The organism is Bacillus sp. LJBS17 (genome assembly GCF_019334685.1).
GTDB lineage: Bacteria > Bacillota > Bacilli > Bacillales > Bacillaceae > Bacillus > Bacillus subtilis.
This window is the reverse complement of the sequence record NZ_CP079759.1, coordinates 805,242-862,912: the sequence shown is the minus strand read 5'-3', so window position 1 is coordinate 862,912 and position 57,671 is coordinate 805,242. Positions and strand designations below refer to the sequence as shown.

Below are 57,671 nucleotides of genomic sequence, written 5' to 3'. Positions count from 1 at the left end.
GTTTTGTCTCAAACTGATTCATTTGTCTCGTTTTACAGCATGCAAAAAAAGACCGGATATCACCCGGCCTTTGACAATGATCGACGTATTTATTTCCTTGGAAATCTTTTTAACTTCCTAGTTCCTCTGCATCGTTTGACTGAATAGCTGTTTTTGAAAGAAAATCAATTGAATATTTAACATATCCGATACCGCCGTCTTTTCGGCATCTGTTTTTGATAACCCGCTGGCACACATGTTCACACTCTTTTCTTCATATGTATGTGCTACAGTTCATGCTTTTCTTCAACAGCCCGGTTCAGCGCTTGGAGCATATAGCCTATGCCTTTGTAAGATGATAGCGGCCAGCTGATATGCTGGTGCTCTCCGATGACGGCGTTTAGAACGCTTCGATATTTTTTTCCGCCAAGCATGACTAGCTCTTCGATATCAGAAAAGCCTTTTTCGTGAAATTGACGGCGCAGCTCGTCCGCTGTCATGATTTCCGGATGACCGGTGCCAAAAGTGACATCGTAATTTCCCGAAACGAGATCATCAGGGCGGAGGAACCCGTGCTTCGCAGACAAAATCACCCACTCATCGAAAAATGTTTTTGCATACCGCTCGCACGCCTGATGAAACGGGCTGAGATAAGCGTCCTCTGCTCTTACCGGCCCGGCATCAGGCTGGACATCCCAGATTTTTTTCTTGCCGCAGGGGATGATGCATAGCCGTTTCATTTTCCTCTCCCCCTTTATAAGATATCTCCACTCAATATACCATTATTTTCTTACAATAAATTAGAGAAAAGACAGGCTGAGTAAAAGCTTCGTACAAAAAAGACCCGGATTTACCGAAAATCCAGGTTTATTTTAGTCAAGAATGGTGTAAAAATCCCTTTATTTTGTTAGCCTTTTTTGAATCAAGCACTGCAGTTACTCTATCCCATCAAGATACTTTCTCTCAAAGTCGTCGAGCAATGCACGCACTTCATCTGTTGACTTTGTGTTCATGCATTGATTTCTTAATTCACTTGCCCCTCGGAACCCGCGGAGATAAATTTTAAAAAAGCGAGGAAGAGGCTTGTACGGACGGGCTTCTAATGCTGAATATTTATCATGAAGATCCAGATGCAGCCTTAAGAGATCAAGCAATTCCTTGCTGCTATGCTCTTTCGGCTCCTTTTCAAAGGCAAATGGATTTGTAAAAATACCGCGCCCTATCATAATTCCATCGACGCCGTATTGTTCAGCAAGTTTTAAGCCAGTTTGGCGGTCAGGGATATCACCATTGATCGTCAAAAGTGTATCTGGTGCCACCTCATCACGAAGTTTCTTAATCTCCGGGATGAGCTCCCAATGCGCATCTACTTTGCTCATCTCTGCCCTAGTACGCAGATGAATAGAAAGATTCGCAATATCCTGTTTCAAAATGTGTGTCAGCCACTCGCGCCATTCATCCACATCCGTGTATCCAAGTCTTGTCTTCACGCTTACAGGCAATCCCCCTGCTTTTGCAGCTTGTATTAATTCTGCCGCAACTGCAGGACGGCAAATAAGGCCGCTTCCCTTTCCATTCCCCGCCACATTAGGCACAGGGCAGCCCATATTGATATCTAAGCCTTTAAATCCTAACTCTGCCATGCCAATACTCATTTTACGAAAGTTTTCAGGCTTATCTCCCCATATATGGGCTACCATTGGCTGTTCATCCTCTGTAAACGTCAAACGGCCGCGCACGCTATCCTTCCCATCCGGGTGGCAATAGCTCTCTGAGTTTGTGAACTCTGTAAAAAATACATCCGGTCTGCCTGCTTCACTTACTACATGCCGGAAAACAACATCTGTCACATCTTCCATTGGTGCCAGTACAAAAAATGGCCGTGGTAATTCACGCCAGAAATTTTCTGTCATAACAAAAATCAAATCCTTTCATTAGGGGATACGGCTATACCTGTATCTCAATATTAAAAAACTGACCATGCTTCTTTTCGCATGCGAAAGCATTTCTTATCAATCTATAGTAAATTTTGAACATTTTCACATGGGATGATTATCTACACCATTTTTTATATTGTGGTTAACACTGGCGCTGACCTTCGTCTTTCTTTGTGGCCTTACTTTTGAACTTTTTGGATAAAAAGAATTCCAACCTAAATAGAATATCATATGAGTTCTCCATATTACCAACGCAAAATAATTGCCCTGTTATTGAAGATAAGATATTTAACGCTACACCATATCCGTATCTCAATATCATATTTGCGGAAAAACTAATTTCAAGAGATAAACTTCGATTAAGCAAATTGAGTTGGGGGTGGTATAACTGAATACTCAAGAGAATGAAAAAACCTCTACTTAAGCTGCTAACACTTGTGAATCACATGGAGTAAAGAGGATGAGAAGAGAAAATAAACCCTTATTTAAAAGAATTCAAGAACTTCAATCTGAACCATTTGGGATTTGCTCATGATTTAGAAAATAACCAACGCAGCAAGTGGCAACCTACTATATATTTGTATAGGGTTATAATTCGGTAATCCTGATCCAGAACCAATAAAATAGACTGCTGACTAAATGTCGCAGTCTTCACTCATAAGATAATTAAGAAAGTGTTCATTTTCTTTCATCATTAAATAAGGCATCAGAAGTTATTGCTTTAATTTCGAATATCCTTTGTTATCCCTGTAATTATTTGTATAATAGTGAAAACTCCCAAGAAAACAGTAATAATATTAAACCATGGATTATCATAGAATGAAAGATATGTTTGAAAGAAATCTAGTTCAACTATGTTTGCTGGGAATCCATTCATTTCTCTGTACTTAGGACCCCATCCCGTTAATTCTACAAAATTAAAATAAAGCTGAGATACTAAAAATGCCAAAAATGTTTGAAACCAACTTCTTTTATATAACGGTCGTTTTTTATATACTTTATCCATTTAGTTATCCATTTCCTTCTCTGCAATACTTTTTAGCCAAGTGTCAATCTAAATTATTATGAAGCATGATTGTCGCAAGGATATAACCATTGTAGGTATTACTTTAATAGTTGTTATCGTCGGCACTATTATTTAATTGTTGTAGTGCTCATACGTTATTCATTTTAAAATGGGGTTGGCCATCATTTTCACCTCTTTCGTTTATTACAATGTTTCAACTTTTTACATCGAATGACTCTTGAAATGATATACGCCATACCTTTCCTTATATTCCTATAATCAATATTTCACACGTAATAACTGCAAGTCAATATATAATTTTACAAATTATGAAAAATATATCTATGATTTTACATCATTTTACTCATGTATTTTAATCATACTGGAAGGAAATTTTTCCGGTTAAATAACGCTTTTTTTCACCCGCTTTTCAACACGTTTTTTCAATTCTTTTCGCCAGTTAAAATAAAGATCTCCGAGAAAAGAAGGAAGATAAAATTGGGGAAAGACAGTTAGGACAAGGGCTGCGCACGAAAAAGACCCGGAAATCGGAATTGTTTATTTTACCGAAATCCAGGTCTTATTAGGAAAACTATTTTATGACTGGGAAATGTTCTTTTTAGTTAGACGATTTCAATACAAGTCTCGCCACTGCTTCAACATGCGCCGTCTGCGGAAACATATCGACAGGCTGAATATAGTCCACGCGATAGTCCTTCGACAGCGTCTGCAAATCCTTCGCAAGCGTGGATGGATTGCAGGAAACGTAGACGAAGCGTTTCGGTTTGACTTTTTTGATCGTGTCCAGGAACGTGCTGTCACAGCCCGTTCTTGGCGGGTCTACAATGACGACGTCCGGGCGGAAGCCTTCTTTCGTCCATTTCGGGAGCCAGTGTTCGGCTGTTCCTGTTACATATGTGGCATTTGCCATGCCGTGTTTTTTGGCGTTTTTCTTAGCATCGTCAATTGATTCCTTGATGACGTCCATGCCGCGGACTTCCTTCGCTCCGTCCGCCACCCACATGCCGATAGTGCCGACGCCGCAATACGCATCAACGACTTTTTCTTTTCCGGTCAGCTGCGCCGCTTTTTTCACTTCATCATACAGCTTGACGGTCTGTTCCGGGTTGAGCTGGAAGAAAGCGCGGGCACTCAATTCAAAAGATACGTCGCCTAGCACTTCTTGAATTACTGTTTTTCCGGCGAGCTGTTTTGTTTTCTCACCAAAAATCACTGAAGTTTTCGCACCATTTACATTCTGAATAATGGATTTGACCTCTGGCAATCGCTTTTGAATCGCTTTGACGATTTCTTCCTTGTGCGGAAGCGTTTCTTTTGCGGTTACAAGCACGACCTGCACTTCGCCTGTTTCAAAGCCGACTCTCGTCACGATCGTGCGAACGTCGCCTTTTCGTTTTCTTTCATTATAAACAGACACATTGAAGTCCTCTAAAATGCGGCGGACGATGCCTGTTGTTTTGTTCGTTGCCGGATGCTGAACGATACAGTCTTTAATCGGCACGATGTCATGAGAATCAAGGCCGTATAAGCCGGCGATGATGCTCCCACTTTGCGAGCGTCCGATCTGGAATTGGCTTTTATTGCGGTAATTCCACGGGTTGTCCATGCCAATCGTTTCTTTGATTTCCATGTTCTCTACTTTAAACTTCGTATGGCGTTCAAGAGACTGAATGACGATGTCGCGTTTTTCCCGAAGCTGCTGGCTGTATGCAAGGTGCTGAAGCTGACAGCCGCCGCATTGTTCGTACACGGGGCAAGGCGGTGCCACCCGGTGCTCAGACGCTTTGCGGATTTTCTTAATGCGGCCCTCCGAAAACTTAGGCTGGACCTTTGTGGCCTGCACAACAATCTCTTCACCAGGAAGCGCGCCGGGCACGAAGACGACTTTTTTCTTAAAATAGCCGACACCTTCTCCGTTAATGCCGAGACGCTTAATCGTCAGCGGAAAGGTTTGTCCGACCTTCAGTTCGACGGGCGCCTGTTTCTTTTGTTGGTTCACGTTGTTCTCTCCGTTTCTATATGAAGCTTTCTGCGGATGGCAGAAAGTGAAATGGTTTTTTCACATCTTTCTAGTATAACACGTTTGCAGGATTTCCTTCATTGTCAGACGAATTATTCTATACTCCTCCACAAATACAAAGACGCATAGCTTAAATAAGGCTCCCACTCCTTGCTCATCGCCACCATAACATCCTTTGCCGGCTTATCGTCTAGCTGAAAATGGCGTTTGATCGCATTTTGGAGGCCGATATCGGCAAGCGGGAATAAATTGGGACGGCCAAGTCCGAACATGAGGACGTTTTGCACAGTCCACGGGCCGATACCCCTGATTTTGATCAGTTTCTTCATAATGTCTTCATCCGCCATATGCGGCAGCTCTGACAAGCTGAGTGTGCCTTCTGCGATCATCCTTGATGTATCAATGGTGTATTCCGCTTTTCTCATGCTGAATTGCAGATCACGCAGATCCTGATAATCGAGTTCTGCAATCGTTTCCGGCTTTGGGTAGCACCACACGCCATCCTTCTGCTCGCCAAACGCATGAACAAACCGTTCTGTTAGCGTGTAAGCGAAGGAAAGATTGAGCTGCTGGTGGATAATGCATTTCATCATGCAGTTGTACACGCTGTAGTCCAGAACAAGCGGAGTCCCTGCATGCTCTTCAAAAATGGCGGACAGGCTCGTTTTTGAAAAATGATCCAGAACGTGCTGCAAATGATTTTCCCATTGAAAAATCCGCTTGATTTCCTTCATCATTTCTCCCTGATCCGTTTCCCCGCTGACGAGGAACTCAGGCTCACCCGCATGGCCTAACGCCTGTATCTTTACAATACATACGTCCCCCGCTTGATTTCTGATTGGCACACGGACTTCCCTCGCCTCTCGATCAACAGCATTGAGGGGGTCTAAAGACAGCCTGTCCAGCACGCGGTCAAAATGATACGGAGGCGTGACAGATACTTTTTCCTTCCACATGAGATCCACCCTTTTTCCGTTTTTGTTCAGTATAACATGCCGCTTGAATTAGGCAGAGAGTACCGTATACTTTTCTCATAAAGACCGCATGATATAATGGCAGGTGGAGGGTTGTTTATGATCAACATTACCGCAATCACAACAGAGCATCAGCTGCTGAAAAATATACCGATCGAACGAGTGGAACAGCCTGATATTGCATGGTACTGGGTTGATTTTTACGGCCCGGAGGATACGGAAACGGCGTTATTGAGAGATTTTTTTCATTTTCACCCGCTTGCCATTGAGGATTGCTTCCAGCATATGCAGCGGCCGAAGCTTGACCATTATGACGGCTATCGTTTTTACGTGATTCATGCGCTGAATAAGGAAACACTTGAGACGGAGGAAGTCGATATCTTTCAAGGCGAAAAATTTGTCGTCACCTTTCATTTACACGAAACGCCCGGTATCGCTAAAGTCCGGGAGCGTTTGTATGCTTCACCGGATATATTGAAAAAAGGGCCCGGGCATATTTCTTATATGATCATGGATCAGCTTGTTGATGAATATTTTCCTCTCGTGTATAAAATTGAAGACCGGCTGAATGAAATTGAAGAAAGCCGTCCCCACAAAACGTATGGAACGCTGATGAACGAGGTGTTTGATCTCAGAACAGACCTATTGCATTTGAGACGGACGATTATCCCGATGCGTGATTTGCTCTACCGGATTTTAAGCCTTGACCATGTGAAAGAGCAGCGGGAAACGAAAGCCTATTTCAGCGACATATACGATCATTTGTTAAAGTTGTCTGAAATTGTGGAATCCAACCGTGACATGACGTCCGACTTGCGTGACAGCTACGTGACGCTAAACTCAAACCGGATGAATGCGATTATGATGACACTGACGATCGTATCAACCATTTTCATCCCGCTCACCTTTATTGCCGGTGTATACGGTATGAACTTCGACTTTATGCCGGAGCTGCATTGGAAATACGGATATTTCGCTGTACTTGGCCTGATGGCCGCGCTTGTGATTGGAATGCTGATTTGGTTTGTACATAAAGGATGGTTCAATATTTTTAAATGAGGACAGCGAGCAGCTGTTCTTTTTTGTTGTAAGCCGATCGCTATGCATATTCTGTTCATATTGTTTATAATGGAAAAAATATTCAGGGAGTGATCAGATTGAAAATTGCTGTCATCGGACTCGGCAATATGGGACAGCCCATTGCCCGAAATGTTCTTCAAGCAGGCTACGAATTGACTGTCTATAACCGGACGAAACAAAAGACAGAAGAATTTGTCACAAAAGGCGCACAGGCAGCTGATACGCCGCGGCTGGCGGCAAAGTCCGCTGATATTGTCATTACTATGCTTGCAGATGATGATTCTGTCAGCGCCGTAACATTCGGAGAAGACGGGCTGCTTGAAGGATTAGCAGAGAACGGCATTCACATCTCGATGAGCACAATCAGTGTTGAGTTCTCAGAAAAGCTCGCAGCAGCTCATGCAGAGAAAGGACAATTTTTTCTCGCCGCTCCTGTTCTTGGCAGACCGGATGCCGCAGCCAAAGCCGCGCTCCGTATCATAACAGCCGGACCGGCGGAAGCAAAGCAAGCTGCCAAGCCTCTGCTCGACAGCCTGAGCCAGCAGGTATTTGACGTCGGCGAAGAAAGCAAGACGGCAAATGCAGCCAAAATCAGCATCAATTTCTTGCTTGTGTCCATGCTGGAGGCGTTATCTGAATCCTTTTTAATGATGGAGAAATACGGCTTAGAACAAAAACAATTTTTAGAAATCGCCAGCGCGCTCTTTGGTTCTCCAGTCTATCAAAATTACGGAACCATTATGGCCGAGCAGAAATTTGAGCCGGCCGGCTTCAAAATGTCTTTAGGGCTGAAGGATACCAACCTGGCACTCGCCGCCGCAAAACAGGTTTCTGCAAATCTTCCTCTTGCCGAGCTGGCCAAGAGCCATTTTGAAAGCGGGATTGAGAAAGGCTTCGGGGATCTGGACTGGGCCGCACTGATTAAATGTATAAAATAATAAAAAGCCTCTCCGTTTCAGGAGAGGCTCTTCTCATTACAAAGACGGCAGCCTCATTTCTTTCTCAAACATCAGATCATCAATGTTTTTAAATGTGTAGCCCTGTTTTTTCAGATCTGTAATCGCGTCATCCAGCGCTTCTGCATTGTCCCTCGATACGGTGTGAAGCAGGTAAATGGCTCCCGGGTGCGCCTGCTTGATCATATGATCGTAGGCATATTTCTTTCCCTTCTGGTTGTTGATTTTCCAATCAACAAAAGCGACCGACCAGAAAACGGTTTGATAGCCGAGGCGTTTCGTTTCTTTCAGTACGTACTCACTGAACACGCCGCGCGGCGGACGCAAGTACAGATTGTCCTGCTTTCCCGTAATTTTATAAACCTCTTCGTTGACTGAATCAAGTTCATCCTGAATCTGATCAGCTGTTTTTGTCGTTAAATCCGGATGGTGAAAGGAATGGTTGCCGATAATATGGCCCTCATCTGACATACGTTTGATCAGCTTAGGCTGGTCCTTTACGAAATGCCCGGTGACAAAAAACGTTCCTGTTACGCGATGTTTTTTTAAGACATCAAGCACTTTTGGCGTATAGCCATTTTCATATCCGTTATCAAACGTTAAGTAAATCGTTTTTTCCTTTGTATTCCCTAAATAAAACGCGTCATATTTTTCAATTAAACTGTTCAGCTGCTTCCCGGCATCTGGCGGCTGATGATTGACACTTCGTTTAAAGCCCCAATTAATCGGCTCATTCGGCACCGCTTCCGCCTGTGCTGCACCTCCGGCAAGCAATACGGCGGCGCAGCATATTGAACACATCCACTTCATGGCCAGCGCTCCTTCTGCATTTTTTCTTATTTTACAGATAGGGGCTTTGTTTTATACTGTTGCTTTATGCCAATAAAAAAACCGCGGCGGGCGCGCGGTTTTATTCCCAATCTTTTTTAAAACGTTCGTATTTGGCTTCCAGGTCATCAAGCATGCTGATAAGCCTGTCTATATCTTCAACGTCGGTTGCTTCAGGGTCTAATGAATCGATGACGTTCATAAACATGTCAAGTCTGTTCTTTAAATAATCAATCTGCTGATCTTTATTGTTTACGGCGTTCCCCATTCTGTTCCTCCATTCATTTTTTATTATGGTAGCTCATTTTTTGCCGTTTTTCAATCGCCGCGCTACTTGCGATCTTGGCAAATCAGGTCTAAAATTAACTGTTGGCAGCGTTAGTATGCCCATTTATAAAGGAGTTAGATAGTCATGACACAAAACACGAAGCTGCGTCCGATTACGCCCGAGTTTGACCCTTGGGAAGCCTATATGGATGTTGACCAATACGGAGACATGCAGCTGACAAACGTTGAATTCACAACGACGACACTGTGCAATATGAGATGCGAGCATTGTGCTGTAGGCTATACATTGCAGCCTAAAGACCCGAATGCTCTGCCAATAGATCTTCTGTTAAAACGGCTGGAGGAAATCCCGCGCCTCAGATCCATCAGCATCACAGGCGGAGAGCCGATGCTTTCGTTGAAATCAGTAAAAGAATATGTTGTTCCTTTATTGAAATATGCCCATGAACGGGGTGTGCGGACACAAATTAATTCAAATCTGACCCTCGACATCGAGCGGTACGAATGGATCATTCCGTATCTCGATGTGCTACATATTTCTCATAACTGGGGTACAGTTGAAGATTTTGCTGAAATCGGCTTTGCCATGATGGACAGAAAACCGACCTTCGAACAGCGCGCGCGCTATTTTGAAAAAATGATCGAAAACAGCCGCACGCTCGTGGATGCCGGAGTAATGGTATCTGCGGAAACGATGCTGAACAAACGAACTCTTCCGCATATTGAGCATATTCACCGCCAAATCACAGAAGATATGAAATGTCAGCGTCACGAGGTCCACCCAATGTATCCAAGCGATTTCGCAAGCGCTCTTGAATCCCTCAGCCTGAAAGAGATGAGACAGGCCATTCACCGCTTGCTGGATATTCGTGATGAAAATACGTGGATGCTGTTCGGAACGCTGCCGTTTTATGCCTGCAGTCCGGACGAAGACGACCAAAAGCTGCTTCGCCGGCTTCGCGCGGCGAAAAACGTCACAGTGCGAAATGACCCTGACGGCCGGTCCCGCCTGAATGTGAACATTTTCGACGGAAACATTATCGTGACCGATTTCGGTGATACCCCGCCGCTTGGCAACATTCAGACGGACAGCCTCCCTTCCGCCTATGAAAAGTGGAGAGAGACCAAGCTTGCGAAAGAACTAAGTTGCCACTGCCCGAATGTCCGGTGCCTCGGACCGAATGTTCTTGTCAAAAACAGTTATTATCAGGATACAGACTTCACAAAACGTCAAGCCAGGAGTTAGATGCGGATGAAAGAAACACTTACGGAGATTTTTCAAAATAAAATCGTCGATATTCTCCTCGTTGCCGTTATCCTTTGGATCGGTGTCTTTATCATCAACCGGCTGGTACAGCTATTTTTTAAACGGACGGATTTTATTGAAGAAAAAAAGGAAAAAACGATTGAAAGCCTTGTCCGTTCTGTCACCCAGTATACGGCGACAATTGGTTTTATTTTTTACGTTATTTCTTTATTTGTGCATGATTTCGGCAAGATATTGGCCGGGGCGGGCGTAGCAGGTATCGTGATCGGTTTTGGCGCCCAATCGCTGATCAAAGATGTGCTGGCTGGTGTGTTCTTAATATATGAACGCCAGCTGCACAAAGGCGATTATGTCACCGTCAACAACTTGTTCAACGGGACAGTGGAGGAAATCGGCCTCCGCTCGCTGCAAATCCGGGAATGGAGCGGGAAGCTGCTCACCATCAGCAACGGCGAGGTCAGACAAATAGAGAACTATAATATTGATTTTATGCGGATTACCGAATCCTTTCTTATCAGCTTTAAAGAAGATCCGGACCGCGTGTACAGCGTGTTGGAAGAGGCATGTGACATGCTGAATGAAGAGCTTCGTGATTCATTGAAGCGGGATGAATTCGGCAATCCGACAGAACCGTTTCAAATCCACGGCATCACCGCATTGAATAAAATCAATCGCGGCGTCGAATTTACGGTTAAAGGCATGGTGAAAGATGATGATTATTTCAGTGCCAGCCTTGCAGTCAGACGGGTTCTCGTTCGCCAGCTCTACCAAAACAATGTGCAAATGCTTGAGGAAGCGGTCCGAATCGAGAGAACCCAATAAACAAAAAAAAACTGATTCCGAGTTGGAATCAGTTTTTTATTTATCTTGGCAGTGAGGAAAGCTGAAAGCCAAATGTGACATGGTCTTGAACCGGAATCCACGCGCCGATGCCCTGTGACGTGACATTTTTCACGACGAGTTTTCGTTTATTTCCTTTCAGCACTAAGTACACTTCTCCGTAAGTCACTTTTCCTTTTTCATTCACAGCCGGTGCATATGCATGTAAATAACCGATTTTTTTAGGAGCGACTTTATAAATCTGATCCCGTTTTGTGCCAGCCCCGATGACCGTCTCAAATGCAAGCGGAAGGTTCGTTTTCTTCATTGCTTTTTGCATCATCATGCTTTTGACATCTTCAGCATTTGGAACTTTAGCTGTCAGGCCGCCCTTCACTCTGTACTGCTGTTCCTGGGCATAATGCATTTCAGCCGTTTCTTTCCCGCCGCGGTTATCCGCACGGTTTGTATTGATTTTTTTATATTCCCAGTTTGCGACTGTTTCATTTGATTCATAGCCGAGCGCCCATTTCCCGAGAAATATTGTCGCCCGGTACCCTACTGCAAGCGGTGTGCCGGATATGTTGGATTCATTCAGCATTTTGATGAGATGCGGATTTTCAATCTTCACCTCAGAATGATCGAGCAATTCCTTTGCCAGCTTGCTCGGCTGAAGCATTGGCTGATCCTGTGAAGCATTCGGATACGTGTTTTCCTTTGAAATGCTTGCGACAGAATTAGGAACCTTAAACTGCTTTTTCGCGTGGATGGGCTGAACGCCGAAAAAACTAAAGAATAACAACACGATAAGTGTGGAATGAAATAGCTTTTTCATCATATCACTCTTTCTATGGCATTTTCCCTTAGTCTTTTCATCCCGCTTTGTTGTTATCCATCATTTTTTCAGGTTAAAGAAGGAAAAAGCCGATCGCCATAATGACATATGCAGCAAGCAGTGTCGCCCCTTCAAACCAGTTGGAATCCCCGTCATTCGAAATCGCGATCATCAAGAGAACCGCTGATACCATCGCGACGAGCTCAGGCAATGTAAAAACAAGCGGCATGCTTGTCGGAAAAAAGATAGAACAGATGACGAGAACCGGTGCGACAAACATAGCGATCTGCAGCGTAGAGCCGACTGCAATTTCAACCGCAATGTCCATTTTATTTTTGAAGGCCATAATAATCGCTGACGCGTGCTCCGCCGCATTTCCTACAATCGCCACGATGATGACCCCGATAAACAGCTCGCTCCACCCGAACTGTTCAGCAACCGAGTGAAAGGTATGGACCAGGTTTTCGGATATGTATGCAACCACAATCGTTGCCGCAAACAAGACAATCGTCGCAACCTTCCCTGACCATTCCGGCTCTTCCTCTTCTTCAGTCTGAGCGGCATTATTCGGCTGATAAACGCCCCGATGCGTGACAAGTTTAAAGTACAGCGCCGCGACATATAACAGAATCATAATGATGCTGATGCCGATGCTTAAATTGAGCTTGCTGGCGTTTCCCATACCAACAGAGAATACCTCCGGAATCACAAAGGCGACAATGATGGCAAAAATCAGAAGCCCGGAGTTATGGCGGGCATCATGGATATTAAATTCCTGCCGCTTATATTTTAAACCGCCGACAAAAAACGATAGGCCCGCTACCAGCAGCAGGTTCCCCAGCACTGAACCGGTTAAAGAGGCAAGCACGATTCCTGTCAGGCCTTCTTTTAATGCAAAAAGGGAAATAATCAGCTCCACCGCATTCCCGAAGGTTGCATTCAACAAACCGCCGATACGCGGTCCTGCAATGATGGACAGTGATTCTGTCGCCCTCCCCATATAGCTTGCAAGCGCGATAATCGTCACGCAATAAACGGCAAATAGAACCGCGGAAGGCCAATGCATCAAACTACCAATCACAGAAAGCGGAACACCGGCCGCCACTAAAATAAAAAAGATACGATTCATGGTGAAATAGCTCCTTTTTTATGACTTGTTTTATTTTTATTCTTCACAAAAACCTTCATGATTACACGAGGGCAAATGTATAGCGTGATATAGGCTTTTTTCAGGTTGCCTGCTTTTGGAAAACATTGTACGATCAACATAGATTCCACATAAGGAGAACTGACACGATGTCACGATTTCATTTCTTTATCCTTGTCTTGCTCGTATCCATTTCCGGGTTTTCACAAGGCATGCTGCTGCCTGTCATTTCAATCATTTTTGAAACAAATGGAGAATCCGCTGCTATCAACGGCCTGCACGCGACCGGGCTGTATATCGGTGTGCTTTTGGCTTCGCCGTTTATGGAAGCGCCGCTCAGAAAGCTCGGATTCAAGCCGCTGATCGTCATGGGCGGAAGCATTGTCATTTTAAGCTTATTCGGATTTATTTGGCTTCAGTCAGTTTGGGTCTGGTTCCTGCTTCGCCTGTTCATTGGAATCGGCGACCACATGCTTCACTTTTCTACGCAAACGTGGGTGACCTCCATGTCATCAAAACAAAATCGCGGAAGAAACCTGTCTATTTACGGGCTTTCCTTTGGCCTTGGCTTTGCCGCAGGCCCGTTCATGGTGCCGCTTGTCAAGCTGAGTCCGTCGCTTCCTTTTATCGTGTCCGGCTGCATCAGTCTGTTTGCGTGGCTTTTTGTTTTCTTTCTACAAAATGCATACCCGGAAACCAGTCCTCATGAAACCAAATCAGACAATAGTTTCAGGCGATTTTATCAGGCCATGCTGTTTGGGTGGGTTGCCTTTATGCCTACATTTGGCTATGGCTTTTTGGAAACGGCGCTGAACGGAAGCTTTCCGGTGTACGCGCTCCGTTTGGGGATATCAGTAGACGCAGTAGCGATCATCCTTCCCGCATTTGCGATTGGAAGCATTATTTTTCAGTTTCCGCTCGGCATCCTCAGCGATAAATACGGCAGGCGGAATGTGCTGCTGGTGATTTTACTGACTGGGGCTCTTTGCTTTTTCATCGCCGGTGTATTTCCTTCGCCTTACGTGATCGGCGGCTGCTTTTTTATTGCGGGAATGGCAGTCGGATCAACCTTTACACTTGGCATCAGCTATATGACAGATCTTCTTCCGCCTCATCTCCTGCCGGCGGGAAACCTGCTTTGCGGCATTACATTCAGTCTCGGCAGCATCCTCGGTCCGGTTGCCGGCGGCTGGTATATGCAGACATTTGAAAGCGCAAACTTGTTCTACTTCATTACTCTCACGCTTAGCGCTGTGTGGCTGGCCCTTGTGCTGGGCAAACCGAAAAGCTGGTCACCGGCTGAAACCTATTCTTCATCTTCTTAATCAAAAAGCCTCCCGACATCATGTCAGGAGGCTTTTATGCTAATGGTAGCCGTTTTGTCCGTTGGCGCTTCCGCTTGTTTTATGGCTCGATTTGCTTTTCGAATTTTGTTTGTTATGGCTTCCGCCTTTTTTCGTATGCTTGGTCATCACGATATCCCCCCGACTTCTTTTTGAACCGAAGTTCGTTTATAGGGTGCGCTAATGGTAGGGATTTTCATCAGGAAGCTTTTTACGTTTATGTAAAAGAGCGTTGATTTCTCCGCCTAGGATAATTAAAATGCCGCTCAAGTAAAACCAAATCATCAGAACGATGATTCCCCCGATGCTCCCGTAAGTGGCGCTATAGTTCGCAAACGTGCTGACGTAAAATGAAAACAATGTGCTGACAACGATCCAGCCGATGGTCGCAAAGACCGCACCCGGCATGACAAACCGGAGAGACAGCTTTTTGTTCGGCGCAATCACATACAGCGCGGAAAAAACAATCAAAAGCACAAGCGGGCTGACACCCCAGCGAATGGCGGCCCAGACGGATAAAAACAGATCCGACGCGCCGACAAAGTCAGAAGCGAGCCTTCCAACCTCCCGGCCAAATACCGGCAGAAGCAAAGCCACTAAAATCGTAAATACCATGGCAATCGTCAAAAAAATAGAGGTTAGACGAACAATGATAAAAGAGCGGTTTTCTTCCACATCATACGCGTGGTTCAGCGACCGGACGATCGCGTTCATTCCATTAGACGCAGACCATAATGCGGCGATAATCCCGAATGACAGCAAACCGCCATTTCGATTATTTAAGGTTTGATGGGTAATGGATTCAACGAGAGACATCGCACTGGCGGGAGCATATTGTTCTATGACTCCTAAAACATCATCGGTAGAAAGCGGAAGATACGCGGTGAGCGTCAGCATAAAAATCAAAAACGGAAACAGTGACAATAGAAAAAAATACGCCAGCTCCGCTGATTTACTTTGTCCTTCATGAAGGGTATATCTGCTGAAAAGCTCTTTCAAAAAACTCATGTCGTCTCACCTCGCATGTTTGATCATTTTTTTGAAAAATGCTCTTTCGTTTCTTGCACGAGTTCCATCACTTGCGGCGTTGTTTTCTTCAGCTCTTTCACCTGCTGGTTCACAAAGTCGACTTCCTTTGAAAGCGTTTGGGCGAGCTTTTTGGCCTCATCCACTTTTGTGATAACAGTGTTTTTTAACAGCTCCGGATTGCTTTTATACAGTGAAAGTTTATGCTTGCATGTCAGCCATCTCATGCCGCACGCCTGTCTTGTCGGCTTATGGAGCAGTGATAACGCCGCGCCTGCCGCAGCTCCGAGAAATATCCCTTTCAGCATTAAACGTTCGTTGTTCATGCAAATTCTCCTTTCACTCACAATTGTTTTTCTTTTTGAATAGACGCAAGCAGATGCTCACAGCCCGATTTGATTAATTGGCAGACTTCTTCAAAATTCCCTGTGTAGTAAGGATCGGGAACGTCGGCAAGATCTGAATCTTCAACATAGTCCAAAAGCCTTTTGATATGTGAGGTGTTTTTAAATCCCGCCATGCTTCTGAGACTTCCGATATTTTCTGCATCCATTGCAATGATGTAATCAAAATCGGCCAGATCCTGTTCGCTGACTTGACGCGCCAGCATGCCATCAAAGCTGATTCCTTCTCTGCGCAATATCTCCTGCGTTCCCTCATGCGGCGGATTGCCGATGTGCCAGCCGCCGATTCCCGCTGAGTCCGCCTTGATTTTCTCCTCTAATCCTTTTTTGGCTGCAAGGTCCCGAAAAATCGCTTCCGCCATCGGAGACCGGCAAATGTTTCCTAAACAAACAAATAACACGCTTATCATATTGTCCAACCTCCCTATTCTTTGCCCCTATTTCTCTAAAAAGAAACCTTCATGACTATCTTAGTAGGATGTTCATTTTCTTTTCAACTGATGTCTTCACTTTTTTGGAATGAACAGCCTGCTTTTAGAATAGGGTTTTTTTCTGATGGAATTCTGTTAGAATAAAACATACCTATATTGCGCATAGAAAGGATGGAACCATTTGTCCAGCCCAAATACAGAAACATTAACTCAAATGATTGAAGAGATTTCCCAAAAGCTGAACATGCTGAACGTCGGCGTAATCAAAGCGGAGGATTTCAGTGATGAGAAGATTGAAGACCTCACGTACCTTCACAGAATGGTGATGAAAAAAGAATCATTCAGCCCAAGTGAAATGCAGGCGATTGCTCAAGAATTAGCCTCGCTTCGTAAATAATGGAGACTGGCCGGAAACTCGGCGAGTCTTTTTTATCATTTCCCCAAACCAAAACAGCAAAGTGTTCGAATAAGATTTGAAGGAGTACAAGCATGCAAACGACATCTATCAAAACAGCATCCGGAATGTATATCAACTACTTCTTTCTGGGGATGGTCAACATCATTCTCGCATCCAATATGTCTTCATTAACAAAACAGTGGAATACCGATCCGACCGGCATCAGTTATGTCATTGCCGCTATCGGGTTTGGCAAACTGCTGACATACGGCATTTCCGGAGTTCTATCAGATAAAATCGGCAGAAAGCCGCTTGTTGTCGCTTCTGCGGGAATTATGGCCGTTTTTTTAGTAGGTATTCCTTTATCACCGAGCTATGAGCTGGCGTTTGTGTTCGCCTTATTAGCCGGAGTCGCAAATTCAGCGATGGATGCCGGAACATATCCGGCCCTAACCGAGCTCTTTCCGTCTGCTTCCGGTTCGGCGAATGTCTTGGTCAAAGCCTTTATGTCTGTCGGGGCCGCACTTTTGCCGCTTTTGATCACATTTTTAGCAGACCACAGCATGTTTTACGGATTTGCTTTTTATCTGCCGGCAGCGGTCTATCTCCTGAATATTATTTATTTATCAACGCTTTCGTTTCCTAAAAAACATAAGAAACCAACTAATAGCGGCCAACAGGAATCTCCCGTTTTCTTGTCTGAACCCGTTTTTCAGAAGGAAGGCACCGCACTGATTATCATCGGTTTTACATCCACGGCTTTATTTACGGTTTCTCAAATCTGGCTCCCGAGCTACGCGCAAAAGGCAGCCGGTTTAGCTGAATCAGCATCTGTACAATTGCTGAGCTATTATAGTATAGGATCTCTGGCATCTGTTTTATTATTAGCCGTTTTGCTGAATAGATGGGTCAAACCTGTCTTCATAACGCTCTTATATCCTATTATTACTTTATGTACGCTCGCAGTCATGCTGACCGTTCATATCCCAGTTGTGCTGGACATCACTGCCTTTTTCTTAGGCTTTTCAACTGCGGGTGTGTTTCAAATTACCATTACGTTAATGACAGAGCTTTTCTGGAAGCGAAAAGGAACCGTTACCGGAATTGTAGCGACCGCTTCAAGCCTTGCATCGATTCTGCTGCCGATTGCAACAGGGCTTATCGCAAAAGCGGGGGGCATCGCCCATATTTTCATATTCGACTTCGGCATTGCGGTCATCGGAACGGCTGCAGCTGCTTTCTTGTATTACAGGTACAAGAAACTGACAGGTGCTCAAGCCTAAGCAACAAAAAAACGGACGCCCAAGAGCGTCCGTTTTTTCTTATTTCTCAAGCAATGCCAATGACTCGCGGTTAAATGCCGGTATATCGTCCGGTGTGCGGCTAGTGACCAATTGATCCTGGCAAACAACCACTTCCTTGTCCACAACGTCGGCACCGGCGTTTTCCATGTCAACACGAATGGACGTATAGCCCGTCGCTTTTCGGCCGTCGAGCGCTTTCGCATTGATTAAAAGCTGCGGGCCGTGGCAAATGGCGAATACCGGTTTTTTGTCAGTCATAAATGCTTTTGTAAATTGGACGAAACGATCGTCAGCGCGAAGCTGGTCTGGTGAAAATCCTCCGGGAATCAAAAGCGCATCAAAGTCTGAAGGGTTTACGTCGTCAATGGACGCGTCAACCGTCACTCCCGCTGTTCCCTGCTTGCCTTTTACTGTTTTTCCTTTTTCTTTTTCGATGACAGTCAGTTTATGTCCCGCTTCTTTAAAGGCTTTCGCAGGCTCAGTGTACTCGCTGTCCTCAAAATAATCTGTTAAAACAACTGCAATTTTTTTCCCCATGATTCATAACCTCCCGCTTTATATGTCTACATAAAACACTCTACCCCAGCCACACTAAAATAAACATTCCGCGATTGTGACAAACGATAAGCATAAATACCCAGTATTTGTCGCTTGATACTGCTACATAATACTCATTTTTCTCCCTTTTACAATAATCATAAAGAAACACCTACAAATAGTTACAAAATATTCTTACAATAGGAGCTGTAACACAAATTTCGTTGAAAGGTGGAGAACTGGTGAGAATACAGAAAAGACGAACACACGTCGAAAACATTCTCCGTATTCTTTTGCCCCCAATTATGATACTTAGCCTAATCCTCCCAACACCACCCATTCATGCAGAAGAAAGCGCGGCTCCTCAGGTGCATCTGAGTATTTTGGCTACGACTGATATTCATGCCAACATGATGGATTACGATTACTACAGCGACAAAGAAACGGCGGATTTCGGTCTGGCGAGAACAGCGCAATTGATCCAAAAGCACCGCGAGCAAAACCCTAACACCCTGCTTGTGGATAACGGCGACTTGATTCAAGGGAATCCGCTGGGTGAATACGCGGTGAAATATCAAAAAGACGACATTATCTCCGGCACGAAACCCCATCCGATTATCAGCGTCATGAATGCGCTGAAATACGACGCCGGAACGCTTGGCAATCATGAATTCAACTACGGGCTCGACTTTCTCGACGGCACAATCAAAGGAGCCGATTTCCCGATTGTAAATGCCAACGTCAAAACAACTAGCGGTAAAAACCGTTATACGCCGTATGTGATTAATGAAAAAAACCTCATTGATGAAAACGGTAATGAGCAGAAAGTAAAAGTCGGTTACATAGGCTTTGTCCCGCCGCAAATCATGACATGGGACAAAAAGAATCTCGAGGGGCAGGTGCAGGTGCAGGATATTGTAGAATCCGCCAATGAAACGATCCCGAAAATGAAGGCGGAAGGCGCAGATGTCATTATTGCCCTCGCCCACACCGGCATTGAAAAGCAGTCACAATCATCAGGTGCAGAAAACGCCGTGTTTGACCTTGCCACCAAAACGAAAGGCATTGACGCGATTATCTCGGGCCATCAGCACGGACTCTTTCCTTCCGCCGAGTATGCGGGTGTTGCTCAGTTCAATGTGGAAAAGGGAACAATAAACGGCATTCCTGTCGTCATGCCAAGCAGCTGGGGCAAATATTTAGGCGTGATTGACCTCAAGCTTGAAAAGGCGGACGGCTCATGGAAGGTAGCAGATTCCAAAGGAAGTATTGAATCTATTGCTGGCAACGTCACATCAAAAAACGAGACCGTTACAAACACCATTCAGCAAACACACCAAAACACACTGGAGTATGTCCGAAAGCCAGTCGGCAAAACCGAAGCAGATATTAACAGCTTCTTTGCACAGGTCAAAGATGATCCTTCCATTCAGATCGTGACTGACGCGCAAAAATGGTATGCCCAAAAAGAAATGAAGGATACTGAGTACAAGGACCTTCCAATTTTGTCGGCGGGGGCGCCGTTTAAAGCAGGCGGCAGAAACGGAGCCAATTACTATACAAACATTCCAGCCGGAGATCTTGCGATTAAAAATGTCGGTGACTTGTACCTTTACGATAATACTGTTCAAATCGTCAAGCTGACAGGCAGCGAAGTGAAGGACTGGCTGGAGATGTCAGCAGGCCAATTCAACCAAATTGATCCAGCCAAAGGCGGCGATCAGGCCTTGCTGAACGAGAATTTCCGCTCCTATAATTTTGACGTGATTGACGGTGTCACATATCAGGTCGATGTGACAAAACCGGCTAAATACAATGAGAACGGAAAAGTGATCAATGCGGATTCATCCCGGATCATCAACCTTTCCTATGAAGGCAAGCCGATCAGCCCAAGCCAGGAATTTCTCGTAGTCACCAATAACTATCGTGCGTCCGGAGGCGGCGGGTTCCCTCATCTGACAAGCGATAAAATTGTCCACGGCTCTGCAGTTGAAAATAGGCAGGTGCTGATGGATTACATTATTGAACAAAAAACAGTCAATCCAAAGGCAGACAACAACTGGTCAATCGCGCCTGTTTCCGGCACGAATCTGACGTTTGAATCCTCGCTTTTGGCCAAGCCATTTGCCGATAAAGCAGACGACGTCGCTTATGTAGGCAAGTCTGCGAATGAAGGCTATGGTGTGTATAAGCTGCAATTCGATGATGATTCAAATCCAGATCCTCCTAAAGACGGACTGTGGGACCTGACCGTCATGCACACCAATGATACGCACGCACATCTCGATGATGCAGCGAGACGAATGACGAAAATCAACGAAGTACGCAGCGAAACAAATCACAACATTCTCCTTGATGCGGGAGATGTGTTTTCCGGCGATCTGTATTTTACAAAATGGAACGGTTTGGCCGATCTGAAAATGATGAACATGATGGGCTATGACGCCATGACCTTCGGAAATCATGAATTTGACAAAGGCCCGACAGTGCTTTCTGATTTTCTAAGCGGAAACAGCGCAACCGTTGATCCGGCGAACCGCTATCACTTTGAAGCGCCGGAATTTCCGATTGTCAGCGCAAACGTAGATGTGTCAAATGAGCCCAAACTGAAATCATTTGTCAAAAAGCCGCAAACCTTTACGGCAGGTGAAAAGAAAGAGGCCGGCATCCATCCTTACATTCTGTTAGACGTTGACGGGGAGAAAGTCGCCGTATTCGGCCTGACAACGGAAGATACGGCCACCACATCAAGCCCGGGCAAAAGCATCGTATTCAATGATGCCTTTGAAACAGCACAAAACACCGTCAAAGCGATTCAGGAAGAAGAACAGGTAAATAAAATTATTGCTTTAACCCATATCGGTCATAACCGTGATCTTGAGCTAGCCAAAAAAGTAAAAGGCATTGACTTGATCATCGGCGGACACACTCACACCCTCGTTGACAAAATGGAGGTCGTAAACAGCGAAGAACCGACGATCGTGGCGCAGGCAAAAGAATACGGCCAATTCTTGGGGCGCGTTGATGTCGCGTTTGATGAAAATGGCGTTGTGCAAACAGACAAATCAAATCTGAGCGTGCTGCCAATTGATGAGCATACAGAAGAAAACGCAGAAGCAAAACAAGAGCTTGATCAGTTCAAAAGTGAATTAGAAGACGTGAAAAATGAAAAAGTCGGCTATACGGATGTGGCGCTTGACGGCCAGCGTGAGCATGTGCGCACGAAGGAAACAAATCTCGGAAACTTCATTGCGGACGGTATGCTGGCAAAAGCGAAAGAAGCAGCCGGCGCCAGAATAGCGATAACAAATGGCGGCGGCATCAGAGCCGGCATTGACAAAGGGGATATCACACTCGGCGATGTGCTCAACGTGATGCCGTTCGGCAATACGCTTTACGTGGCCGATTTAACCGGAAAACAAATTAAAGAAGCCCTTGAACAAGGCCTAAGCAATGTGGAAAATGGCGGCGGCGCTTTCCCTCAGGTGGCCGGAATCGAATATACCTTTACATTAAACAACAAACCTGGACACCGTGTGTTAGAAGTAAAAATTGAATCGCCTAACGGAGACAAAGTTGCTATAAATACGGATGATACCTACCGCGTGGCAACAAATAATTTTGTCGGTGCCGGAGGAGACGGATACTCTGTCTTTACAGAAGCCTCCCATGGTGAAGACCTTGGCTACGTTGATTATGAGATTTTCACCGAACAGCTGAAAAAACTAGGAAACAAGGTCTCTCCTAAGCTTGAAGGACGGATCAAAGAAGTATTCCTGCCGACAAAGCAGGAGGACGGCAGCTGGACACTTGATGAAGACAAATTTGCGATTTACGCTAAAAATGCCAACACGCCGTTTGTCTATTATGGAACACATGAAGGATCTCAAGAGAAGCCTATCAATCTTAAAATGAAAAAAGATCAGGTCAAACTTTTGAAAGAAAGAGAATCAGATCCTTCATTGACGGTGTTCAACTACTGGTACAGCATGAAGATGCCAATGGCGAACCTTAAATCAGCAGACACTGCAATCGGAATCAAGTCGACGGGAGAATTGGATGTGTCACTGGCAGATGTATATGACTTTACAGTGAAGCAAAAAGGAAAAGAAATAAAATCATTCAAGGAGCCCGTTCAGCTTTCGCTTCGCATGTTTGATATTGAAGAAGCCCATAACCCTGCCATTTATCATGTCGACAGGAAAAAGAAAGCTTTCATAAAGACAGATCACGGATCAGTTGACGATGATATGGTGACAGGATATACAAACCACTTCAGCGAATACACGATCTTAAATTCCGGAGAGAACAACAAACCGCCTGCATTCCCGTCAGATCAACCGACAGGCGGTGATGACGGCAATCATGGCGGCGGCTCCGACAAACCAGGCGGAAAACAGCCAACTGACGGAAACGGAGGAAATGATACGCCTCCCGGCACTCAACCGACTAACGGCTCTGGAGGAAACGGTTCGGGCGGATCAGGAACAGACGGTCCGGCTGGCGGCCTGCTTCCGGACACAGCCACATCCATGTACTCGATCCTGTTGGCCGGATTTCTGATCAGCGCACTCGGCACCGCAATGTACTTACATCAGAGGAGAAAACAGAATAGAGCGAATCAGGCATAAAAAAGAGCTGCTCGCTAAGCGAGCAGCTTTCTTTATTTAAACCCACTTCACAACATCTTCAACAGCAGATCTTGTTTTCGGACGAGGGTCTCTCACTCGGTAGCCAAATGCCACCATCACAGAAATATCGAAGCTTCCGTTTTCCAGAAGGCCTTCTTCTTCAAGAATACGGTGAATGTGATCGTACTGGAAGCCTTCTATCGGGCAGGAATCAACACCGATTTGCGCAGCGGCAGTCATCATGTTGCCAAGCGCGATATAGGTTTGTTTTGATGCCCAGTCAAACAATGTTCTGTCACTTTCAAGCAAATGCAAATCGTTTTTCTGGAATTCTTCTGTTTTGCTTAAATAGCCTTCGTACACGTCTTGCGGCATTTGTTTTACTTCTTTTAAATGACGTTTGATGTAGTCCGCATTATATTTGATATCCTTCGCTGTACGCGCAAGAATCAGGACGAAATGGCTTGCGGTCGGCAGCTGCTTTTGCGCGCCCCATGTGTATTCACGAAGCTTCTCGCGGAACTCCGGATTTTGGACGACGACAAATTTCCAAGGCTCAAGGCCGAGTGAGCTCGGAGACAGTCTTCCTGTTTCTAAAATAAATTCAAAATCGCTGTCTGACACTTTTTTATTCGGGTCAAATTCCTTAGTCGCATGCCTGAAATTGTATGCATCCAGAATTTGTTTCTTTAGATCTGCCATGTAAAACACCTCTCCTTTAGGTTACTCTCATCTCTATTGTAGCCATTATGATAAAAAGTAAAAGTACGCACATTTTTGTTGGATAGTATCAATTTTGATACCAAACAAAAAAGCGCGCTGCCGCAGGCAGGCGCCTCTCTCATTTCCCCCGCCGCGCAAAATCAACAAATCGGAATTTGTCGAGACGGTGTCTGCTTTCCGTATATTGAAACAAACTGGTATCCTCCAAAAAGACGTAGTTTCTCACCACGACCATATGGTCATAGCCGCGTAAATCGAGCAGCTCTCTGTCCTCGTCCGTACACGGCTCGGCGACAATTTCTTTTTGGGCGTAACTGATCGAAAGACCGAGCTCTCCTTCTATATATTCATATATGGAGTTTTCACAAATTTCTTTCGTCAGGTGAGGGACATGCTTTCTGAAAAAGTAATCCTTGTCCAAAATCACATGTTCCCCGTCAATCTTTCTAGACCTGATGACTTCCCAGATGTCGTCATCCAGATTGGCCCGGAGCTGTTTTTGGATCAGCTCTGACGGAGGCTCCAGCCCGAATTTGTGTACAGTTGTTTTCGTTTCTTTGCCAAGCGTTTGCGCGAGCTCCTTGAAGCTGACAAGGCCCGAAACGGGAAACTGCATTTTTTCACGATTGAGCACGACGGAGCCTTTTCCCCTGATTTTCTGGATATAACCGTTTTGCGCGAGCATATGAAGCGCCTTTCGGACCGTTTCTCTTGATGTACCGTACTGTGCGGTCAACTCATGTTCAGACGGAAGAATCTCCTCCGCTTTCCATCGGCCGCCTTCAATTTGCTGTGCGATGTCTTTATAAATTGTGATGAATTTATTCACCTTCATTATGGACCACCCAGCTTAGTTTAACACGGTTTCGTTAAACGATAAACAATGGACTCATACGGGCGAAGCGTCATGTTCTGAAGCCCTTCCCTTGCTTCATCGTTCGTCAACAGCACCTCTGCCTTCCATTCGTCAGGCGCTAAAGAGTCCGGCAGTGTAAAGGCCGCCTCTGTCCCGTAAAAATTATTGATCACGAGCAGCTTTTCATTGCTGCCGTGTCTGAGATACGCAAAAATGTTCGGGTCATCCTTTGCGATTATCTCATACGTACCCTCTGTCACAATGTCATACATTTTGCGAATCTGAATCAATTTTTGATAATGGTAAAACACCGAATTCTGATCCCTCAGCGCCGCTTCAGCATTGATTTCCCGGTAATTTCCTGCAACCGGTATCCATGGTGTGCCCGTTGTAAAACCGCCATTCTCCGTAGCATCCCACTGAACGGGGGTTCTGGAATTGTCACGGGATTTCGCCTGTAAAATGGCTGTAATATCTTGATCAGCCATTCCTTTTTCCTTAAAGGCGTGATACATGTTCAGCGATTCGACATCCCGATAGGAGCTTATGTCAGTGAACTTCGGATTCGTCATCCCCAGCTCCTCGCCCTGATAAATATAAGGCGTGCCCTGCATCATATGAATGGCCGTAGCAAGCATTTTCGCCGATTTCACCCTATATGCGCCATCATCTCCATATCTTGATACAACGCGCGGCTGATCATGATTGCACCAGAACAGAGCGTTCCATCCCCCTCCTGCGTGCATCCCAGTTTGCCAGTCGGATAGGATCCCCTTCAGCTTCAAAAAATCAAACGGCGCCAAGGCCCATTTTTCGCCGTTAGGATAGTCAACCTTGAGATGATGGAAGCTGAATGTCATATCAAGTTCTTTATTGTCAGGATTCGTATACCGGATGCAGTGGTCTACGGTTGTTGAAGACATCTCACCGACCGTCATGCTGTCGTAATGTGAAAACACCTTTTCGTTCATTTCATGCAGAAATTCGTGCACCCGCGGCCCGTCAGTGTAAAAAGAGCGGCCGTCGCCTTCCTCCGCATTCGGAAAGCGCTGATCTTTAGAAATCAGGTTGATGACATCAAGCCTAAAGCCGTCTATTCCCTTTTCAAACCAAAAATGCATCATGTCATAGACATGCTTTCTGACCTCTTCATTTTCCCAATTCAAATCAGCCTGCGTCACATCAAACAGATGCAAATAGTATTGGCCCGATGCTTCGTCAAGCTCCCATGCCGAGCCGCCGAATTTCGATTCCCAGTTCGTCGGAACAGAACCGTTTTCCTGCGGGTCTTTCCATATATAAAAATCACGGTACGGGCTGTCTATTGAAGAGATCGCCTCGCGAAACCATTTGTGCTCTGTTGACGTATGATTGACAACAAGATCCATGACGACTTTCAGGTCTCTTTTATGTGCTTCGGACACTAGCCGCTCAAAATCCTCCATCGTTCCGTATTCAGGATAAATCGAGTAATAATCACGAATATCGTACCCATTATCATGCTGCGGAGAATCATAAATCGGCGTCAGCCAAAGCACATCCACCTGAAGTGTTTTTAAGTAATCAAGCTTTTCAATAATGCCGTTCAGATCGCCGACACCATTTCCTGTCGTATCGTTAAAGCTTTTCGGATAAATTTGATAAACCACAGCTTTTTTCCACCATGGCGTTTGTTCTGTTTTCATCTGTTTCCACCACCATATTTAAATTGAAAACGGGAAAAGGGAACGTTCAACACGTCCCGCTCCCCATTTGTTATTTATGTTTGAATCTCGCATACGCGTATGTTCCGGCAAACGGCACGATCAATACAATAGCCATCCCGATTGCAAACGCGCCCCAGTACTGGCTCATGATTGAGAAAATCCCCGGCACGCCGCCGACACCGACGGAGCTTGCCAGCACACCTTGAGAAGAAATATACATTCCGGCCAGGCCAGAGCTGACCATTGCAATGATAAACGGGAATCTGTATCGCAGATTCACCCCAAAGATGGCAGGCTCTGTAATGCCAAGATAAGCAGAAATCCCTGATGTGAGGGAGAGGCCTTTTTGTTTCTCATCCTTCACGATAAACATCATGGCTAGAGCGGCCGAACCTTGTGCGATATTAGAAAGCGCCAGCATCGGCCATAAAAAGGTGCCGCCGAGCTTTGAACCGATGAGCTGCAGGTCGACTGCAAGAAACGTGTGATGCATACCGGTAATCACGAGCGCTGAGTAGAAACCGCCATATAACAGACCGCCCAGTGCGGCAAAAGAACCAAACACCGAGATAAGCCCTGAAGTCAGTACATTACCGATCGCAAATGTAATCGGGCCGATAATGATAAAAGAGGCAAATCCTGTTAAGAGAAGCGTAATTGGTGCGACAACGAGCAGCTGTATGCTCTCAGGTGTGCGTTTTGTTAAAAATACCTCAATCTTCGCCAGCATATAAGAAGCAAGCAAAATTGGGAGCACCTGGCCCTGATAGCCGACTTTCTGCACCTCTAGGCCGAATAGATTCCATACCGGGATCTCTCCGCTTTGTTCTGCCGCGCCATATCCCCACGCATTCAGCAAATCAGGATGCACGAGCATAACTCCGAGCACAATGCCGAGAAGCGGATTGCCGCCGAACCGCTTGACGGCAGACCATCCGATTAACGCAGGCAAAAACGTAAAGGCCGTGCCTGCAATCAGGTTAATCATATTAGCAAGATCCGCCCACTGCGGATAAACCTGCACAATCGATTTTGTGCTGAAGAAAATGCCTTCCGCCGTTAAAATGTTATTGATCCCCATTAAAAGACCCGCCGTGACAATCGCAGGCAATATTGGAATAAAAATATCTGCAAGCGTTTTCACAGTACGCTGCAAAGGATTCATATTTTTTTCTGAGGCCTTCTTCACTTCATCCTTTGTTGACTCGCCAATCCCCGTTTCCTTGACCAGTTCAGCATATACTTTGTTGACAGTTCCCTGGCCGATTACGACCTGAAACTGTCCGTTTGTCGAGAATGATCCCTTTACCACATCAATTTGATCAAGCATCTCTTGGTCAACCTTGCTTTCATCTATTAAAGCAAAACGCAAACGTGTAACACAATGAGTTGCCGCTGCAATATTTTCAGCACCGCCGACTGCTTCGACAATCTGACGTGCCGATTTGTTCAGTTCCCCCATGCCAACCCCTCCGTATCCGTTTTTATAACTTGTATATACAACTTATAATCATATTGTATTCCTGTATATACAGGTAGTCAACACTTTTTATAGCGCTTTCATCCTAGTCTGGAATATATGAAACAGACAAGGTTACCCTAAAAGTCACAAGCACTTATTGTGACATTAAAAAGCAGGGTGAGTCTCTATGAATAAACGCGACAAAGCGCTTCAGCTCATCAAAGAGCTTGAAGACAATCAGGACAGGCCGATCTCTCCCAATTTGAAGGAAAACCTCGATAATCTGACCTTATTAACAGAAGACTGCTCAGACATCGTATTTAGACAATTTGACTTTGGAAACGGGCTGTGCGGATTTATTGTTTATATCGAAGGAATTGTAAAATCTGAACATATTCAGGATCACGCACTCCGCCCTTTCTTAATGCATTTGACGGAACAAATAAATGAACATGAAGAGGCGCTGCAAAATACTCTATCAATTTCAAGTGTTGCAATAGAAACGAGTATGAGCAAAGTGGCTGCATCCATCATTGAGGGGAACGCGGTTTTATTTGCCGACGGGCACTCAAAAGGCCTGATCTTAAATATAAAAGGCGGACAAAGAAGAAGCATTGAAGAGCCGATAACAGAATCGACCATCAGAGGGTCAAGAGAGGGCTTCACTGAAAGCCTCAGGGTCAATACCGCTCTTGTGCGGTTTCGCGTCAAAACGTTTCAGCTTAAAATGATCTCATTTAAAATCGGCACAAAAACCAAAACAGATGTTGTCTTGGCCTATATTGACGGGCTTGCCGATCCAAAGGTCATTGACAAAGCAAAAAAAAGAATCAAAAAGATAAAGATTGATGCTGTCTTAGAAAGCGGATATATTGAAGAATTTATCGAAGACGACACGTACTCGCCATTCCCCCAGCTGCAATACACAGAAAGGCCGGACACCGTCGCCGCCCAGCTTCTCGAAGGCCGATTTGCCATTTTCACAGATAATACGCCCTTTGTCTTAACAGGCCCGATTACGTTTTGGCAGCTTATGCAGGCCAGTGAAGATTACTATGAGCGTTATTTGATGTCTAACTTAATCCGCTGGCTTCGCTATATGTTTTTATTCGTTGCTTTATATTTGCCGGCTATTTATGTTGCCGTTATTACATACCATCAGGACTTAATGCCGACAAACTTAATGTTCAGTGTGGCCTCCGCGCGTGAACCGATTCCTTTCCCCGCCATCATAGAAGCATTGATTATGGAAATTTCTTTTGAGGCTCTCCGTGAGGCGGGAGTGCGCCTGCCGAAAACCATCGGCCAGACCGTCAGTATTCTCGGGGCCCTAGTCATTGGGACAGCCGCTGTTGAAGCGGGAATTGTGTCTGCCCCCATGGTGATCATCGTATCGTTAACAGGGATCGCGTCATTTACAATTCCGCGGTTTAACTTAGCTATCTCCATCAGGATGCTTCGTTTCCCGCTTATGTTTTTGGCAAGTATTTTTGGGATATTCGGCATTATGCTCGGCACGATTATCTTAGTGCTTCATTTATGCAAGCTGCAATCTTTCGGCATTCCTTATTTATCCGGGATTTCTCCGTTTAAACGAGATGAAGTAAAAGATATTTTTGTCAGGGCGCCTTGGTGGACGATGACCAGAAGGCCGGGCACGTATTCGCGCGGCAACGGACAGAAGGGAGCGAAAAGAGAGGACCCAAAAGATGAAGAAAACAATATATAAGTGTGTTTTGCCGCTTCTCATTTGTATCCTTCTAACGGGGTGCTGGGACCGGACAGAAATCAATGACATTGCATTTGTTGTCAGCTCAGCCATTGATAAGAAAAAAGATCAGCATCGAGTGGCCATGCAGATTCCCTTGGTCGGTCAATTAGGCGGACAAACAGGGGGCGGCGGCGGAACTGCCGGTTCAAAAACATGGTATGTTGATTCAGCTTCCGGCACTACGATCAGAGAAGCGAACAACAAGCTGCAAACCTCCTTGTCACGGACAATCAATACGTCCCACAGACGTACAGTCATTATTGGAGAGGATATGGCGAGAGACGGCGTTGCCCCAGTCTTTGATATTTTAACGCGAAATCCGCAGAACAGATTAACGGCGCTCATTTTAGTCAGCCGGGGAGAAGCGCGGGACATTTTAAACACCGATGTTCAGCTTGAACAGTTTCCGGCGGAAATGATTCGGGAGCTGGCCATTATCGCAACGAGCCGCCCCGTTTTCTTAAGCAGATTCATGTCTGATCTAGTAGAAATAGGCAGTGATCCGTATGCACCGGTCATCTCTGCATCTAAAACAAAACCTGGAGGGAAAGGCAAATCTAATTTGAAAATTGACGGGCTTGCGATCTTTAAAAAGGACAGATTGATGGATATTTTCAAAGATGAACACATGACAGCAGCCCTAATGTTGCTGAATCAAGCCCGCCAGCCAGAATTCATAGTAGACCTGCCGAATCAAATGGGACAAGCATCCATTCAGCTTCAAAAGTCTAATGCATACTTTCATGCCGCTGAAAAAAACGGAAAGCTGTCAATGACAATTGAGATCAGAGCCAAAGGAATTATTATGGAAAACCAATCAACCTATGAGACGAGAGAAACTGACCAGTATTACATCATTCAAAAAGCATTAAACAGAACCATAAAGAAGGACGTGATCAGCACCGTTCATCGTTTGCAAAAGCTAAAGGCGGACCCGGCCGGCTTTCAAGACAGGACCATCAGAAGCACGGCAACCACGAAGAATCTGCTGAAAAAGGAATGGGAAGAGGTATATAAGGATATGGAGGTTCACGTCGTCCCAATTGTGACGATTGAGCAGGGCGGTGTCCTATACAAAACGATCAGCCATTAATGGAGGTGCGTCAGCATGATCAGCTATATCGTACAGACATTGATTGTGTGCATTGCCATATACGCATATGAATGGAAGAATTTTCGTTCCGCTAACAATCTAACAAAATGGGCCTTCAGCCTGCTGATTGCAGGAAGTGCTTTTCTATGGATTTATATGAGAGTGAATCCCCTGCTTCCGCGGCTGGGGCACCTGTTTAAATATATTCCGTTTTGAACATGACAGAAAGGATGTGCTTTATGGACAAGACCTCTGCATACCAAGGATTATTTTTCGGAGCTCTGTATACGTTAGCGGTCGGATTAAAGCATGCTCCGATTCTCATGATCGAATCAGCAAAACAAAATGCCTGGCACAGCTACATCCTCGGCGTTGTCATCGTGATTCCGGCACTCTGGCTCATGCATAGGCTGATGAAAAAGCATCAGGATAAAAATATCTATGAGCTGCTGAGCGATTCCTCACCAATCGCAGGCCGGATTATCATTTTACTGTTTTCTTTGTATTTCCTGTTAATCAATGCTCATGATATACGTTTTTTCATCAATTTGATTAACATTTTATTTCTCCCGAGAACACCAATGGCTGTTCTTGGCGGTGTTATTATCTTTGTGGCGATCTGTATTGCCAGAGAGGGAAAAGAAACATTGACCAGAATGGCGCAGATATTCCTATTTCCATTCGGCATCCTGGTCTTGTTCCTTCCATTTACGCTGGCCACACAAATTGAGCTTCAAAACTTGACGCCTGTTTTTGAAGGTCTAATCCCATACCTTCAATCAGGCTATTACGCGTTTGGGACAATGGGGGAATTGATTATCCTTCCGCTTCTCTTCTCAAACCGGAGCGTCCCGCTAAAATACACCATTTTCGCGATACTGCCGGGCGCTTTATTGCTGGCCGTGATGTTATTTTCTTCAATTTCTGTCTTTGGTCCCAACCTGACATCTACTTTCTTTGATCCTGCTTATATGGTCATCAGGCAGATCCGCATTACGGATTTTCTGGATCGCTCAGACCTGATCATCGCGGCCTTTTGGATTCCGGTCATTATGGTGAAGATAGCAGGTTCCCTATATATCGTGGTATACGGCCTTTCGTTTTTACACTCAAAAATCGACCCGAAAGCCATGTATACACCAATCGGCATGTTCTCAGTCGTATGCAGCTTTTGGTTCTTTTTAAATACAAATCAGCTAATCGACTTTAACAGAATCAAACCAATCATTAATGTAGTGATTTCTCTTTTGCTGCCTTTACTCATTTATTTGATCATAAAAAGCAAAGCGTTGTTCGGCGCCAAAGCAAAGCACTAGGAGTTTTTAGCTTCTTTTGTTTGATAAACAGGATTCTGTTTTGTTTTCCTTATATCTTTCAGGTAGTACTGTTCAGATGTAAAGAATTCGGTGTACAGCGCTTTTACCTTTCTGCTCAATAACAACAGCGCAATCACATTTGGAACGAGAATAAAAGCCAATGCTAAGTCCAAAAAACCCCAAATGGCTTTTGCTCCGCCTGCGGCACCTATGATAATAGCCGCTAAATAAACGAATTTGATCACGTGTCCTGCCAGCCGCCCGAACAGAAATTCAGCTTGCTTTACGCCGTAAAAAATGACAACCATAATGGTTGATACGACAAAGAAGACTAGGGAAACCGAAACGAAGTACCCTCCGCCAGAACCGAAATAATGCTGAAATGCAGCCGTCGTCAGTGCTGCCGGATCAATTGAGGCGTTCTTCCCTGTCCAGACACCAGATGCAAGAACGACAAAAGCGGTGGTCGTGCAGATGATCAAGGTGTCAATGACAATGCCGATCACAGACCAAAACCCTTGCCGCACAGGATGATCAGTCATTGCTGCCGCATGTGCAATCGGGGCTGTTCCCATTCCGGCTTCATTAGAATAAAGCCCGCGGGCAAATCCCCAGCGAACGGTTTCCGCCAACGCAGCACCTGCGAACCCTCCAACTGCTGAAGAAGAGGTAAACGCATTTGAAAAAACGAGAGAGAAAAACGCCGGCACTGATGATAGATTCATGAGAACAATCAGGAGACCGGCTCCCGCGTATGCCCCTGCCATAAGAGGCACGACAAACTCTGTTACTTTTCCGATCCGCTTTACCCCTCCTATCACCACTAACCCAATCAAAAATGCAATTCCGATTCCTGCGTATATTTTATTGAAAGAAAACGTCTCGGCAAGCGAGACTGAAACCGAATTTCCCTGAACCATAATGCTGGGGATCAGCTCCACAATCAGCGCAACAGAGAAGAATACGCCGAGCCATTTCATGCGCAGCCCTTTTGTTATGTAATACATCGGTCCCCCGACGTATTCACCCTGCTCATTTTTTTCTCTGTAATGAACAGCAAGAACACTTTCAGAAAACTTAATCGCCATGGCAAATAAGGCAATAAGCCACATCCAAAAAACCGCTCCTGGTCCTCCAAACATAATAGCGGCAGGCACACCGACAATGTTCGCTGCACCGATCGTTGAACTGAGGGCTGAGGTCAATGCCTGAAGCGGTGTGACTGTGCCCTCTCCCTTCGGCTTTTTTCCTACGCTGCCAATTGTCTGTTTGAAAATGTATAAAGGATAGCGAAATTGAAAACCTTTCAGCAAAATAGTGAAATACAACCCCGTCCCCGTCAGCAGGATGATTAGCGGCGGGCCCCACAGCCAATCAGATATATGCTCTATCCATACTAATAGTCGTTCCATCCCATCACCCTTTTTTCGTTTATGGGTCATTTCCCATAGATGGAAAAACATAAACCTTTTGACATAGAACTTGGAACATAAAAAGGATGGCTTTTATCAATCGCCATCCTGCAGATCAGACAAATCAGCTGGAAGAAGGTCTGTTTCGTCCAAGCCGGTCATATACTTTATTCTTATAAAAAGCGGATGCTGGCTTTGAAAACATGCTTTTTTTGTCGACAAGCTTATCAAGCAGCAATTGCTTTTCAGATTTTTTTCTAATTAATTGCTCGCGTTCTTTTTCGTCATAGCACTTTTCGATTAAATGGTCGATGGTCATAAGCTCTTTTTTGAGCGCGCCCTCGTCCTCTGCCATTCCCGCGTTTTTCAAAATACGATAGCCCATGCGCAGCGATTCCGGCAAGTGTGCCGCGTCATCCTTCGGCAGCGGCTTTCCCATTCCCGGGAGGTTTTGAAAGTCCCCGTCTTTGATGGCGCGCTTAATTTTATCTTCAGACACAATATGGGAAAAATCCATCATTTCACCTCTTTTTATCTATACCTTATATTTTATCATACAATTCTCAATGTACCATTTTATTCCTTTATTTCTAGAAAGATACCTTGTTTTACATTTGGTAATATCAAAGCGAAACGTTGATTCGACGGCGTTTTTCGCCACTTTCTCCATCATACGATTTTCACTTTTCTAATCTGCTGATTCGTGTTATATTGGATACGTTCGTTTTTTCTATCGTTTCGCTCGAACTGGATCGGAAAAAAGGAGTGTAACAATGAAAACATTTATAAAAGAAAGAGGACTGGCCTTCTTCTTAATTGCGGTCGTCCTGTTATGGATCAAAACGTATGTCGGTTATGTCCTGAACTTCAACTTAGGAATAGACAACACGATACAAAAAATATTGCTTTTTGTGAATCCTCTTAGCTCAAGCTTGTTCTTTCTTGGCTTTGGACTCTTGTTCAAGAAAAAATTACAGCAGACAGCCATTATAGTGATTCATTTTTTAATGTCTTTTTTACTGTACGCAAACATTGTGTACTACAGATTTTTCAATGATTTTATTACAATTCCGGTCATTATGCAGGCTAAAACAAACGGCGGCCAACTCGGTGACAGCGCATTTTCGCTGATGAGACCGACTGACGCCTTTTACTTTATCGATACGATCATCCTGATCATCTTGGCGATCAAAGTAAACAAGCCTGCCGAAACGTCAAGCAAAAAATCGTTCCGAATTATTTTTGCGTCTTCAATTCTTGTGTTCTTGATCAACCTGGCAGTTGCGGAATCAGACCGTCCTGAATTGCTGACAAGATCATTCGACCGGAACTATCTTGTGAAATACTTGGGAACATACAATTTCACGATTTATGACGCTGTACAGAATATCAAGTCCAACAGCCAGCGCGCGCTTGCCGATTCCAGCGACGTGACGGAAGTGGAAAACTACATGAAAGCCAATTACGATGTGCCGAATAACGTGTATTTCGGCAAAGCGGAAGGAAAAAACGTCATTTACGTTTCACTTGAATCTTTGCAGTCATTTATTATCGACTATAAAATTGACGGCAAAGAAGTGACACCGTTCTTAAATAAACTGGCACATGATAACGAAACGTTCTACTTTGATAACTTTTTCCACCAAACGGGACAAGGTAAAACATCTGATGCTGAATTTATGATGGAAAACTCTCTGTACCCGCTGGCTCAAGGTTCAGTTTTCGTAAACAAAGCACAAAACACGCTGCAATCCGTTCCGGCGATTCTGAAGTCTAAGAATTACACATCTGCTACTTTCCACGGGAACACGCAGACGTTCTGGAACCGTAACGAAATGTACAAAGCGGAAGGCATTGATAAATTCTTTGATTCTGCTTACTATGACATGAACGAAGAAAACACGAAAAACTACGGCATGAAAGACAAACCGTTCTTCAAAGAATCAATGCCGCTGCTGGAAAGCCTGCCGCAGCCGTTCTATACGAAGTTCATTACCCTGTCTAACCACTTCCCATTCGGAATGGATGAGGGGGATACAGACTTCCCGGCTGGAGACTTTGGTGACTCTGTCGTCGATAACTACTTCCAGTCAGCCCATTACCTTGATCAGTCCATTGAACAATTCTTCAATGATCTGAAAAAAGACGGGTTATATGATAAATCGATTATTGTGATGTACGGAGACCACTACGGCATCTCTGAAAACCACAATAAAGCGATGGCGAAAGTGCTTGGCAAGGATGAAATCACTGATTACGACAACGCCCAGCTTCAACGGGTGCCGCTCTTTATCCACGCTGCCGGCGTGAAGGGCGAGAAAGTTCATAAATATGCCGGAGACGTTGATGTGGCTCCTACCATTCTGCATCTGCTCGGAGTGGATACGAAGGACTATCTGATGTCCGGGTCTGATATTTTATCGAAAGAACACCGTGAAGTGATTCCGTTCCGAAACGGAGACTTTATTTCACCGAAGTACACGAAAATATCCGGTAAGTATTACGACACGAAAACCGGAAAAGAACTCGATGAATCCGAAGTCGACAAGTCAGAAGACTCGCTCGTCAAGAAGGAACTTGAAATGTCCGATAAAATCATAAACGGAGACCTGCTGCGGTTCTACGAGCCGAAAGGTTTTAAGAAGGTGAATCCTTCTGATTATGATTACACAAAACATGACGAAGATTCTTCCGAAACGTCAAAGGATAACGAAGATAAATAAGAAAAAGCGGAGAGGTTGCCCTCTCCGCTTTTTTTATTTGACAGCAGCCCTCAATTCTTCCGCCGCAAATTCCACATTCGGGCCAATAATGACTTGAACCGATTGCCCGCCTGATTTGACAACCCCTTTTGCGCCTGCTTTCTTTAGCAGCGCTTCATCCACCAAAGCGGTATCCTTCACAGTCAGTCGCAGCCTTGTGGCGCAATGATCAATGGTTTGAAGGTTTTCTTTTCCGCCGAGCCCTTTCAGCATGATGTTTTCATTTACATCCTGGACAGTATTTTCATCCAGCACTTCATCCACATCATCGTCTTCCCGTCCAGGCGTTTTTAAATTCAAAGCCTTAATCAGTACATAAAACACGATAAAGTATACTGCCGCATAGCATATACCTACCAAAAGCAGAAGCAGCGGTTTTTCTGCGATTCCATAGCTGAGCACATAATCGATAGCTCCAGCTGAAAAAGAAAAGCCTGAACGGATGCCGAGCCAGTTGACGATAAATAAAGATAACCCGGTTAAGACCGCGTGAACAGCGTATAAAAGCGGAGATAAAAACATAAATGCAAACTCAATCGGCTCCGTAATCCCTGTGATAAACGCTGTTAAAGCAAATCCAATCATCATTCCAGCCGTCGCTTTCCGTTTAGACGGCTTCGCAGTCACAACCATAGCCAGACACGCCGCCGGAAGACCGAACATCATGATTGGGAAGAATCCGGTCATATATGTGCCCGCTGTCGGATCTTTCGCGAAAAAGCGCGCCAGATCCCCTGTCACTCCGTTATATTCTCCAAATTGGAACCAGAAAATATTGTTCAGCACATGGTGAAGGCCAAGCGGAATTAACAGCCTGTTGAATAGGCCGAATATGCCTGCCCCGATGCCGCCGAGCCCGAGCATCCACTCTCCAAACGAGTTTATACACGATTGAATCGGCGGCCAGACGACTCCGAATATGCCCGCTAAAATGATCGTAATAATGGCTGTTATAATCGGCACAAGCCGTCTGCCACTGAAGAACCCGAGATATTCAGGCAGCTTGGTATCCTTGAAGCGGTTATAGGTGTAACCGGCAATTAAACCGGCAATAATTCCCCCAAACACCGCCATGTTATTTGTTTTATCAATTGTCTTTGTTGCCGCGTCAAGCATCAGATACGATATCGCCCCTGATAAACCCGCGGCCCCATTGCTGTCTTTTGAAATGCCGATGGCAATTCCGATCGCAAAAATAAGCGGCAGATGATCAAAAACCGCCGTCCCCGCCTGATAGACAAACGGGATATTAAATACATCCTCTCTGCCAAGCGCAAGGATAATTCCAACCGCAGGCAGAACCGCAATCGGGAGCATAAATGACTTCCCGAGTTTTTGTAAAAATGAAAGCATACCCATCCCCCTCATACCCTTTTTTTTCAAATATACCATATAAGATATCTAGTGATCTATACCAATTTTCCCGGGGGTATTTCTTTTTTCCCAGGTCCGTGTGTTTCCTATTTTTAAGACAGTTGTGGTAAGCTTAATCTAGATTATTTAAAAAGAAAGCGGGAATGACAGATGATTGTAACAAACGATCAAGAATTAGAAGGCCTGAAAAAAATCGGAAGAATCGTCGCGCTTGCGCGTGAAGAAATGAAGCGGAAGGCAGAGCCCGGCATGAGCACAAAAGACCTTGACCTTATCGGAAAAGCTGTGCTTGATGAGCACGGCGCCGTTTCAGCTCCTGAGAAGGAATACGATTTTCCAGGTGTGACATGCATCAGCGTAAATGATGAAGTGGCTCACGGCATACCAAGCACATCCAAAATTTTAAAAGCAGGGGACCTTGTCAACATCGACATCTCCGCTGAATTTGGCGGCTTCTATTCCGACACAGGCATCTCATTTGTGCTCGGTGAAGGAGAAGAACGCCTTCATAAGCTTTGCCAATGCGCGGAAAACGCATTTCAAAAGGGGCTTCAGCAGGCAAAAGCGGGCAAGCGCCAAAACCAGATCGGAAGAGCCGTTTATCATGAAGCACGCTCTCAAGGCTTTACCGTCATCAAAACCCTGACCGGCCACGGAATCGGCCGAAGCCTGCATGAAGCGCCGAACCACATCATGAACTATTATGATCCGTTTGATAACGCACTGTTCAAAAATGGCACAGTCATCGCGCTTGAACCGTTTATTTCAACGAAAGCAGAAACGATTGTTGAAGCTGGAGACGGCTGGACGTTCAAGACGCCGGATAAAAGCATGGTTGCCCAAGTTGAACACACGATCGTCATCACAAAAGATGAACCGATTATCCTGACGAAACTGTAAAACACATTCCGGGCTTCCGGCAGGTTTAACCTCCTCCAATAGCAGGTAAAACATCATTATTCTGCACGAGGAGGTCTTGCAATGAACAGAGATCAAGAAAAAATCCAAATTGAAAACGAAATGAACGCGATGCATGGCACAATAAAAGAAGACATTTTAAAAGACTTTGAGGAATTTAAAGGCTACTTGAAAAAACAAGTCAACCGAGGCAAAAAGCTGGGATTGGATGACGGCAAGCTTGTAAAAAGCGCTGCGATCCTGGGAGACTACCTCGCAAAGCATGAAGAGCCGCAAAACGGTGAAGAAATGCTGCTGCAAGAGCTTTGGAGCGTTGCAGACGAAGATGAGAAAGAACTTTTGGCACAGCTTCTGGTCAAATTGGTTGATAAACAATAAAACATGAGCCGGGCGATATGCGCCCGGCTTTCTTGATATTGTCACAGCCCGGCTCTTTCAGATATGCTACACTACTATTATGTCTGTGAAAGGAGCCTTTATCTGCATGTGGTTTATTATTTTCGGCATCATTTTTTTCATTGAAGGCATCATTATGACCGTTTACGGCGTTAAGAAAAAAAACGGGATGCTCACATATATCGGCATTGTTTTCGCCATTATGACATTTGGCGTTGTCATGATCAAACTAACCGGCCATTAAATCATATTCGGCTTTTGCTCCGCATATACATACAGAAGAACATTCGTACATCTAGTGCGAAAGACTCAGTTTTCCCCGCATCTCTTTTCAGCATCTTTTTATAGATGTTACAATGCCAATCGTTTCGAAATCAGATAGGGAAAGGAGTTTTCTGACATGCATTACGGCAGTAAAGGCTGGTATGTGGCAGAACTAAAAAAGCAGGGGATCACGCACCATGAGGGAAGAAAGCTTCAAAGCTATAAAACCTATTTTCTTGCCAACCTGCTTGAAACAAAGAAAAAACAATCTTAAATATGGCAAAGCCGCGCACGTTGATATGCGCGGCTTTTTTCTATTCAACCGGCAGCAGCCTGTCCTTTTTTTTCATAAAGGACGCTCTCCAGCTTTCCGATAGTGCAGCCTCACTTAAAATCAGTTCTATGGCGGTGAGATTTTTTGCATCATGGTAGTTGATGCGGTTGGCGAACTGGACGGAGATGCCCTTCTCTCCTCTGGACAGCAATTCAAGGTTCGCGCCGGGAGACACCCTGCCCTCCTCCAGCACGCGAAAATAAAACCCTGTATAGCCGGTTTGCTGGACCTTCAGCACCATTTCTTTTACACCAAACTTTTTCGCCAGCTTTACACACGGCTGGCGCGGCTGGCTGACCTGAACAACAGCTTCATCAAGCCTGAACACATCCCCGATGCAAACATTCTCCTCAGTCAGGCCCGCGACCGTCAGATTTTCTCCAAATGCGGCATTTGACAGCGGTCTTGAGAGGAACTCTTCCCAAAACGGATAATGCTCCGCCGGGTAGACACAGACAGCCTTATCAGGTCCGCCGTGGTTGACGAGGTCCGCCTGTCCGTCTCCTTCAAAATTCTCCCGATACAGCATGACGGCTGATTCAGCCGGCCGCTTCATGATGCCGGTTTCGATTTTCTTTCCGTCATATTCAAGCGTCTGCGGTTTTCCCAGATTAAGAGAAAGAACTGAATAGCGCTCTGGTTTCATACAAACACATCCCCTTTACAGGTTGTAAAATGATTGATTATCATAAAAAGAAAAGGTGGTTTTTACATGCTTCAATACCGAATCATTGTAAACGGCCGGGTTCAAGGTGTGGGCTTTCGCTATTTTGTTCAAATGGAAGCTGATAAGCGAAAACTGGCCGGCTGGGTCAAAAACCGTGATGACGGGCGTGTCGAGATTTTGGCAGAGGGTCCGGAAAACGCCCTGCAATCGTTTGTTGAGGCTGTAAAGAACGGAAGCCCTTTCTCAAAGGTTACCGACATCTCTGTGACTGAATCCCGCAGCCTTGAAGGCCATCATCGATTTTCTATTGTTTACTCATAAGGCTTATCTTGATAAAAATAGTTCGGCTTAACGATTGAGTTATCATAGGAGCGGTGGAAGATATGAGTGGCAGCGGGTGAAATGGGCGGAATCAGCCACGTCCAGTCTCCCGTCAGCTTTCTGCCCGCTTCTTCCTCCTGTTCTTCAAACCGTTTAAACTGGCTTGCCGCTGTATGATGGTCAACGATGCTGACACCCTGCTTTTTATACGAGTGCAGCACTGCTTTATTCAATTCAACTAGCGCTTGATCCTTCCATAAATCCGTATTGTAATCAGCGGCGATGCCGATCACGGACGCTACTTTTTTAAGCTTGTCGTACCGCTTTTCATCTGCGAGGTTTCTCGCTCCGATCTCCGTGCCCATATACCAGCCGTTAAATGGCGCGGCATTATAATGAATGCCCCCGACCTCAAGCTTCATATCAGAGATGATAGGCACGCCGTACCACTTCAGCTCCAAATCAGAAAACGCCTCGATGTCCGGATGTATGATTGGAACCTCGATCACAAGTGAACGCGGCAGCTCATACCAGACAGGCTGTTCGTCGCCTTTCATGCGAAAAATGAGCGGCAGCAGGTCAAAATCCGTTCGTTCTCCGCGCCAGCCGAGCTCTTCGCAGGCTGCTGTCAGTGAACAGGAAGCCGGGTCACCGATTCTTTCTCCGTCTGACTCATATCCAGCGTACCGGATCAGCTGATGATTCCAGATCTCGACTTGCTTTTCACCCTTCTCTTCCGGAGGGAAAATCGTAATGGTCGGTCTGATTTTGCCGTTATTGGTGGCGGTTTCAATATGGTGAAAGAGGGCGTCACGCACTTCCTCCTTCGTCCGGACGTCTCGTCTGTCAATAACATTCAGCGAATTCCAGAACAATCTGCCGATGCAGCGGTTGCTGTTTCTCCAAGCCATTTTCGCTCCGTGCTCCAGCTCTTCCTTCGTATGTACATAGCTTCCGGTCAGGTCAATTTCGCTTTTAATGTCCTCGAGACGGTCTTTCACTTCCTCCTCCTTTCCCAATTCCTGATAGCATGCGGCAATAAACGCTTTCGCTTCGTTCCAGAGTATTTCTTTTTCTTCCAACAAACTCTCCCCTTCACATCACTTCATGCTTTTCATTGTATCGTTTTTAAGCGGCAAGACAAATGATTTTTCTGCAACTTCCTGGAAAACAATAAAAAACACCCGCGTAATGCGGGTGTCAAATAGACGATAATCGATTTGCCAATTCAGTTAAGTCACTTCGAAAGTTTTTGCCGGTCATCGGTATGCCGTGCCCGGTCAATAACGCTTCCGGTTCAAGACCGGCCAGCTTCAGAATGGACTCAGCGGCCGTCTCTGTGTCAGGCGTGAAATAAGCCGGCGGACCGTGAAGCTCCTGTTTTTGTATCAAGACGTCAGCCATTTTCTCCTGTTCCACTGTAATAACAGCATCACCTGCCACAAGCACGCGGCCGTCATCGCGGAATAACGAAATATGGCCCGGCGTGTGTCCTGGTGTCGCAATCCACATCCACTCGTCAAGAAAAGGGACTGAACCGTCTTCCGGCAGTGCCTGGACATGTGAGGAAATATCGATGGAGTGCCGCGGAAACAGCGGCGACAGCTTGGCGACCAGCCCGCTCTTGCTGTCAGGACGAGCCGGAGGATAATCCTCTTTACCTGTTACATAGGGCATTTCCCGAGAATGGACATAAACAGGCACATCCCAATGCTCAAGGATCTCTTCGATTGCCCCAATATGGTCAAAGTGCCCGTGTGTGAGGATAATCGCCTTCAGCTGAAACCCTTCACCGAATCTTTGTTTGGCTTCATTGACAATCATGCCGGCTGATTGAGGCATGCCGGCATCAATTAAAACAAATGAGTGAGGTTCAGAAGGCAGCTGAATAAAATAGACATTCGCAATTTGCACAGTCAGGCCGTGCACCCCTTTTGCCGCTTCGAACCCCGTTCCGCTTCTGACTGAAGTCAGCGGCATATAAGGATCACTCATAATGACACCTCCGGAATGTTATATGCCGTTAGTGTGTGTCATTACGCCTGAATTATCATACGGAAATAGAGATCGCACCGATCAATAGAGCGATAGCCGTCATGACGATCACTGCGAGAACCGCCCATTTCAATGCGAATTTTTGATGGTCATCAATAGAAACTCCGACGAGTCCGACAAGCAAATGAGTGGATGGCACAAGCGGACTCAGCATATGAATCGGCTGGCCGATAATAGAGGCTCTGGCAATTTCCACTTTATCCACACCGTATGCGACAGCTGTTTCTGATAAAATCGGCAGCACCCCGTAGAAATACGCGTCATTCGGCATCAAAAATGTGAAAATACCGCTTGTTAAGGCAACAATCGCTGGGATCAATCCGCCCATTTGTTCCGGTATCATGGACACGAGTGAGATCGCCATTTCATCAACCATTTTCGTGCCTGTCAAAATCCCCGTGAACACCCCCGCGGCAAAAATCATTGAACCGATAGCCAGCACGTTGCTGGAATGCGCCGCGATGCGCTGTCTCTGATGCTCGAGATTGGGATAATTCACAATCAGTGCAATACAAAACGCAATGACAAACAGTACGGTTAAACTGACTTTACCCGATACTAAACATCCTATTAAAGAAAGCGTTAACAATAAATTGAACCACCAAAGCTTCGGCCGCTTCCACTCATCTTCAACCGCTGCCGCCGGTTCATTGGCATTAGCTGGCTGTTTCAGTTCAATCACACCAAGGCGCTTTCGTTCCGCTTTTCCAAGCACATACGCAACCGCCACCATACAAAGCATCCCGCTTGCAATGACAGGAATCATCGGCCCTGTTAGCTCAGCTGGATCAACTCCCAGCGCACTCGCCGCCCTCGGCGTCGCACCGCCCCATGGAATCGTGTTCATGATTCCCATGCCGACTCCCGCGATTCCTGCCAAGATAATTGGCCGGATGCCTAGCAGCAAATAGAGCGGAAGCATGGCGCTTGTCGTAATCATGTACGTTGTCGAGCCATCTCCGTCCAAGGCGACGAGCATTGTAAGAACCGCTGTCCCGACAACAATTTTTAAAGGGTCTCCTTTGACCATGCTTAAAATTTTGCCAACCATTGGATCAAACAGGCCTGTATCAATCATAATTCCAAAATATAAGATCGCAAACATAATCATGACCGCAGTCGGCGCGACTTGCTGAATCCCCGAAATCATCATGTCCCCAACTTCAGTAAATCCAAATCCGGCGATAAGCGCAAACACAATCGGCGTCAAAACTAATGCTGTTAAAACAGAAAGCCGTTTTGTCATGATCAATGCCATAAACACAAGCATCATGAGAAAGCCTAAGATTGCTAACACATCCATTCCCCCTTAAATGAATCCGCTTACATTTTTTTCTCCCTTACTCCCCTTTTTGTCTTACCTTTTTGCCATCGTATGGGAAAACCAACCGCAAGTAAATAATTTGGTTTTTTTGTATTTTTAATTTTTTAAAACCGTTTTGTTCTTTTTGATCAATTTTCGGCATGAAAAAAATCCCGGGATGCCGGGATCTTAATTTCCTGTCATGATGCTTTGATAAAAAGCAGATTGCTCTTCTAAAAACCGTTTCGTTTCCCTGCTGTTCAAATAAAAGCTTTCCCAGTCCTGTTCGTTTATTTTCCGCTTCCATTCAGGTGAGGAGGTGACCTTCTTTAGCGCTTGATCCCAGTAAGAAATCTCTTCCTCAGACATATTTTTCGGGCCCAAAATCCCTCTCCAATGAGAAAAAACAAACGGGATTCCCTGCTCCTTCCACGTCGGTACATTTGGAAAACCGGGAAGTCTTTTATCAGACGTTACAGCGGCTAACGTGATATCGCCGTTTCGTTCATATGGTTTCGCTTCAGAAAGTGTCATGGAAGCCGCTTCTATCTCATGTCTGATCAGCGCCTGAATGAGCTGTTCGCTGCTGTCATACTGTGAGAATTGAATGTCAAACGGGTCAATGCCGTACATATCTGCCGCTCTGACGAACGAGAGCTGATCATCATTGCCAAACCCCGGGGCAAAGCCGATTCTCACCTTGCCGGGATGCATGTTGATCTCATTCAGCACATCCTTGCCATTTGTTAACGCTGATCCTTTTGGCAATGCAACCGTCTGCCATTCCTTGGAGAGAATGGCGAGCGGCGTAAAATCGGACATTTTTAATTTGCTTTGCCCGAGAAGATCATTGCTCAATATTAGGCTGGACGTCATGCTGATGGTTTGTTTGCTGCTTTTGTTGACATATTTCCAGCCTTTCTCTCCCCCGCCGCCGGATTTATAGACGATATGAACATCTCCCTTCACGATCTGCTTCTGCCTCAAAACTGATTGGATCGCCTGCGCTGTGACATCCCAGCCGCCAGAAGGTTCGGCAGGGACGACAATTTCTATCGGCCCGTCCGGCAGGCGCGGCGCAGCCGCCTGCCTGATATCACCCTGCATAAAGATCAATAGAATAATCAATAGGATTATAGATTTTTTCATATCTAATCCGCCGCCAAATAATATTTTCTCTCCGGCCTGCCGATAATCCCGTATTCAAGCTCGGCTCTTGCTTCTTCCTTTGACACAAGGTACTCGGCATAACGGCGGGCAGTTGTTCGTGACGCCCCCATTTTTTCCCCAAGTTCCTCCGCTGTCAATCCTTCTGACGCAGTCTGAAGCGCTTCCTTAATTTTTCGCAGTGTAATCGAATTAATGCCAGTCGGCAAATCCTCTGCCGGCAAAGCTGTCTTCACACTGTTCCCAAAAATATGGTCGATCATGGATTGGCTGACCTCCGGCTGAGACATGAGCAGCTTCCTTTTTTCTTTATACTGAAGCAGCACCTGCCTGAACTTGTCAGCCGTTACGGGTTTGATCAAATAGTGGGCAATTCCTGCTCTTAGCGCTTCCTGCAAATGCCGGGTTTCTGTTGCCGCTGTGATAATCATAATGTCCACTTCAGGAAATCGGCTTCGTATATCAGGAATCAACGCGGTCCCAAGCTCGTCCGGCATATAAATATCCAGCAGAAGCAAATCAACCTTGTGTTCCTTCAAAAGCGCCAATGTCTCTTTTGCGTTAGCCGCCTTGCCGATAATCTTGAATCCATCAAGCTGTTTAATCAATCTCTCATGGATTTGCGCAACTCGAAAATCATCCTCCGCAATCGCGATGTGAATCAAATGGATTCCCCCTTTGTTTCTCCTTCGGTATAAACACAGTGAATACCGCCCCGCCAGTTTTTTGATTCGCCAGTTCGATCCAGCCGCCCAGTTCACGCACTGAGTCTTTCACATTGGCCAGACCGTAGCCTCTCCTCATCCCCTTTGAAGAATAGCCTCTCTCAAACACAGCTTCTATTTTCTCTGGCGGCACACCGGGCCCTGTGTCTGATACTTCAATGACAATGTCATGGCCCATATCCGTGATAAAAAACAAAACTTCCTTCACGCTTTGCTCCGCTACAGCTTCGAAAGCGTTATCAATTAAATTGCCAATAATCGTAATAAGATGGGACAAGCCGATATGTGCAGGAAGAGGCGCGAGTGAGCTGTTCTCATCAATCACCAGCTTGACCTTCTTTTCCGATGCCTTGCTTATTTTCCCTAACAAAATGGCCTGCACCTGCTGCGAATGAATGTTATGGAATAAAAGATCATGCTGTTCATTTTGCATCGCATATTCCTCTTTAATCAGATCAATGGCTTCATCATACTCCCCAAGTTCAAGCAGCCCTAAAATCGCATAAAGCTTATTTGAAAATTCATGAGTCTGCGCCCTGAGATCCTCAGAATATTTGCGAACCTCTGTCAATGTGTCGATCAGTTTCTTCAGCTCTGTTTTCTCCCTGAAGCTGACGACAATCCCATACGCCTGCCCGCCTTGATTCATCACTTTCGTATTGATAATAAACACTTGATCGTTGACGCTTACCTCCTGGTTCGGCAGCATTTCTCCTTGTTCAAGCACAGACATCAGCCCTGCTCCCGGCATGACGTCATCTATAGGAAGATGGATCACAGGCTCGGGCAGCTTCAGCATCTCGGCCGCCGATACGTTCATCATGGTGACGACGCCTTCACGATTGGTGGCAATAATCCCTTCTCGAATCGCGAAAAGCATTGCGTTTCTCTCACGATATAGAGCCGCGATCTCATGCGGCTCAAGCCCAAGCGTATCCTTTCTGATGCTTTTCGCCAGCACGGCGGCGCCAATAAATCCGAGCAGCAGTACAAGCACAGCAATCACACTCAAATTTCTCAAATGCTTTTTGATGCTTTGCTCTGTCTCCGTTTGCAGAAAATCAACAGACACGCTGCCGATCACTTGGCTGTATCCCTTCTGTTCTTTTATGATCGGCGCGCTTCCTCTGATCACTCTTCGTCCATCCGCTTTTGTTTCAGAAACATGCGAACCACCAAACAAAATTTCTCTGCTGCGCTCCAGTTTCTTTAATCCGCTTTTTCCAGAGGCGCTGCGAATGTCTCCTTTTTCGTCCAAAACATAAATGGCAAACGCGCCAGTCTGTTCTTTCATTTGTTCAATGACCTCTTGCGTCTCAGCCGCATGTCCGCCTTTTCTCTCAATGAGCTCTTTAACCGGCGGCATATAGGAAATGGTTCTCGCCGTTTGAACCGCCAGCTGCTCTGCCTGTCTCCGTTCTCCCTGTGTATGCTGAACGGCTAACGTAATGGTCAGCACACCAATGACAAAGACCAGCAGAGCCGCAATCAGCCCCATTATTTTTGTTTGCAGGGAAAAATGGAACCGCTTTTTCACCACAGCACCAGCCGTCCTTTCTACCTAGATCATACCATTTTTCACAGGCAATTTTCTCATTTTTCAAAATCCGTTTTCTTGCGAAGGAGTGAAAATAAGAAAAAGGCAGACCGCGTCTGCCTTTTTCTTTCTACCATATTCCTAGTACTTTCCACCATAATCCGCCGATCACAAGCCATACGATGATATGAACAATCGACAGAATAAATCCGATGGACCACCATTTGCCTTGTGGGATGTAGCCTGCTCCGAAGAAGACCGGAGCCGCTCCAGAACCGTAGTGAGTCGTTGACCCGAACAGGTTACTGATGAACGCGAGGCTCAGCGCTGCTAAAAGCGGCGGTGCGCCCGCTGCCACGACGACAGCCAAAAATGCTGAATACATCGCACTGATGTGGGCTGTCGCACTTGCAAAGAAATAGTGAGAGTAATAATACACAACAATTAAAATGATGAATGCCACAATCCAAGAGAACCCTGATACGGATGATTTCATGGCATTACTGAACCAAGACACCATGCCTAATTCATTCAAGAAGTTGGCGAGCATGACAAGCGCCGCAAACCAAGTGAGCGTATCCCAAGCGCCCTGTTCTTTCTTGATATCATCCCAAGTCAGAACTTGTGATAATAAGAGAACGGACAAACCGATCAATGCGGTTGTGGTTGCGTCGATGTTGAAGCTGCCGCCAAAAATCCACAGCACAAGCACCAAAAGAAACACGATAACCATGGAAAGCTCTGATTTTTTGAACGGTCCCATTTCTTTCAGTTTTTCTGTTGCGATTTTCGCCGCATCCGGTGTTTCTTTGATTTCCGGCGGATACAGCTTGTAAATCACAAGCGGCGTGATGATTAAGCTTACAAGTCCCGGTACAATCGCGGCAATTGCCCAGCTTGTCCATGTTAAGTCCACCCCTGCGACATCATGGGCCAGCTTGGCAATCAGCGGGTTCGCCGCCATCGCTGTCAGGAACATAGCAGATGTGATCAGATTCCCCTGAAAACCGGTTTTTAATAAGAATGCACCGATTTTTCTCTCTGTTCCATTTGCCGGGCTTGATCCGAATGTTTCGGATAATGATCTGATAATAGGAAATATAATGCCTCCTGCACGCGCCGTATTACTTGGAATAGCAGGTGAAAGTATTAAATCACTGAATAGCAGTGAATAAGAAAGTCCAAGGGTTTTTTTCCCGAATTTCTGAACGAATACATACGAAATTCTAGCACCGAGCCCGGTTTTGATAAATCCCCGGGAAATAAAGAATGCGATAACGATAAGCCAAATGGTCTTATTCCCGAATCCGCTTAATGTATCCTCAATTGATAGTGTTCCAGTTAGTGCAGTAACCGCCAATGCAAAAATTGCAATTGCACCCATTGGCAAGGGCTTGGAGATAAAGCCGATAATTGTTGCGACAAAAATCGCAAACAAATGCCAAGCTTTAGGTTCAAGTCCGGACGGAGCGGGAATAAACCAGATGATTAGTCCCACAGCGACAGTAATAAGCAATGGAACAAGCTTTACTGCTGACTGTTTTCCTGCGTCTTTTTCTGAAGCCATAAATAGGTCTCCTCCTATATACTTGTTTTCCGATCCCCTTTTCCATTCTACTCCTTAACTAAGTTAATAAACATTTTAATTAATTAAAAAACACAAAGGTTAGCACCCTTTGTGTTTTTCACTTTCTTAATTTAATTTACCCGCACCCGCTTGATTTATGACATTTGATTTCACATTAGCAGAAGCATCAATCGATCCATGCAGAGACGGCGTCCAGCCGACAGAAGAGCTCAGCCCGTTTGCAGCCGATGCGTTGATCTGTGTGCCGTTCAGCAACGTGCCGGAGTCATATAAAGCCGTTCCCCCGCTGAATACGCTGATCGTTTTAGCAGCTGACAGTCCCGGTACGTCAATGACATTGTTTTGGGCATAGATTTTAGATGACTTTCCGATTCCCCATGCATAGCTGAAAGGATAACTTGAAGAGCTTGTGCTTCCTTCATAATAGTTGTTGTATACGTGCACTTGCCCGAAACGGACTCTCGGCGCGCGCTGGACAATATTTTTATAGCGGTTATGATGGAGCGTAATTTTTAATTTGCCGTCATCGGAGGTTTTGCTGTCACTTGATCCGAAAATGGAGCTTTTATCATGATCGTGATAATAGTTGTAGGACATCGTGATATAGTTAGCGCCGTTGGACGCATCCGTTTGGCCGTCATGGTGCTGATATTTTCTTCCATAATATTTCGGTGATGTGCTGTCCGGACGCGAACCGTCGTTAAATGTACAGTGATCAATCCAGATGTGTGTGCCGCCGTTTATCGTGATGTTGTCGTATTGTGAGTTCCAGTTTCCTGAGCTTCCGTCAGTCGGATCCCATTGCGGAAAATAATCATAGGCATCCTGGAATTCAATGTTGCGAATAATGACGTTATCACTCTTGATTTGGAAGTTTCCTCCCACGACTTTAGCGTTAGTCCCTGAACCGACGATCGTCGTGTTTGCAGGGATATCCACCATGACCCGTGCTTTTTGGTTTTTCTGAGAGCGTGCTCTCGCTTCTTCTTGTGTTCCCGACGGCTCTTTTTTGCCCCATGTGCTAGGATCATAGGCTTTCAAATATTTGTCCAAATCATACTCCGGATCTTTATAGTCATTTAGACCAAGCGGCTTCAGATTGTCATCTACGTTCATGTCAATCGTTCCCTTGATATAAATGATTTTTGGCGTTGTGTTCGTTTCCTTCCCTAATGCCGAGACAAGCTGGTTTCTGTTGCTGACGGTATACACATTTGAGGACGATGCTTTTGCCCCGCCTGTCGTGCCGGTCGAGTACGCGCCCCAGCCATCATTGGATCCCAACGTCTGGTGGCCTAAATCAGCTGCGTTCACGCCAGCTGGAGTCAATCCTAAAAACAAAGCCGTAGCTAACATCACTTTTTTCATCCACTATGTACCCCCATTTTCTATTTTGTGAGATTTTATTCCAATTTATCACAAAAATATAATAGCAAATTGAGGGACATTCAGAACCGAAAATGTTCCGCTATCCTATTGCGGCATTCTGCAAAATGCCACCGCAAAGACCGCAAAAAAACCAAAAGGCCGTCATAGCCTTTTGGTTTTTTCCTTGCTTTATGCCCAAGCTTTCACTTTTTCGTTATCTGTCACAAAGAGAAGTACTTTTCCTTCATCTAAGCGTTTTTCAAATTGAGCGGCTTCATCTTCAGAAAAACCGATTTCGTGAATTTTATTGCGGAGCTCATCTCCTTTTTTATTGAAGATATTTCCCACCGCGTGCTTGAAACCTGTTTCTTTGGCTCCGATCGTATTGGCATTCGTGTTGTCTGCCAGGCGTTCCGTTCTGTCATCGTCGTGAGCTAAGACGTATACATCCTCTTTCGCAACACCCATTTTCTGTAATTCCTCTACATCCTTCATGAGCTGTTCGTCATTTGTATACTCTTTTACAACTGGTTTCATGTCGATATTCCTCCTTCATGTTTTCTATATTTCTTTCATACCCGATCGTCTGTACCTGAAACAGATTCCAGAACATTAAAGAGAAAAACAGGAGGAATGGTAGTAGCTATTTGTTTTCCGTCCATGGTAAAGTGATAGGAACGGGACCTATTTTCAGAAAAATCAAAATTAAAGAGAAGCCGCTGCACGGAGCACACGACCATGAAACGCTGCCTTTATCCGTACGAGCAGGAGGTATGTCTAATGCAATACTTTTCACCAGAACAGCAATACAATGCTTGGATTGTGAGTGATTTAGTCAAACAGATTTTCCATAAGCGTGCCGGATGTTCACCAGGAATTCACGAGCTTGCGGTTTTTGCCGAGGAACATTTTCATATCGATATCGACTTTGTTTTCTCGATTATCATGAATATCGGCGACATTGAATTTGCACTAACAGATGAAATAGAAAAGAAATTGTCCGGTTATCTCAGCACTCTCCTTCCTTATGTCACTGCTGATATGTTCGAAACCTCTAAAGCCAACGCCCATGCGTTTTTGTCTCGAAGACACGGTAACGCTGCATACCACTTATTTGTGTCTGATGATGCTTTCATGAGAAAGCAGTAAAAACGCATCTTTCTTTACTAAAAAAATATTGACATGATAAGCCATGCTATTATAGTGTTACATGTGATAATGATTCTCATTACTAAATCTTAAAAAAGGAAGAATGACATGCGCACCTATTCTAACAAGTTGATTGCCATCATGAGTGTTTTATTGCTCGCCTGCCTCATTGTATCCGGCTGTTCATCAAGCCAGAATAACAACGGAAGCGGCGAAAGCAAGTCTAAGGATTCCAGAGTGATCCATGACGAAGAAGGAAAAACGACAGTAAGCGGCACACCTAAGCGGGTGGTTGTGCTTGAGCTTTCATTCTTGGATGCCGTTCACAATCTCGGCATTACGCCGGTGGGCATCGCAGATGACAACAAAAAAGATATGATTAAAAAGCTTGTCGGCAGCTCCATTGATTACACATCTGTAGGCACACGCAGCGAACCCAATCTTGAGGTTATCAGTTCCTTGAAGCCTGATTTAATCATCGCTGACGCTGAGCGCCATAAAAACATTTATAAACAGCTGAAACAAATCGCTCCGACGATTGAATTAAAAAGCCGTGAAGCGACATATGACGAAACGATCGACAGCTTTACGACCATTGCTAAAGCATTAAATAAAGAAGATGAAGGAAAAGAAAAGCTTGCCGAGCACAAAAAAGTCATCAACGATCTAAAAGCCGAACTTCCGAAAGATGAAAACCGCAACATCGTTCTCGGCGTTGCAAGAGCGGATTCCTTCCAGCTTCATACATCATCATCCTATGACGGAGAAATCTTTAAAATGCTCGGCTTTACACACGCCGTGAAGTCAGATAACGCCTATCAAGAGGTCAGCCTCGAGCAATTGAGCAAAACCGATCCTGATATTTTGTTCATCTCAGCCAACGAAGGCAAAACCATTGTAGACGAGTGGAAAACGAACCCGCTCTGGAAAAATCTCAAAGCGGTGAAAAATGGACAAGTCTATGATGCGGACCGTGACACTTGGACAAGATTCAGAGGCATCAAGTCTAGTGAAACAAGCGCCAAAGATGTGCTTAAAAAAGTGTATAATAAATAGGACAAATGAGAAGCGAGGGGAAATCCTTGCTTCTTCGTTTTTGCAACCAGACGCAGTAAGGAAGTGAGACTGTTGTATCATTCAGCCAAACGGCGCTCATCATCAAGACTGATGATGTTCATCATTGCACTGATTATTTTTATATTTGGGCTTGGGCTGAATCTTTCAGTAGGAGCCTCAGACATCGGCATCATAGATTCATTGAAATATCTTTTTGTATGGGACGGTTCAAAGGAACAGCTCATCATCTCTACTCTTCGCCTTCCCCGCACTTTAATCGGCGTTTTTGTCGGCGCCAGCCTAGCTGTAGCAGGGGCGCTGATGCAGGCTATGACCAGAAACCCTCTGGCTTCACCCCAAATTTTCGGTGTGAATGCGGGTGCATCGCTTTTTGTCGTTGCTTCTCTCGTCATTCTGCCGGCATCGCCCTATTCATCTGTTATATTCGCTTTTGCGGGTGCGGCAGCAGGCGGCGCGATTGTGTATATGATTGCCTCATCCGGCGGAATGACACCTGTTAAGCTGGCGCTGTCAGGAATGGCCGTGCATTTGTTCCTCTCCTCTATGACACAGGCCATCATTATTTTAAATGAGTCAGGTGAGGATGTTCTGTACTGGATGACAGGCGCAATCGACGGCAGCAACTGGCAGGATGTCATAACCATCGCTCCGTTTTCTGTCATTGGCATCGGGCTTGCCCTCGTATTTTCCGGTTCTGTTTCTGTTCTCGGTCTCGGAGACGAAACAGCAAAAGGGCTTGGACAAAATATGAACGGCATCCGGATTCTGATCAGTTTGATTATTTTAATCCTTTCCGGCGCTTCCGTAGCCGTCGCCGGGCCGATTGGCTTTGTCGGGCTGCTCGTCCCGCATATTGTCCGCAAACTGATCGGAGAACATTATCAATACGTGCTTCCGTTTTCGGCACTGTTCGGTGCCATTTTGCTGGTGTACGCAGATGTTCTGGCCAGATGGATTGCATTTCCTTATGAATCACCGGTCGGCATTGTCACCGCGATTATCGGAACGCCGTTTTTCTTATATTTGGCAAGGAAAGGGCGAAACCTGAAATGAAGAAAACAACCAGAAAACAAAAACGCCCCTTACTGGCGATACTCATATTGGCCGTGATTTTGATCGTTCTGTCCGTCATCAGCATTGGAATCGGTGCATTATACATTTCACCTGATGCGGTAGTGACGAATCTGCTGGGACTGGATCATTCCTTTGAATTTATCATCCAGCAATATCGCCTTCCCCGCATCATATTAGCAATTTTGGCCGGTGCAGGGCTTGCCGCTGCCGGAGCGATTTTACAGGGTGTGATCCGAAATCCGCTCGCTTCCCCGGACGTTGTCGGCATTTCAAAAGGCTCCGGACTTGCGGCGATGGCTGTGATTCTCATCTTTCCTGAGTCGCCGGTATACGTGCTTCCGTTCTCCGCATTTGCCGGAGCCGCCATTATTGCTGTACTATTATTAATGATAGCCCGAAAAAAGAGCATTCAGCCCTCTTCACTGGCTTTATCAGGCATTGCTTTAGGCGCGGTCTGCCACGCCGGAATGCAATATATGATGGTAAAGTTTCCAGGCGACGTGAATGCTGCACTCATTTGGCTGACAGGAAGCCTCTGGGGAAGAAACTGGGAAGAAGTCAAGCTGCTTGCGCCATGGCTTTTGATTCTTTTTCCGATCGTCTGCATACTCATACCGAAGCTGGATCTTATGTCACTCGGGGATGAGCTTGCACAGGGTCTCGGAGAAAACGCAAACCGGCTGAGATTCATCCTGATTTTCACCGCGGTGGCGCTGGCGGGAAGCTGTGTAGCCGTCGTCGGCTCAATCGGTTTTATCGGCTTGCTTGCTCCGCATATCGCCAGACGGCTTACCGGAGAAAAAGCTAAATATTTACTGCCTGCATCGGCATTGATTGGTGCTATTATATTATTAATTGCAGATACGTTAGGGCGCGGCATCATGCCTCCGGTTGAAATACCTGCCGGAATACTGACAGCCGTGATCGGCGCGCCTTATTTCTTATATTTATTGAAATTCGAAGCGAGGAAACAGTAGGGAGAGGATACCATGGGAAAACTGGCTGCAGACCAGCTCACTCTTTCATATGACAGTACAGTGATTATTGACGGAGTCGACTTAAAGATAGAAGAAGGAAAAATCACTGCGCTCATCGGCGCTAATGGCTGCGGTAAATCAACAATCCTCAAATCGCTCGCCAGGCTGATGGCCCCGAAAAGCGGTACAGTGCTACTAGAAGGAAAAGACATCCACCGCCAGCCATCAAAAGAAGTCGCAAAAAAACTGGCCATTCTTCCACAATCTCCTCAGGCTCCTGAAGGATTGACGGTAGAGGAATTATGCTATTTTGGCAGACATCCTCACAAAAAGCTGTTATCCAAGCATACCCAAGAGGATCATGACATGGTAGAGTGGGCGCTGGAAGCAACGGGCATGATTGAACTGAAGGAGCGGACGCTGGATGCCCTTTCAGGCGGCCAAAGACAAAGAGCCTGGATTTCCATGGCACTTGCGCAAGGCACTGATTTGCTTTTGCTTGATGAGCCGACCACGTATTTAGACATCTCTCACCAGATTGAAGTGCTTGAACTGCTGAAAAAGCTGAACCGCGACCATGGCCGCACCGTTGTCATGGTGCTCCATGATTTAAACCAAGCCGCTCAATATGCTGACTATCTGATCAGTGTGCTGGACGGAAAAATCTACAATGCCGGAACACCGGAAGATGTGTTCACCCAGCCATTTTTCCGTGAAGTCTTCGGCTTGGAATGCTGCATCATGAGAAGCCCGATCGACCAGAAGCCAATGTGCCTGCCGACGGGACTGTGCCCGAAATTACGGGCGAAATGAAAAGGAGAGGAGCCCCCTCTCCTTTTTTGTATGCCAGCTTACCTTTTGTATTTCCTCTCCTGTCCATGTTACAGTGGTGTCAACCAAGTTAGGAGGATGAAAATGACAGCATCTCAGCAGCAAATTCAATTAGCAAGACGTCCACAAGGTATTCCTGTTCATGAAGACTTTCGCTTTGAAACCATTCCGGTTCCTGAACCCCAGCAAGGGGAAGTGCTTGTCAAAACGCTTTATGTTTCGGTTGACCCTTATATGCGCGGCCGTATGCAGGATACGAAGTCATATGTTGAGCCGTTCGCCTTGGATGAAGCGCTTTCTGGCGGGGTTATCGCTGAAGTCGTGTCAGACGGCGACCAATTGAAAAAAGCAGATATCGTCATCGGAAATCTCAGCTGGCAGGAATTTTCCGCTGTGAGCGAGTCTGCCTTGCGAAAAATTGATACAAGCCTTGCTCCCGCTTCGGCCTATCTCGGCATTTTGGGAATGACCGGCTTAACAGCATACTTCGGATTGCTGGACATCGGACGCCCGAAGGAAGGCGAAACCGTGGTTGTCTCCGGAGCTGCGGGAGCCGTTGGTTCAACAGTCGGGCAAATTGCCAAAATCAAAGGCGCTCGAGTTGTCGGTATCGCGGGCTCTGATGAAAAAATCGACTACTTAAAACAGGAGCTTCAGTTTGACGAAGCCATCAATTACAAAACAGCGGATGATATCCAAAAAGCGCTTCAAAACGCTTGTCCTGACGGTGTCGATGTGTATTTTGACAATGTCGGCGGACCGATTTCAGACGCGGTGATGAATCTGCTCAATGAATTTGCCCGCATTCCGGTGTGCGGCGCCATTTCTTCCTATAACGCAGAAAGCGAAGCAGATGACATGGGCCCTCGTGTCCAATCAAAACTCATTAAAACGAAGTCGCTGATGCAAGGCTTTATCGTAAGCGACTACTCCGATCGTTTTTCTGAGGGAGCAAAACAGCTGGCCGAATGGCTGAAGGCTGGTAAACTCCATTACGAGGAAACCATCACAGAAGGCTTCGAAAACATTCCTGACGCGTTTCTCGGTTTATTTAAGGGAGAAAATAAAGGGAAACAGCTGATCAAGGTCAGTGATCCGAGCTGAATGAAGATGAAAACGGGAGGGCTTTTTGCCCTCCTTTTATGTTTCGATGAGATCAGCTGCGAAGAATCAGCGTAAGAAAACCATCTTCATCAGGTTCTGTATCTTCCAAAGTGAATCCTGCTGCTTGAAAGCAAGCTAAACTGATTCGATTGTCTTCTTCAATGCATGCCACCCATTCCCGCACGCTAGTAAAATCAGGTTCGGTCATCAGCTTTTGCAATATCCGTTTTCCGTACCCTTGAAGCCGGTACAAAGGATTGACGATCAATCCAATATATGTCCGCTTCTCCCCGAACTCAATAACGACCATCCCTGCCGGCAGCTGTCCATCATACGCCATGATGACAGTATCGTGTTTATCTTTATTTACTCGTGCATACCACTCATCTAATGGCAGCATCCCATCCATTCTCCGTCTGGTATCCTCATTCTCAAACCAGTGTTCAAGAATTTTCAGCTCTGACTCCTTCACTGCTTGAAACCTGTCTATTGAAACCACCTTCCCACCCCCTGCGCAAAACTTTTTCTATTATTTTACAACAAAAAAAGGGCTTTTCGCCCTTCTTTTTATTTCGTCTTCAGTTTTCCGCCTGCATACACAGCTTCACTCAGTTCAACACCAAGCTTCTTCGCCATTTTTTTCAGCTTTGATTCCTCCAATTTTGTCACAAGGCTCAGCACGTTGCCTTCTTTTCCGGCCCGGCCTGTTCGTCCTGATCTGTGGACATAGCCATCTTCATCTGGAATATCAGCATGAATCACGTATGGCAGGTTTTCAATGTCTAAACCGCGTGCGGCAATGTCAGTCGCCAATAAAAGAGGAAACTCTCCGTCTTCGAATGCGGCAATGATTTTCGCCCGCTCCATTTTTTTCGCTTCGCTGTGCAAAACGCCAAGATCGACATGGTGATATGCCAGCTTTTCCGCATATACACTCAGGTTGCCGATGTCTCTCACAAATACGAGTGCCTGCATGCCTTCAAGCCTTGACAGCTTTTGCAGCAGCTTCACTTTGTCGCGCTGGTCGCAAATCAGGTATTGATGCTTCACTTTCCCTGCCTCCGCCTTGCTTCGCTGTACCTTCAACACCTCAGGCTCTTGCGCCAATTCG

The 57,671-nt window shown here is 45.6% G+C and carries 58 protein-coding genes and 1 pseudogene (1 of these 59 only partly in view); 24 read left to right on the top strand and 35 right to left on the bottom strand.

What is annotated here, in order from left to right; translation table 11 throughout:
- Positions 1-109: 109 nt before the first annotated feature.
- The 6 genes and pseudogenes from KXZ66_RS22525 to KXZ66_RS04315 form a co-directional block, all read right to left on the bottom strand.
- Positions 110-199 (bottom strand): annotated as a pseudogene (locus KXZ66_RS22525) (hypothetical protein); the annotation flags it as partial.
- A 67-nt stretch (positions 200-266) separates the two neighbouring features.
- Complete coding sequence (locus tag KXZ66_RS04335; RefSeq protein ID WP_003233638.1) at positions 267-719, bottom strand: DUF6884 domain-containing protein; 453 nt, start codon at positions 717-719, stop codon at positions 267-269.
- A 195-nt stretch (positions 720-914) separates the two neighbouring features.
- A complete protein-coding gene (locus KXZ66_RS04330; protein WP_032726644.1) occupies positions 915-1,892 on the bottom strand; it encodes a tRNA dihydrouridine synthase in 978 nt (325 codons plus the stop codon).
- Positions 1,893-2,637: 745 nt separating this feature from the next.
- Entirely contained in the window at positions 2,638-2,922 is a 285-nt protein-coding gene (locus KXZ66_RS04325) for a YfzA family protein (protein WP_021481197.1), read from the bottom strand.
- Positions 2,923-3,541: 619 nt separating this feature from the next.
- Positions 3,542-4,942 (bottom strand): 23S rRNA (uracil(1939)-C(5))-methyltransferase RlmD, encoded by a 1,401-nt coding sequence (gene rlmD, locus KXZ66_RS04320; protein WP_087614443.1) that lies wholly within the window; start codon positions 4,940-4,942, stop codon positions 3,542-3,544.
- A gap of 113 nt (positions 4,943-5,055) precedes the next feature.
- Positions 5,056-5,919 carry a DNA-3-methyladenine glycosylase family protein gene (locus KXZ66_RS04315; RefSeq protein ID WP_038829509.1) on the bottom strand — a complete coding sequence of 288 codons (864 nt, stop codon included), beginning with the start codon at positions 5,917-5,919 and terminating at the stop codon, positions 5,056-5,058.
- 117 nt (positions 5,920-6,036) lie between these two features.
- Here KXZ66_RS04315 and corA point away from each other — a divergent pair, with 117 nt between their 5' ends.
- Together corA and KXZ66_RS04305 are read left to right on the top strand one after the other, a co-directional pair.
- On the top strand, positions 6,037-6,996 hold the full coding sequence (gene corA / locus KXZ66_RS04310) for a magnesium/cobalt transporter CorA (protein ID WP_003233650.1): 960 nt from the start codon (positions 6,037-6,039) through the stop codon (positions 6,994-6,996).
- Between the two features lie 98 nt (positions 6,997-7,094).
- Positions 7,095-7,955, top strand: coding sequence for an NAD(P)-dependent oxidoreductase (locus tag KXZ66_RS04305; RefSeq protein ID WP_049140613.1), 861 nt, complete (start codon positions 7,095-7,097; stop codon positions 7,953-7,955).
- Between the two features lie 36 nt (positions 7,956-7,991).
- Here KXZ66_RS04305 and pdaA read toward each other — a convergent pair whose 3' ends face one another.
- Positions 7,992-8,783 (bottom strand): delta-lactam-biosynthetic de-N-acetylase, encoded by a 792-nt coding sequence (pdaA, locus tag KXZ66_RS04300; protein WP_219144821.1) that lies wholly within the window; start codon positions 8,781-8,783, stop codon positions 7,992-7,994.
- A gap of 100 nt (positions 8,784-8,883) precedes the next feature.
- Positions 8,884-9,069 (bottom strand): SE1561 family protein, encoded by a 186-nt coding sequence (locus KXZ66_RS04295; protein ID WP_003223132.1) that lies wholly within the window; start codon positions 9,067-9,069, stop codon positions 8,884-8,886.
- 144 nt (positions 9,070-9,213) lie between these two features.
- Here KXZ66_RS04295 and yfkAB point away from each other — a divergent pair, with 144 nt between their 5' ends.
- Positions 9,214-10,335 (top strand): radical SAM/CxCxxxxC motif protein YfkAB, encoded by a 1,122-nt coding sequence (gene yfkAB, locus KXZ66_RS04290; protein ID WP_003233655.1) that lies wholly within the window; start codon positions 9,214-9,216, stop codon positions 10,333-10,335.
- The gene (mscC, locus tag KXZ66_RS04285) at positions 10,336-11,178 is read left to right on the top strand and encodes a mechanosensitive ion channel protein MscC (RefSeq protein ID WP_010886444.1); all 843 of its coding nucleotides are present in this window, start codon (positions 10,336-10,338) and stop codon (positions 11,176-11,178) included.
- A 40-nt stretch (positions 11,179-11,218) separates the two neighbouring features.
- Here the strand turns inward: mscC and KXZ66_RS04280 are convergent, their stop codons facing one another.
- Together KXZ66_RS04280 and cax are read right to left on the bottom strand one after the other, a co-directional pair.
- Positions 11,219-12,013, bottom strand: coding sequence for a YfkD famly protein (locus tag KXZ66_RS04280; RefSeq protein WP_003233657.1), 795 nt, complete (start codon positions 12,011-12,013; stop codon positions 11,219-11,221).
- A gap of 70 nt (positions 12,014-12,083) precedes the next feature.
- Positions 12,084-13,139 (bottom strand): calcium/proton exchanger, encoded by a 1,056-nt coding sequence (gene cax / locus KXZ66_RS04275; RefSeq protein ID WP_003242902.1) that lies wholly within the window; start codon positions 13,137-13,139, stop codon positions 12,084-12,086.
- A 167-nt stretch (positions 13,140-13,306) separates the two neighbouring features.
- On the opposite strand from cax, the gene KXZ66_RS04270 reads away from it, so the two are divergent.
- Positions 13,307-14,482, top strand: a complete 1,176-nt coding sequence (locus tag KXZ66_RS04270; RefSeq protein WP_003243008.1) for an MFS transporter — start codon at positions 13,307-13,309, stop codon at positions 14,480-14,482.
- Positions 14,483-14,680: 198 nt separating this feature from the next.
- Here KXZ66_RS04270 and KXZ66_RS04265 read toward each other — a convergent pair whose 3' ends face one another.
- Genes KXZ66_RS04265 through yfkJ form a run of 3 tightly spaced genes read right to left on the bottom strand, consistent with a single transcriptional unit; the run spans position 14,681 to position 16,340 of the window.
- On the bottom strand, positions 14,681-15,508 hold the full coding sequence (locus KXZ66_RS04265) for a YihY family inner membrane protein (protein WP_160244134.1): 828 nt from the start codon (positions 15,506-15,508) through the stop codon (positions 14,681-14,683).
- A gap of 23 nt (positions 15,509-15,531) precedes the next feature.
- Positions 15,532-15,852: a hypothetical protein gene (locus tag KXZ66_RS04260; RefSeq protein WP_003233665.1), complete on the bottom strand. Its 321-nt coding sequence runs from the start codon at positions 15,850-15,852 to the stop codon at positions 15,532-15,534.
- A gap of 17 nt (positions 15,853-15,869) precedes the next feature.
- Positions 15,870-16,340, bottom strand: coding sequence for a protein-tyrosine-phosphatase (yfkJ, locus tag KXZ66_RS04255; RefSeq protein ID WP_019712686.1), 471 nt, complete (start codon positions 16,338-16,340; stop codon positions 15,870-15,872).
- A 202-nt stretch (positions 16,341-16,542) separates the two neighbouring features.
- On the opposite strand from yfkJ, the gene KXZ66_RS04250 reads away from it, so the two are divergent.
- Together KXZ66_RS04250 and KXZ66_RS04245 are read left to right on the top strand one after the other, a co-directional pair.
- Positions 16,543-16,758: a DUF1128 domain-containing protein gene (locus KXZ66_RS04250; protein ID WP_003243712.1), complete on the top strand. Its 216-nt coding sequence runs from the start codon at positions 16,543-16,545 to the stop codon at positions 16,756-16,758.
- Positions 16,759-16,850: 92 nt separating this feature from the next.
- The gene (locus tag KXZ66_RS04245) at positions 16,851-18,041 is read left to right on the top strand and encodes an MFS transporter (protein ID WP_003243812.1); all 1,191 of its coding nucleotides are present in this window, start codon (positions 16,851-16,853) and stop codon (positions 18,039-18,041) included.
- A 39-nt stretch (positions 18,042-18,080) separates the two neighbouring features.
- Here KXZ66_RS04245 and yfkM read toward each other — a convergent pair whose 3' ends face one another.
- Complete coding sequence (yfkM, locus tag KXZ66_RS04240) at positions 18,081-18,599, bottom strand: general stress protein 18 (protein ID WP_041851172.1); 519 nt, start codon at positions 18,597-18,599, stop codon at positions 18,081-18,083.
- Positions 18,600-18,841: 242 nt separating this feature from the next.
- On the opposite strand from yfkM, the gene KXZ66_RS04235 reads away from it, so the two are divergent.
- On the top strand, positions 18,842-23,230 hold the full coding sequence (locus KXZ66_RS04235; RefSeq protein WP_219144820.1) for a multifunctional 2',3'-cyclic-nucleotide 2'-phosphodiesterase/3'-nucleotidase/5'-nucleotidase: 4,389 nt from the start codon (positions 18,842-18,844) through the stop codon (positions 23,228-23,230).
- 36 nt (positions 23,231-23,266) lie between these two features.
- Here KXZ66_RS04235 and KXZ66_RS04230 read toward each other — a convergent pair whose 3' ends face one another.
- From KXZ66_RS04230 to treP, 4 genes are all read right to left on the bottom strand, one after another.
- Complete coding sequence (locus KXZ66_RS04230) at positions 23,267-23,932, bottom strand: NAD(P)H-dependent oxidoreductase (protein ID WP_014476144.1); 666 nt, start codon at positions 23,930-23,932, stop codon at positions 23,267-23,269.
- A 139-nt stretch (positions 23,933-24,071) separates the two neighbouring features.
- On the bottom strand, positions 24,072-24,788 hold the full coding sequence (gene treR, locus KXZ66_RS04225; RefSeq protein WP_003233679.1) for a trehalose operon repressor: 717 nt from the start codon (positions 24,786-24,788) through the stop codon (positions 24,072-24,074).
- A gap of 20 nt (positions 24,789-24,808) precedes the next feature.
- The gene (gene treC, locus KXZ66_RS04220; protein WP_128740129.1) at positions 24,809-26,494 is read right to left on the bottom strand and encodes an alpha,alpha-phosphotrehalase; all 1,686 of its coding nucleotides are present in this window, start codon (positions 26,492-26,494) and stop codon (positions 24,809-24,811) included.
- 70 nt (positions 26,495-26,564) lie between these two features.
- A complete protein-coding gene (treP, locus tag KXZ66_RS04215; protein WP_161621424.1) occupies positions 26,565-27,977 on the bottom strand; it encodes a PTS system trehalose-specific EIIBC component in 1,413 nt (470 codons plus the stop codon).
- 187 nt (positions 27,978-28,164) lie between these two features.
- On the opposite strand from treP, the gene KXZ66_RS04210 reads away from it, so the two are divergent.
- The 4 genes from KXZ66_RS04210 to KXZ66_RS04195 are packed head-to-tail and all read left to right on the top strand — an operon-like array spanning position 28,165 to position 32,157.
- Positions 28,165-29,706: a spore germination protein gene (locus tag KXZ66_RS04210; protein ID WP_153257327.1), complete on the top strand. Its 1,542-nt coding sequence runs from the start codon at positions 28,165-28,167 to the stop codon at positions 29,704-29,706.
- Positions 29,687-30,841 carry a Ger(x)C family spore germination protein gene (locus KXZ66_RS04205; protein WP_219144819.1) on the top strand — a complete coding sequence of 385 codons (1,155 nt, stop codon included), beginning with the start codon at positions 29,687-29,689 and terminating at the stop codon, positions 30,839-30,841. The genes KXZ66_RS04210 and KXZ66_RS04205 overlap by 20 nt, the downstream gene beginning before the upstream one ends.
- A gap of 15 nt (positions 30,842-30,856) precedes the next feature.
- Positions 30,857-31,057, top strand: a complete 201-nt coding sequence (locus tag KXZ66_RS04200) for a hypothetical protein (protein WP_003233686.1) — start codon at positions 30,857-30,859, stop codon at positions 31,055-31,057.
- 23 nt (positions 31,058-31,080) lie between these two features.
- Positions 31,081-32,157 (top strand): endospore germination permease, encoded by a 1,077-nt coding sequence (locus KXZ66_RS04195; protein WP_219144818.1) that lies wholly within the window; start codon positions 31,081-31,083, stop codon positions 32,155-32,157.
- On the opposite strand, the gene KXZ66_RS04190 is transcribed toward KXZ66_RS04195, so the two are convergent.
- From KXZ66_RS04190 to KXZ66_RS04180, 3 genes are all read right to left on the bottom strand, one after another.
- On the bottom strand, positions 32,154-33,569 hold the full coding sequence (locus KXZ66_RS04190; protein WP_015252561.1) for an alanine/glycine:cation symporter family protein: 1,416 nt from the start codon (positions 33,567-33,569) through the stop codon (positions 32,154-32,156). The genes KXZ66_RS04195 and KXZ66_RS04190 overlap by 4 nt on opposite strands.
- Positions 33,570-33,693: 124 nt before the next feature.
- The gene (locus tag KXZ66_RS04185) at positions 33,694-34,086 is read right to left on the bottom strand and encodes a DnaJ family domain-containing protein (RefSeq protein WP_029317492.1); all 393 of its coding nucleotides are present in this window, start codon (positions 34,084-34,086) and stop codon (positions 33,694-33,696) included.
- Positions 34,087-34,104: 18 nt separating this feature from the next.
- On the bottom strand, positions 34,105-34,242 hold the full coding sequence (locus tag KXZ66_RS04180; RefSeq protein WP_072557053.1) for a hypothetical protein: 138 nt from the start codon (positions 34,240-34,242) through the stop codon (positions 34,105-34,107).
- Positions 34,243-34,342: 100 nt separating this feature from the next.
- On the opposite strand from KXZ66_RS04180, the gene ltaS reads away from it, so the two are divergent.
- Entirely contained in the window at positions 34,343-36,292 is a 1,950-nt protein-coding gene (gene ltaS / locus KXZ66_RS04175) for a lipoteichoic acid synthase (protein WP_003233694.1), read from the top strand.
- 33 nt (positions 36,293-36,325) lie between these two features.
- On the opposite strand, the gene nagE is transcribed toward ltaS, so the two are convergent.
- Positions 36,326-37,684, bottom strand: coding sequence for an N-acetylglucosamine-specific PTS transporter subunit IIBC (nagE, locus tag KXZ66_RS04170; protein WP_014479158.1), 1,359 nt, complete (start codon positions 37,682-37,684; stop codon positions 36,326-36,328).
- Between the two features lie 171 nt (positions 37,685-37,855).
- Here nagE and map point away from each other — a divergent pair, with 171 nt between their 5' ends.
- The 4 genes from map to KXZ66_RS04150 all read left to right on the top strand — a co-directional run bounded on the left by map (position 37,856) and on the right by KXZ66_RS04150 (position 39,557).
- Entirely contained in the window at positions 37,856-38,605 is a 750-nt protein-coding gene (gene map, locus KXZ66_RS04165) for a type I methionyl aminopeptidase (protein WP_003233698.1), read from the top strand.
- 81 nt (positions 38,606-38,686) lie between these two features.
- Positions 38,687-39,001, top strand: coding sequence for a DUF3243 domain-containing protein (locus tag KXZ66_RS04160; RefSeq protein ID WP_151870338.1), 315 nt, complete (start codon positions 38,687-38,689; stop codon positions 38,999-39,001).
- A gap of 106 nt (positions 39,002-39,107) precedes the next feature.
- On the top strand, positions 39,108-39,263 hold the full coding sequence (locus tag KXZ66_RS04155) for a hypothetical protein (RefSeq protein WP_003244572.1): 156 nt from the start codon (positions 39,108-39,110) through the stop codon (positions 39,261-39,263).
- A 156-nt stretch (positions 39,264-39,419) separates the two neighbouring features.
- Positions 39,420-39,557: a YflJ family protein gene (locus tag KXZ66_RS04150; protein WP_003239885.1), complete on the top strand. Its 138-nt coding sequence runs from the start codon at positions 39,420-39,422 to the stop codon at positions 39,555-39,557.
- A gap of 40 nt (positions 39,558-39,597) precedes the next feature.
- Here KXZ66_RS04150 and KXZ66_RS04145 read toward each other — a convergent pair whose 3' ends face one another.
- On the bottom strand, positions 39,598-40,263 hold the full coding sequence (locus tag KXZ66_RS04145) for an MOSC domain-containing protein (protein WP_014479155.1): 666 nt from the start codon (positions 40,261-40,263) through the stop codon (positions 39,598-39,600).
- 66 nt (positions 40,264-40,329) lie between these two features.
- Here KXZ66_RS04145 and KXZ66_RS04140 point away from each other — a divergent pair, with 66 nt between their 5' ends.
- Complete coding sequence (locus KXZ66_RS04140; RefSeq protein WP_003233709.1) at positions 40,330-40,605, top strand: acylphosphatase; 276 nt, start codon at positions 40,330-40,332, stop codon at positions 40,603-40,605.
- Here the strand turns inward: KXZ66_RS04140 and nosA are convergent.
- The 10 genes from nosA to KXZ66_RS04095 form a co-directional block, all read right to left on the bottom strand.
- The gene (gene nosA / locus KXZ66_RS04135; RefSeq protein ID WP_044052598.1) at positions 40,596-41,687 is read right to left on the bottom strand and encodes a nitric oxide synthase; all 1,092 of its coding nucleotides are present in this window, start codon (positions 41,685-41,687) and stop codon (positions 40,596-40,598) included. The genes KXZ66_RS04140 and nosA overlap by 10 nt on opposite strands.
- Positions 41,688-41,805: 118 nt before the next feature.
- Positions 41,806-42,600, bottom strand: coding sequence for an MBL fold metallo-hydrolase (locus KXZ66_RS04130; protein ID WP_015383086.1), 795 nt, complete (start codon positions 42,598-42,600; stop codon positions 41,806-41,808).
- A 55-nt stretch (positions 42,601-42,655) separates the two neighbouring features.
- Complete coding sequence (citM, locus tag KXZ66_RS04125) at positions 42,656-43,957, bottom strand: Mg(2+)/citrate complex secondary transporter CitM (protein ID WP_003242978.1); 1,302 nt, start codon at positions 43,955-43,957, stop codon at positions 42,656-42,658.
- Between the two features lie 43 nt (positions 43,958-44,000).
- Positions 44,001-44,126: a hypothetical protein gene (locus KXZ66_RS22520; protein WP_257475330.1), complete on the bottom strand. Its 126-nt coding sequence runs from the start codon at positions 44,124-44,126 to the stop codon at positions 44,001-44,003.
- A gap of 26 nt (positions 44,127-44,152) precedes the next feature.
- Positions 44,153-45,112, bottom strand: a complete 960-nt coding sequence (locus KXZ66_RS04120) for a tripartite tricarboxylate transporter substrate binding protein (protein WP_103803341.1) — start codon at positions 45,110-45,112, stop codon at positions 44,153-44,155.
- A gap of 2 nt (positions 45,113-45,114) precedes the next feature.
- Positions 45,115-45,795 carry a two-component response regulator CitT gene (citT, locus tag KXZ66_RS04115; protein WP_014479151.1) on the bottom strand — a complete coding sequence of 227 codons (681 nt, stop codon included), beginning with the start codon at positions 45,793-45,795 and terminating at the stop codon, positions 45,115-45,117.
- Positions 45,767-47,395, bottom strand: a complete 1,629-nt coding sequence (gene yflR, locus KXZ66_RS04110) for a two-component sensor histidine kinase CitS (RefSeq protein ID WP_064671899.1) — start codon at positions 47,393-47,395, stop codon at positions 45,767-45,769. The genes citT and yflR overlap by 29 nt, the downstream gene beginning before the upstream one ends.
- A gap of 127 nt (positions 47,396-47,522) precedes the next feature.
- Positions 47,523-48,959, bottom strand: coding sequence for an anion permease (locus KXZ66_RS04105; RefSeq protein ID WP_015383080.1), 1,437 nt, complete (start codon positions 48,957-48,959; stop codon positions 47,523-47,525).
- Between the two features lie 126 nt (positions 48,960-49,085).
- The gene (locus KXZ66_RS04100) at positions 49,086-50,348 is read right to left on the bottom strand and encodes a pectate lyase (protein WP_038829543.1); all 1,263 of its coding nucleotides are present in this window, start codon (positions 50,346-50,348) and stop codon (positions 49,086-49,088) included.
- A 189-nt stretch (positions 50,349-50,537) separates the two neighbouring features.
- Entirely contained in the window at positions 50,538-50,885 is a 348-nt protein-coding gene (locus KXZ66_RS04095) for a YflT domain-containing protein (protein ID WP_003233729.1), read from the bottom strand.
- Positions 50,886-51,128: 243 nt separating this feature from the next.
- On the opposite strand from KXZ66_RS04095, the gene KXZ66_RS04090 reads away from it, so the two are divergent.
- The 6 genes from KXZ66_RS04090 to KXZ66_RS04065 all read left to right on the top strand — a co-directional run bounded on the left by KXZ66_RS04090 (position 51,129) and on the right by KXZ66_RS04065 (position 56,560).
- Positions 51,129-51,497 carry a YfmB family protein gene (locus KXZ66_RS04090; RefSeq protein WP_003233730.1) on the top strand — a complete coding sequence of 123 codons (369 nt, stop codon included), beginning with the start codon at positions 51,129-51,131 and terminating at the stop codon, positions 51,495-51,497.
- Positions 51,498-51,605: 108 nt separating this feature from the next.
- The gene (gene yfmC, locus KXZ66_RS04085) at positions 51,606-52,553 is read left to right on the top strand and encodes a Fe(3+)-citrate ABC transporter substrate-binding protein YfmC (RefSeq protein ID WP_219144817.1); all 948 of its coding nucleotides are present in this window, start codon (positions 51,606-51,608) and stop codon (positions 52,551-52,553) included.
- 72 nt (positions 52,554-52,625) lie between these two features.
- On the top strand, positions 52,626-53,627 hold the full coding sequence (fecD, locus tag KXZ66_RS04080) for a Fe(3+) dicitrate ABC transporter permease FecD (protein ID WP_014476116.1): 1,002 nt from the start codon (positions 52,626-52,628) through the stop codon (positions 53,625-53,627).
- Positions 53,624-54,625, top strand: a complete 1,002-nt coding sequence (yfmE, locus tag KXZ66_RS04075; protein WP_003243506.1) for a Fe(3+)-citrate ABC transporter permease YfmE — start codon at positions 53,624-53,626, stop codon at positions 54,623-54,625. The genes fecD and yfmE overlap by 4 nt, the downstream gene beginning before the upstream one ends.
- 12 nt (positions 54,626-54,637) lie before the next feature.
- Positions 54,638-55,438, top strand: a complete 801-nt coding sequence (gene yfmF, locus KXZ66_RS04070) for a Fe(3+)-citrate ABC transporter ATP-binding protein YfmF (RefSeq protein WP_124048443.1) — start codon at positions 54,638-54,640, stop codon at positions 55,436-55,438.
- Positions 55,439-55,540: 102 nt separating this feature from the next.
- Entirely contained in the window at positions 55,541-56,560 is a 1,020-nt protein-coding gene (locus KXZ66_RS04065; protein ID WP_151870339.1) for an NADP-dependent oxidoreductase, read from the top strand.
- A gap of 52 nt (positions 56,561-56,612) precedes the next feature.
- On the opposite strand, the gene KXZ66_RS04060 is transcribed toward KXZ66_RS04065, so the two are convergent.
- Both KXZ66_RS04060 and KXZ66_RS04055 read right to left on the bottom strand, forming a co-directional pair.
- On the bottom strand, positions 56,613-57,059 hold the full coding sequence (locus tag KXZ66_RS04060) for a GNAT family N-acetyltransferase (protein WP_151870340.1): 447 nt from the start codon (positions 57,057-57,059) through the stop codon (positions 56,613-56,615).
- A gap of 68 nt (positions 57,060-57,127) precedes the next feature.
- Positions 57,128-57,671: the 3' end of a DEAD/DEAH box helicase gene (locus KXZ66_RS04055; protein WP_134156881.1), read on the bottom strand. Its footprint extends 587 nt past the window's final position; the window shows 544 of its 1,131 coding nt (coding positions 588-1,131); the start codon falls outside the window, past its right edge — the gene reads right to left on this strand; its stop codon occupies positions 57,128-57,130.

Coding starts and splice junctions, on each gene's coding strand:
- KXZ66_RS04150 (WP_003239885.1), top strand. CDS start 39,420: ATGCATTACGGCAGTAAAGGCTGGTATGTGGCAGAACTAAAAAAGCAG.
- KXZ66_RS04245 (WP_003243812.1), top strand. CDS start 16,851: ATGCAAACGACATCTATCAAAACAGCATCCGGAATGTATATCAACTAC.
- cax (WP_003242902.1), bottom strand. CDS start 13,139: ATGAATCGTATCTTTTTTATTTTAGTGGCGGCCGGTGTTCCGCTTTCT.
- KXZ66_RS04105 (WP_015383080.1), bottom strand. CDS start 48,959: ATGGCTTCAGAAAAAGACGCAGGAAAACAGTCAGCAGTAAAGCTTGTT.
- pdaA (WP_219144821.1), bottom strand. CDS start 8,783: ATGAAGTGGATGTGTTCAATATGCTGCGCCGCCGTATTGCTTGCCGGA.
- KXZ66_RS04140 (WP_003233709.1), top strand. CDS start 40,330: ATGCTTCAATACCGAATCATTGTAAACGGCCGGGTTCAAGGTGTGGGC.
- KXZ66_RS04100 (WP_038829543.1), bottom strand. CDS start 50,348: ATGAAAAAAGTGATGTTAGCTACGGCTTTGTTTTTAGGATTGACTCCA.
- KXZ66_RS04145 (WP_014479155.1), bottom strand. CDS start 40,263: ATGAAACCAGAGCGCTATTCAGTTCTTTCTCTTAATCTGGGAAAACCG.
- yfkM (WP_041851172.1), bottom strand. CDS start 18,599: ATGGGGAAAAAAATTGCAGTTGTTTTAACAGATTATTTTGAGGACAGC.
- treP (WP_161621424.1), bottom strand. CDS start 27,977: ATGGGGGAACTGAACAAATCGGCACGTCAGATTGTCGAAGCAGTCGGC.
- KXZ66_RS04120 (WP_103803341.1), bottom strand. CDS start 45,112: ATGAAAAAATCTATAATCCTATTGATTATTCTATTGATCTTTATGCAG.
- KXZ66_RS04315 (WP_038829509.1), bottom strand. CDS start 5,919: ATGTGGAAGGAAAAAGTATCTGTCACGCCTCCGTATCATTTTGACCGC.
- KXZ66_RS04335 (WP_003233638.1), bottom strand. CDS start 719: ATGAAACGGCTATGCATCATCCCCTGCGGCAAGAAAAAAATCTGGGAT.
- KXZ66_RS04190 (WP_015252561.1), bottom strand. CDS start 33,569: ATGGAACGACTATTAGTATGGATAGAGCATATATCTGATTGGCTGTGG.
- KXZ66_RS22520 (WP_257475330.1), bottom strand. CDS start 44,126: ATGCCGAAAATTGATCAAAAAGAACAAAACGGTTTTAAAAAATTAAAA.
- corA (WP_003233650.1), top strand. CDS start 6,037: ATGATCAACATTACCGCAATCACAACAGAGCATCAGCTGCTGAAAAAT.
- mscC (WP_010886444.1), top strand. CDS start 10,336: ATGCGGATGAAAGAAACACTTACGGAGATTTTTCAAAATAAAATCGTC.
- KXZ66_RS04065 (WP_151870339.1), top strand. CDS start 55,541: ATGACAGCATCTCAGCAGCAAATTCAATTAGCAAGACGTCCACAAGGT.
- yfmE (WP_003243506.1), top strand. CDS start 53,624: ATGAAGAAAACAACCAGAAAACAAAAACGCCCCTTACTGGCGATACTC.
- nagE (WP_014479158.1), bottom strand. CDS start 37,684: ATGCTTTCATTTTTACAAAAACTCGGGAAGTCATTTATGCTCCCGATT.
- KXZ66_RS04185 (WP_029317492.1), bottom strand. CDS start 34,086: ATGGATTTTTCCCATATTGTGTCTGAAGATAAAATTAAGCGCGCCATC.
- yfmF (WP_124048443.1), top strand. CDS start 54,638: ATGGGAAAACTGGCTGCAGACCAGCTCACTCTTTCATATGACAGTACA.
- KXZ66_RS04280 (WP_003233657.1), bottom strand. CDS start 12,013: ATGATGAAAAAGCTATTTCATTCCACACTTATCGTGTTGTTATTCTTT.
- KXZ66_RS04295 (WP_003223132.1), bottom strand. CDS start 9,069: ATGGGGAACGCCGTAAACAATAAAGATCAGCAGATTGATTATTTAAAG.
- KXZ66_RS04095 (WP_003233729.1), bottom strand. CDS start 50,885: ATGAAACCAGTTGTAAAAGAGTATACAAATGACGAACAGCTCATGAAG.
- map (WP_003233698.1), top strand. CDS start 37,856: ATGATTGTAACAAACGATCAAGAATTAGAAGGCCTGAAAAAAATCGGA.
- KXZ66_RS04265 (WP_160244134.1), bottom strand. CDS start 15,508: ATGAGTTTTTTGAAAGAGCTTTTCAGCAGATATACCCTTCATGAAGGA.
- KXZ66_RS04270 (WP_003243008.1), top strand. CDS start 13,307: ATGTCACGATTTCATTTCTTTATCCTTGTCTTGCTCGTATCCATTTCC.
- KXZ66_RS04090 (WP_003233730.1), top strand. CDS start 51,129: ATGCAATACTTTTCACCAGAACAGCAATACAATGCTTGGATTGTGAGT.
- KXZ66_RS04230 (WP_014476144.1), bottom strand. CDS start 23,932: ATGGCAGATCTAAAGAAACAAATTCTGGATGCATACAATTTCAGGCAT.
- ltaS (WP_003233694.1), top strand. CDS start 34,343: ATGAAAACATTTATAAAAGAAAGAGGACTGGCCTTCTTCTTAATTGCG.
- treC (WP_128740129.1), bottom strand. CDS start 26,494: ATGAAAACAGAACAAACGCCATGGTGGAAAAAAGCTGTGGTTTATCAA.
- KXZ66_RS04180 (WP_072557053.1), bottom strand. CDS start 34,242: ATGATGGAGAAAGTGGCGAAAAACGCCGTCGAATCAACGTTTCGCTTT.
- KXZ66_RS04130 (WP_015383086.1), bottom strand. CDS start 42,600: ATGAGTGATCCTTATATGCCGCTGACTTCAGTCAGAAGCGGAACGGGG.
- KXZ66_RS04210 (WP_153257327.1), top strand. CDS start 28,165: ATGAATAAACGCGACAAAGCGCTTCAGCTCATCAAAGAGCTTGAAGAC.
- treR (WP_003233679.1), bottom strand. CDS start 24,788: ATGAAGGTGAATAAATTCATCACAATTTATAAAGACATCGCACAGCAA.
- KXZ66_RS04330 (WP_032726644.1), bottom strand. CDS start 1,892: ATGACAGAAAATTTCTGGCGTGAATTACCACGGCCATTTTTTGTACTG.
- KXZ66_RS04205 (WP_219144819.1), top strand. CDS start 29,687: ATGAAGAAAACAATATATAAGTGTGTTTTGCCGCTTCTCATTTGTATC.
- KXZ66_RS04200 (WP_003233686.1), top strand. CDS start 30,857: ATGATCAGCTATATCGTACAGACATTGATTGTGTGCATTGCCATATAC.
- KXZ66_RS04260 (WP_003233665.1), bottom strand. CDS start 15,852: ATGAACAACGAACGTTTAATGCTGAAAGGGATATTTCTCGGAGCTGCG.
- KXZ66_RS04155 (WP_003244572.1), top strand. CDS start 39,108: ATGTGGTTTATTATTTTCGGCATCATTTTTTTCATTGAAGGCATCATT.
- yfkJ (WP_019712686.1), bottom strand. CDS start 16,340: ATGATAAGCGTGTTATTTGTTTGTTTAGGAAACATTTGCCGGTCTCCG.
- KXZ66_RS04325 (WP_021481197.1), bottom strand. CDS start 2,922: ATGGATAAAGTATATAAAAAACGACCGTTATATAAAAGAAGTTGGTTT.
- KXZ66_RS04195 (WP_219144818.1), top strand. CDS start 31,081: ATGGACAAGACCTCTGCATACCAAGGATTATTTTTCGGAGCTCTGTAT.
- yfkAB (WP_003233655.1), top strand. CDS start 9,214: ATGACACAAAACACGAAGCTGCGTCCGATTACGCCCGAGTTTGACCCT.
- yfmC (WP_219144817.1), top strand. CDS start 51,606: ATGCGCACCTATTCTAACAAGTTGATTGCCATCATGAGTGTTTTATTG.
- KXZ66_RS04160 (WP_151870338.1), top strand. CDS start 38,687: ATGAACAGAGATCAAGAAAAAATCCAAATTGAAAACGAAATGAACGCG.